50 protein-coding genes are annotated in these 55,166 nt (G+C 37.5%); 20 read left to right on the top strand and 30 right to left on the bottom strand.

What is annotated here, in order from left to right; translation table 11 throughout:
• Nucleotides 1-253: 253 nt before the first annotated feature.
• On the bottom strand, nucleotides 254-547 hold the full coding sequence (locus Q0V26_RS10860) for a hypothetical protein (RefSeq protein ID WP_005367981.1): 294 nt from the start codon (nucleotides 545-547) through the stop codon (nucleotides 254-256).
• Nucleotides 548-785: 238 nt separating this feature from the next.
• On the opposite strand from Q0V26_RS10860, the gene Q0V26_RS10855 reads away from it, so the two are divergent.
• Nucleotides 786-1,193, top strand: a complete 408-nt coding sequence (locus tag Q0V26_RS10855) for a nitrous oxide-stimulated promoter family protein (RefSeq protein ID WP_080157547.1) — start codon at nucleotides 786-788, stop codon at nucleotides 1,191-1,193.
• Nucleotides 1,194-1,340: 147 nt separating this feature from the next.
• Here the strand turns inward: Q0V26_RS10855 and Q0V26_RS10850 are convergent, their stop codons facing one another.
• Nucleotides 1,341-1,709: a spore gernimation protein gene (locus tag Q0V26_RS10850; RefSeq protein ID WP_080157549.1), complete on the bottom strand. Its 369-nt coding sequence runs from the start codon at nucleotides 1,707-1,709 to the stop codon at nucleotides 1,341-1,343.
• A gap of 79 nt (nucleotides 1,710-1,788) precedes the next feature.
• Nucleotides 1,789-2,478: a 16S rRNA pseudouridine(516) synthase gene (locus tag Q0V26_RS10845; RefSeq protein WP_297481701.1), complete on the bottom strand. Its 690-nt coding sequence runs from the start codon at nucleotides 2,476-2,478 to the stop codon at nucleotides 1,789-1,791.
• A gap of 347 nt (nucleotides 2,479-2,825) precedes the next feature.
• Between Q0V26_RS10845 and Q0V26_RS10840 the strand changes: the two genes are divergently transcribed.
• Nucleotides 2,826-3,599, top strand: a complete 774-nt coding sequence (locus tag Q0V26_RS10840) for a class I SAM-dependent methyltransferase (protein ID WP_297481700.1) — start codon at nucleotides 2,826-2,828, stop codon at nucleotides 3,597-3,599.
• Between the two features lie 99 nt (nucleotides 3,600-3,698).
• Here Q0V26_RS10840 and raiA read toward each other — a convergent pair whose 3' ends face one another.
• Nucleotides 3,699-4,088, bottom strand: coding sequence for a ribosome-associated translation inhibitor RaiA (gene raiA / locus Q0V26_RS10835; RefSeq protein ID WP_045040496.1), 390 nt, complete (start codon nucleotides 4,086-4,088; stop codon nucleotides 3,699-3,701).
• Nucleotides 4,089-4,576: 488 nt separating this feature from the next.
• Between raiA and Q0V26_RS10830 the strand changes: the two genes are divergently transcribed.
• Both Q0V26_RS10830 and Q0V26_RS10825 read left to right on the top strand, forming a co-directional pair.
• Nucleotides 4,577-5,938, top strand: coding sequence for a phosphatidylserine decarboxylase family protein (locus Q0V26_RS10830; RefSeq protein WP_297481699.1), 1,362 nt, complete (start codon nucleotides 4,577-4,579; stop codon nucleotides 5,936-5,938).
• Between the two features lie 286 nt (nucleotides 5,939-6,224).
• Nucleotides 6,225-6,797, top strand: a complete 573-nt coding sequence (locus Q0V26_RS10825; protein WP_080157571.1) for a DUF2913 family protein — start codon at nucleotides 6,225-6,227, stop codon at nucleotides 6,795-6,797.
• Between the two features lie 146 nt (nucleotides 6,798-6,943).
• Here the strand turns inward: Q0V26_RS10825 and Q0V26_RS10820 are convergent, their stop codons facing one another.
• The gene (locus tag Q0V26_RS10820) at nucleotides 6,944-7,294 is read right to left on the bottom strand and encodes a hypothetical protein (RefSeq protein ID WP_297481698.1); all 351 of its coding nucleotides are present in this window, start codon (nucleotides 7,292-7,294) and stop codon (nucleotides 6,944-6,946) included.
• A gap of 734 nt (nucleotides 7,295-8,028) precedes the next feature.
• Here Q0V26_RS10820 and Q0V26_RS10815 point away from each other — a divergent pair.
• Both Q0V26_RS10815 and Q0V26_RS10810 read left to right on the top strand, forming a co-directional pair.
• Nucleotides 8,029-8,499, top strand: coding sequence for a SulA-like leucine-rich domain-containing protein (locus Q0V26_RS10815; protein WP_297481697.1), 471 nt, complete (start codon nucleotides 8,029-8,031; stop codon nucleotides 8,497-8,499).
• 200 nt (nucleotides 8,500-8,699) lie between these two features.
• Complete coding sequence (locus Q0V26_RS10810; RefSeq protein ID WP_297481696.1) at nucleotides 8,700-10,118, top strand: basic amino acid/polyamine antiporter; 1,419 nt, start codon at nucleotides 8,700-8,702, stop codon at nucleotides 10,116-10,118.
• Between the two features lie 93 nt (nucleotides 10,119-10,211).
• On the opposite strand, the gene Q0V26_RS10805 is transcribed toward Q0V26_RS10810, so the two are convergent.
• The 6 genes from Q0V26_RS10805 to Q0V26_RS10780 all read right to left on the bottom strand — a co-directional run bounded on the left by Q0V26_RS10805 (nucleotide 10,212) and on the right by Q0V26_RS10780 (nucleotide 17,082).
• The gene (locus tag Q0V26_RS10805) at nucleotides 10,212-11,537 is read right to left on the bottom strand and encodes a GGDEF domain-containing protein (protein WP_297481695.1); all 1,326 of its coding nucleotides are present in this window, start codon (nucleotides 11,535-11,537) and stop codon (nucleotides 10,212-10,214) included.
• 210 nt (nucleotides 11,538-11,747) lie between these two features.
• A complete protein-coding gene (locus tag Q0V26_RS10800; RefSeq protein ID WP_297481694.1) occupies nucleotides 11,748-13,028 on the bottom strand; it encodes a DEAD/DEAH box helicase in 1,281 nt (426 codons plus the stop codon).
• A gap of 149 nt (nucleotides 13,029-13,177) precedes the next feature.
• On the bottom strand, nucleotides 13,178-14,089 hold the full coding sequence (gene nagK, locus Q0V26_RS10795; RefSeq protein ID WP_297481693.1) for an N-acetylglucosamine kinase: 912 nt from the start codon (nucleotides 14,087-14,089) through the stop codon (nucleotides 13,178-13,180).
• 161 nt (nucleotides 14,090-14,250) lie between these two features.
• Nucleotides 14,251-14,979, bottom strand: coding sequence for a tRNA-uridine aminocarboxypropyltransferase (locus tag Q0V26_RS10790; RefSeq protein ID WP_297481692.1), 729 nt, complete (start codon nucleotides 14,977-14,979; stop codon nucleotides 14,251-14,253).
• Between the two features lie 100 nt (nucleotides 14,980-15,079).
• Nucleotides 15,080-16,105, bottom strand: coding sequence for a diguanylate cyclase (locus tag Q0V26_RS10785; RefSeq protein ID WP_297481691.1), 1,026 nt, complete (start codon nucleotides 16,103-16,105; stop codon nucleotides 15,080-15,082).
• Nucleotides 16,102-17,082, bottom strand: a complete 981-nt coding sequence (locus Q0V26_RS10780) for a response regulator (RefSeq protein ID WP_297481690.1) — start codon at nucleotides 17,080-17,082, stop codon at nucleotides 16,102-16,104. Before Q0V26_RS10780 ends, Q0V26_RS10785 begins: the two co-directional genes overlap by 4 nt.
• Nucleotides 17,083-17,391: 309 nt before the next feature.
• Between Q0V26_RS10780 and Q0V26_RS10775 the strand changes: the two genes are divergently transcribed.
• From Q0V26_RS10775 to Q0V26_RS10760, 4 genes are all read left to right on the top strand, one after another.
• Nucleotides 17,392-17,748: a glutathione S-transferase N-terminal domain-containing protein gene (locus Q0V26_RS10775; RefSeq protein WP_297481689.1), complete on the top strand. Its 357-nt coding sequence runs from the start codon at nucleotides 17,392-17,394 to the stop codon at nucleotides 17,746-17,748.
• A gap of 169 nt (nucleotides 17,749-17,917) precedes the next feature.
• Nucleotides 17,918-18,607, top strand: a complete 690-nt coding sequence (locus Q0V26_RS10770; protein WP_297481688.1) for a DUF3334 family protein — start codon at nucleotides 17,918-17,920, stop codon at nucleotides 18,605-18,607.
• 202 nt (nucleotides 18,608-18,809) lie between these two features.
• Nucleotides 18,810-19,832, top strand: coding sequence for an acyltransferase family protein (locus tag Q0V26_RS10765; protein WP_297481687.1), 1,023 nt, complete (start codon nucleotides 18,810-18,812; stop codon nucleotides 19,830-19,832).
• Nucleotides 19,833-20,105: 273 nt separating this feature from the next.
• On the top strand, nucleotides 20,106-21,734 hold the full coding sequence (locus Q0V26_RS10760) for a chitinase (protein ID WP_297481686.1): 1,629 nt from the start codon (nucleotides 20,106-20,108) through the stop codon (nucleotides 21,732-21,734).
• Nucleotides 21,735-21,856: 122 nt separating this feature from the next.
• On the opposite strand, the gene Q0V26_RS10755 is transcribed toward Q0V26_RS10760, so the two are convergent.
• From Q0V26_RS10755 to Q0V26_RS10730, 6 genes are all read right to left on the bottom strand, one after another.
• Entirely contained in the window at nucleotides 21,857-23,398 is a 1,542-nt protein-coding gene (locus Q0V26_RS10755) for a GTPase (RefSeq protein WP_297481685.1), read from the bottom strand.
• Nucleotides 23,395-24,567: a GTPase gene (locus Q0V26_RS10750; protein ID WP_297481684.1), complete on the bottom strand. Its 1,173-nt coding sequence runs from the start codon at nucleotides 24,565-24,567 to the stop codon at nucleotides 23,395-23,397. Before Q0V26_RS10750 ends, Q0V26_RS10755 begins: the two co-directional genes overlap by 4 nt.
• 159 nt (nucleotides 24,568-24,726) lie before the next feature.
• A complete protein-coding gene (locus Q0V26_RS10745; protein WP_297481683.1) occupies nucleotides 24,727-25,416 on the bottom strand; it encodes a potassium channel family protein in 690 nt (229 codons plus the stop codon).
• A 13-nt stretch (nucleotides 25,417-25,429) separates the two neighbouring features.
• Nucleotides 25,430-26,539: a lipocalin-like domain-containing protein gene (locus tag Q0V26_RS10740; RefSeq protein ID WP_297481682.1), complete on the bottom strand. Its 1,110-nt coding sequence runs from the start codon at nucleotides 26,537-26,539 to the stop codon at nucleotides 25,430-25,432.
• Nucleotides 26,539-28,998, bottom strand: coding sequence for an FtsX-like permease family protein (locus Q0V26_RS10735; protein ID WP_297481681.1), 2,460 nt, complete (start codon nucleotides 28,996-28,998; stop codon nucleotides 26,539-26,541). Before Q0V26_RS10735 ends, Q0V26_RS10740 begins: the two co-directional genes overlap by 1 nt.
• Nucleotides 28,979-29,650, bottom strand: coding sequence for an ABC transporter ATP-binding protein (locus tag Q0V26_RS10730; protein WP_297481680.1), 672 nt, complete (start codon nucleotides 29,648-29,650; stop codon nucleotides 28,979-28,981). Before Q0V26_RS10730 ends, Q0V26_RS10735 begins: the two co-directional genes overlap by 20 nt.
• 552 nt (nucleotides 29,651-30,202) lie before the next feature.
• On the opposite strand from Q0V26_RS10730, the gene Q0V26_RS10725 reads away from it, so the two are divergent.
• Nucleotides 30,203-31,663, top strand: coding sequence for an SDR family oxidoreductase (locus Q0V26_RS10725; RefSeq protein ID WP_297481679.1), 1,461 nt, complete (start codon nucleotides 30,203-30,205; stop codon nucleotides 31,661-31,663).
• A 100-nt stretch (nucleotides 31,664-31,763) separates the two neighbouring features.
• On the opposite strand, the gene Q0V26_RS10720 is transcribed toward Q0V26_RS10725, so the two are convergent.
• The gene (locus Q0V26_RS10720) at nucleotides 31,764-33,287 is read right to left on the bottom strand and encodes a BCCT family transporter (RefSeq protein ID WP_297481703.1); all 1,524 of its coding nucleotides are present in this window, start codon (nucleotides 33,285-33,287) and stop codon (nucleotides 31,764-31,766) included.
• A 442-nt stretch (nucleotides 33,288-33,729) separates the two neighbouring features.
• Here Q0V26_RS10720 and Q0V26_RS10715 point away from each other — a divergent pair, with 442 nt between their 5' ends.
• The gene (locus Q0V26_RS10715) at nucleotides 33,730-35,199 is read left to right on the top strand and encodes a C69 family dipeptidase (RefSeq protein WP_297481678.1); all 1,470 of its coding nucleotides are present in this window, start codon (nucleotides 33,730-33,732) and stop codon (nucleotides 35,197-35,199) included.
• A 135-nt stretch (nucleotides 35,200-35,334) separates the two neighbouring features.
• Here the strand turns inward: Q0V26_RS10715 and Q0V26_RS10710 are convergent, their stop codons facing one another.
• The 5 genes from Q0V26_RS10710 to Q0V26_RS10690 all read right to left on the bottom strand — a co-directional run bounded on the left by Q0V26_RS10710 (nucleotide 35,335) and on the right by Q0V26_RS10690 (nucleotide 39,448).
• Nucleotides 35,335-36,105: a class II glutamine amidotransferase gene (locus tag Q0V26_RS10710; protein ID WP_297481677.1), complete on the bottom strand. Its 771-nt coding sequence runs from the start codon at nucleotides 36,103-36,105 to the stop codon at nucleotides 35,335-35,337.
• Nucleotides 36,106-36,330: 225 nt separating this feature from the next.
• On the bottom strand, nucleotides 36,331-36,948 hold the full coding sequence (locus Q0V26_RS10705; RefSeq protein WP_297481675.1) for an HAD family phosphatase: 618 nt from the start codon (nucleotides 36,946-36,948) through the stop codon (nucleotides 36,331-36,333).
• A gap of 146 nt (nucleotides 36,949-37,094) precedes the next feature.
• Nucleotides 37,095-37,709, bottom strand: a complete 615-nt coding sequence (locus tag Q0V26_RS10700; RefSeq protein ID WP_297481673.1) for a glutathione S-transferase — start codon at nucleotides 37,707-37,709, stop codon at nucleotides 37,095-37,097.
• A 15-nt stretch (nucleotides 37,710-37,724) separates the two neighbouring features.
• Entirely contained in the window at nucleotides 37,725-38,753 is a 1,029-nt protein-coding gene (locus Q0V26_RS10695) for an NADP-dependent oxidoreductase (protein WP_297481671.1), read from the bottom strand.
• A 104-nt stretch (nucleotides 38,754-38,857) separates the two neighbouring features.
• Nucleotides 38,858-39,448, bottom strand: a complete 591-nt coding sequence (locus Q0V26_RS10690; RefSeq protein ID WP_297481669.1) for a TetR/AcrR family transcriptional regulator — start codon at nucleotides 39,446-39,448, stop codon at nucleotides 38,858-38,860.
• 201 nt (nucleotides 39,449-39,649) lie between these two features.
• Here Q0V26_RS10690 and Q0V26_RS10685 point away from each other — a divergent pair, with 201 nt between their 5' ends.
• From Q0V26_RS10685 to Q0V26_RS10675, 3 genes are all read left to right on the top strand, one after another.
• The gene (locus tag Q0V26_RS10685; RefSeq protein WP_297481667.1) at nucleotides 39,650-40,222 is read left to right on the top strand and encodes a hypothetical protein; all 573 of its coding nucleotides are present in this window, start codon (nucleotides 39,650-39,652) and stop codon (nucleotides 40,220-40,222) included.
• A 154-nt stretch (nucleotides 40,223-40,376) separates the two neighbouring features.
• Nucleotides 40,377-41,612: an MFS transporter gene (locus tag Q0V26_RS10680; protein ID WP_297481665.1), complete on the top strand. Its 1,236-nt coding sequence runs from the start codon at nucleotides 40,377-40,379 to the stop codon at nucleotides 41,610-41,612.
• Between the two features lie 22 nt (nucleotides 41,613-41,634).
• A complete protein-coding gene (locus Q0V26_RS10675) occupies nucleotides 41,635-42,309 on the top strand; it encodes a peptidoglycan DD-metalloendopeptidase family protein (RefSeq protein WP_297481663.1) in 675 nt (224 codons plus the stop codon).
• Between the two features lie 91 nt (nucleotides 42,310-42,400).
• Here the strand turns inward: Q0V26_RS10675 and Q0V26_RS10670 are convergent, their stop codons facing one another.
• Both Q0V26_RS10670 and Q0V26_RS10665 read right to left on the bottom strand, forming a co-directional pair.
• The gene (locus Q0V26_RS10670; RefSeq protein WP_297481661.1) at nucleotides 42,401-43,567 is read right to left on the bottom strand and encodes a PcfJ domain-containing protein; all 1,167 of its coding nucleotides are present in this window, start codon (nucleotides 43,565-43,567) and stop codon (nucleotides 42,401-42,403) included.
• A gap of 279 nt (nucleotides 43,568-43,846) precedes the next feature.
• Nucleotides 43,847-44,626 carry a helix-turn-helix transcriptional regulator gene (locus Q0V26_RS10665; protein ID WP_297481659.1) on the bottom strand — a complete coding sequence of 260 codons (780 nt, stop codon included), beginning with the start codon at nucleotides 44,624-44,626 and terminating at the stop codon, nucleotides 43,847-43,849.
• A gap of 190 nt (nucleotides 44,627-44,816) precedes the next feature.
• On the opposite strand from Q0V26_RS10665, the gene Q0V26_RS10660 reads away from it, so the two are divergent.
• Nucleotides 44,817-45,977, top strand: a complete 1,161-nt coding sequence (locus Q0V26_RS10660) for an MFS transporter (protein ID WP_297481702.1) — start codon at nucleotides 44,817-44,819, stop codon at nucleotides 45,975-45,977.
• A 91-nt stretch (nucleotides 45,978-46,068) separates the two neighbouring features.
• Here the strand turns inward: Q0V26_RS10660 and Q0V26_RS10655 are convergent, their stop codons facing one another.
• The 3 genes from Q0V26_RS10655 to rsuA form a co-directional block, all read right to left on the bottom strand.
• Nucleotides 46,069-46,722 (bottom strand): DUF2913 family protein, encoded by a 654-nt coding sequence (locus Q0V26_RS10655; protein ID WP_297481657.1) that lies wholly within the window; start codon nucleotides 46,720-46,722, stop codon nucleotides 46,069-46,071.
• 45 nt (nucleotides 46,723-46,767) lie between these two features.
• Entirely contained in the window at nucleotides 46,768-47,958 is a 1,191-nt protein-coding gene (locus Q0V26_RS10650; protein WP_080157605.1) for a Bcr/CflA family multidrug efflux MFS transporter, read from the bottom strand.
• A gap of 227 nt (nucleotides 47,959-48,185) precedes the next feature.
• Nucleotides 48,186-48,884, bottom strand: coding sequence for a 16S rRNA pseudouridine(516) synthase RsuA (gene rsuA, locus Q0V26_RS10645; RefSeq protein WP_297481654.1), 699 nt, complete (start codon nucleotides 48,882-48,884; stop codon nucleotides 48,186-48,188).
• A 301-nt stretch (nucleotides 48,885-49,185) separates the two neighbouring features.
• Between rsuA and Q0V26_RS10640 the strand changes: the two genes are divergently transcribed.
• From Q0V26_RS10640 to Q0V26_RS10630, 3 genes are all read left to right on the top strand, one after another.
• Nucleotides 49,186-49,680, top strand: coding sequence for a GNAT family N-acetyltransferase (locus Q0V26_RS10640; protein ID WP_297481652.1), 495 nt, complete (start codon nucleotides 49,186-49,188; stop codon nucleotides 49,678-49,680).
• Between the two features lie 136 nt (nucleotides 49,681-49,816).
• Nucleotides 49,817-50,371: a LemA family protein gene (locus Q0V26_RS10635; RefSeq protein ID WP_297481650.1), complete on the top strand. Its 555-nt coding sequence runs from the start codon at nucleotides 49,817-49,819 to the stop codon at nucleotides 50,369-50,371.
• A gap of 13 nt (nucleotides 50,372-50,384) precedes the next feature.
• On the top strand, nucleotides 50,385-51,344 hold the full coding sequence (locus Q0V26_RS10630; RefSeq protein WP_297481649.1) for a DUF3137 domain-containing protein: 960 nt from the start codon (nucleotides 50,385-50,387) through the stop codon (nucleotides 51,342-51,344).
• Nucleotides 51,345-51,382: 38 nt separating this feature from the next.
• Here Q0V26_RS10630 and Q0V26_RS10625 read toward each other — a convergent pair whose 3' ends face one another.
• The gene (locus Q0V26_RS10625) at nucleotides 51,383-51,976 is read right to left on the bottom strand and encodes an NlpC/P60 family protein (protein ID WP_297481647.1); all 594 of its coding nucleotides are present in this window, start codon (nucleotides 51,974-51,976) and stop codon (nucleotides 51,383-51,385) included.
• A 283-nt stretch (nucleotides 51,977-52,259) separates the two neighbouring features.
• On the opposite strand from Q0V26_RS10625, the gene Q0V26_RS10620 reads away from it, so the two are divergent.
• Complete coding sequence (locus Q0V26_RS10620) at nucleotides 52,260-54,005, top strand: DEAD/DEAH box helicase (RefSeq protein ID WP_297481645.1); 1,746 nt, start codon at nucleotides 52,260-52,262, stop codon at nucleotides 54,003-54,005.
• Between the two features lie 487 nt (nucleotides 54,006-54,492).
• Here the strand turns inward: Q0V26_RS10620 and Q0V26_RS10615 are convergent, their stop codons facing one another.
• Nucleotides 54,493-55,137, bottom strand: coding sequence for a hypothetical protein (locus tag Q0V26_RS10615; RefSeq protein WP_297481644.1), 645 nt, complete (start codon nucleotides 55,135-55,137; stop codon nucleotides 54,493-54,495).
• Nucleotides 55,138-55,166 lie beyond the last annotated feature (29 nt).

The following is a 55,166-nucleotide window of genomic DNA, read 5'->3' as shown; positions in this document are numbered from 1 at the left end:
AAGTGCAGGAAGTGCAGGAAGTGCAGGAAGTGCAGGAAGTGCAGGAAGTGCAGGAAGTGCAGGATAAACAAGCTAAACAAGGCAAACAAGGCAAACAAGCTAATTCAGGTAAATATGTTGCTTTATAATAATCAACAAAAAAGGGATGCCATAGCATCCCCTTTTTATTGACCACGCTGATAGCTAGATCAAAAATCTGTTTTTCAATTTTTCTATCGGAGAGTCATTGAATAACGATTGGAAGCCACTCAGGTTATGAAATTCTGAATAGTTTAATCGAATCACGACGAACCGTTACGCCACGGAAAGTTACTGGCTCTAACAACGTCATTAGTTGCTTAGAAACAAAAAACTTACCGCCATAGCTACGATCACCGCCACGATTAACCCAATCAGCAAATTCATCAGCCAGACTGAACATTGAGTTACCGACTAATAAAACTAGAACTTTAGCAACTTCGCTATCGTTCTGACGGTTAAACTCTGCGTCACGAACTTTCTTACGATATTCGTCGACAATTCTTTCAAGGCACTCAAATCTGCTCATATACACCACCATAAAAATCGAGGCGTGGATACTACTGCTCAACTCCCGTTAAATCAAGCCATCTCAGCATGTTTCTTGTGTTTCATCATTAAATTTTTCACTTTAATAACATTATTAATACTTATCACTAAAAAAATTCGTCTTTATCTTCATTTTTTGTCATTTTGATAAAGTTTTATTTAAAATACATCTTTATACGAGTTAGAATAATTCCTTTTACTCATAGTGGTCATAAAACATGAATAAAGAAACTGACTTTCGTCTATTAGGTCGGCTTGACAGTGAATTTAAGACGATAACCGCAATGATTGATATTTATTGTGCAAAACATCATCAAATCAATACTCTAAAATTTCAACGATGTAATAATTGTGACCAATTTAGAGCTTACGTAAAACAGCGACTTGATCGCTGTCCTTATGGAGAAAATAAACCCAGTTGTAAGCAATGCCCTATCCATTGTTATAAGCCACAACAAAAAATTATGTCACAAACGATTATGCGCTATTCTGGCCCTAAAATGATCGTTAAGCATCCAATAATGGCCATTAAGCACTTAATTCATGATAAAAAAACGATACCTGAACGTAACAAAGAAATGCTCTCTAACCATCAAAAAAGAAAAGCGTTACTAAACAAGAAATAAAAGAGACAAACGCCCGCTAATAATAATTTCTTTGTCATTGATGATGATATTTAAAAGCCAAGATATTTTATGATAAGTGTGGAGATAAGACAGAGGCAGTCCTTATGTGTCTAAAGACTGCTTCAGAAATAGCGCGAGGAAAGCTATTTAGTTACGGTAAAAATCAATCACTTCAATTTTTACTGGGGTATTCTTTTTCGTTAGTTCAACTGTAAATTGATCTTCATCGACCACTTTAGCATCTTTAGCGCCTTCACCCACAACGCTCACCCCTTCAATTTTGGTGTAAAGCTTAGTGTAATCATAATGCATAGTTACCGTTACTTTAGTCGGCGCTGTCGTTGATAGTTCAAAAGTACAAATACCAGTTGGACAGAATACATCAATATCATCAGGTGATGTGACCGATACAGTATCAACATTTTTAACAGGCGTTGCTGTAACCGTCGGTTCACTACACCCTGCTAATAACATTGTTGCTGCCACCACAATAAAACCTAATTGACTTTTTTTCACAGATTAATCCTCATTTAATTATATATGTCGTCATACCTATCTAACGTAAGCGCTTCACAACATATATTGAATGTATTCATTATGGGTTGAGATCGTTAATTTCATCAACCGTTAAATAACGCCATTGACCTTCATCAACATCTAACGTTACGCAACCAATGCTCTCACGATGCAAACCTACCACTTTGTTACCAATACTGGCAAACATGCGTTTCACTTGATGAAATTTACCTTCAGTGATCGTTAATAGCACTTGTTTATCATCAACGATAGTTAATATTGCTGGCGCAGTTAACTGCGGTTCACCTTGCAACTTAATTCCTTTAGCAAACAATGTCTTGGCACTTATATCTATCGATTTCCGAAGGTGTACGCGATACACTTTTGGGCATAATTTATTAGGCGAAGTAATATTAAATGACCATCGACCATCATCAGTAATCAAGACTAATCCTGTGGTATCTGCATCTAATCGCCCCACAATATGCAGTTCTTGTGGTCGTTCTATATCAATATAATTGAAAAGTGATGGGTAAACTTCGTCAATATTAGAACAAATTGTTTGCGCAGGTTTATTCATTAATAGATAACGAAATGGGCGAGGGAAAAGTTGCTTACCTGAAAATATTACTTCATTATTTTCATGAACTTGAGATGAAATATCAGAGATCACGTTGCCGTTAACCTTAATATCACCCTCTTCAATATGAGCAATAGCTTGTGCTTTCGTCAATGCTGTACTTTTACAAATAAATTTATCAAGACGCATAAAAACATCGCTATTTATAAAGCGATTATTATCCTTGTCCGTCAGCAATAAGCAACTGTTAGACGGATATTTAATCTCTCACTATGAAACCTTTATGATAACGATTATTCATATTTACTTACATCACACAGCACTTAAACAGTACCCTGCTGCATTAATCTCGAACACTTAATTTTCCACCCATCTAAATATACCCACACAGAATAAAATGCGATCTATCTCAATAATTTTATTAATTTACAAAATATTGTTTGTCGCAATAATAAAGCTAGGCTAATATCGCGCAACTTTGGTAATACTGCAATTACCATAACCAAGATAATCTCTTTATAATCATTAGGTTAATAATGTCTTATAACGCTTTATACACTGATTTGTCTGGCTACTATGATTTAATGTGTGCTGATATTGATTACCAAGAACAAAGTAATTGTGTCCGTAGACTCCACCAGCTATTTGGCAATCAAGGCACACGTTACCTTGATCTTGCTTGTGGTACTGGTCCTCATGTTGAACATTTTATTGGTTATGGTTATCAAGCAAGTGGCTTAGATATTAATCAACCAATGCTGAACATTGCTCAACAGCGTTGTCCTCAAGCAACATTTGTTCAGCACGATATGTGTAACTTTACTGTTGATGCTCCATTAGACTTAATTACTTGTTTCTTATATTCGCTGCATTACAACGCCAATATTGAAAAGCTGATGCAATGTATTGAAAGTGCATATAATGCCTTAGCTCAAGATGGTGTTTTTTGTTTCAATGCCGTTGATAAAGATAAAATCGATAACAACTCTTTTGTTCGCCATACAACTGAATTTGGAGACAGCCATTTTATGTTTCAATCAGGCTGGAATTACTGTGGTGAAGGAGAGCATCAACAATTACAACTTCACATTGAAAAAACAAGTGACAATGTAACGCAATCTTGGCGTGATAATCACCCAATGGTGGCAATCAACTATGCTCAATTACAGCAGTTATTAGCACCCTTTTTTGATGTGACCATGTTTGAACATAGCTACGACAAAATAGTGCCTTGGAATGGCCGTTCTGGTAATGCTATTTTTGTGTGTGTTAAAAAAGAAAACGTCATCATCAATCAACAAGCCGCATAAAAAAACCTCGATCAATATAACTTGATCGAGGCTTCATTTGCTTAACTAATAATAATATTACTGTGCCGTATTGTTATAACACAGCACGTTAAAGCGCTATTATTTTTCGTTTTCAGCAATAACTACATCGGCAGCAGCTTCTGCTGACGCTTCTTCTTCTTTAAGGAAGTTTTCTTTGTCACGTTCATTTAATTCAGAACGGTGAGCAAGTGGCTTCTCTTTTTTCTTGATGATTTGGCGTTCTAAACGAGCAAATGCAGCGCTTAGTGCTTCACTTAATTCTTTTTCATCAGCAGATGCTTCAATATCACCTACGCTAGTCTTAACCGCAATCTCGACAATAAATTGACGGCCTGGTTCTAGCTTCATAAATACATTACGGCTATGGAAAGCCACTTGGAATTTATCAAATTTAGCAAACTCAGATTCAATATGAGCTTCCATGTAGTCAGGTAATTCAAAACCTTTAGCAGTTACTTTTAAAGTCATTTTTTTATCCACCAATAATTTATTAAGTTATTTATTGTTTGTACTATTAAGATGAACCTAAATTAAAAAACAAAACGTGACATAGATCACATTTCCAAATCATGGCTATTGAACATATATTTAATAAAACCTGTTAAATCAACTACAAACAATCACAAATAGTGTAAAAAACAATCACAAATAAAAATAACTGTTCATTAAAAACACCATTTATCTATCTTTCTATCTCCTTGGTTTTTCCGAAAAAAAATATTTAAATAAAATTAGATCTAAATGATTGATCTGGTCTATGTTTTATCTCACTAATGTTTAAATCTTATTTAATTACCTATTTATAATAATTGATTACGTAAATTTGAGTTTTAATCTTTAGGTTTTAGATAATGACTTAAATAGATAGTACGGCTAATGTGATTGCATCATATATATTTAATATGTGATTTATGCTTTAGCGTTTTTAAATTTAAATTATCATTTGGTATAGAATTATGAATCAGACATACCCTCTATTAAAAGGCAATTGGCTTCCTAAAAATAAAGCCCATGTTGCAGCTTGGATTAAAGATTTAAAAACTCGTACGCATTTAACATCTAATACTATTGCTCAGCCTATTATCGATTTTAAAGAATTGGTAGAGAATGACCCTACGCTACTACGCCTTTCACAAGATATGTTTAGTGAAGCTAAAAGCCACAAAAAATTAACGCCTTTAGAAACACCAGAGGTGAATGACTTTGATGAATTTTTAGTTTTACTGAATCATATAATGACGCAAGCACCAGAGTGCACTGAGTTTTTAGATCCTAAAACAGGCGCACTTGAACCATGTGGTTTAATTGGTTTCCCTATTAATGCGCTACTTGATTGGCCAATGGCAACAGATTCAGGTTATGCGTTCTTTGCAAACGAACTTGTTAACCAACAATTTAAGAAAATTCTGACTTACTGGAGTTTATACCTTTCATCTCCAGCATCACGCTCAGTATTAATTGAAAACCATCCAGATCGCACACCAAAAGTCTTTGGTTGGTTAAGTGATAACGCCCAAAAAGAAATGGTCACTGTCGCTTGTCAGGCAGAAGCCAGTGATTCAGAAAATCATGATAAGCCGTTTGAGCATTTCTTTAACTGTGATCCAACAGATCAACACTATGGTTTTAAATCATGGGATGACTTCTTTACTCGTACATTTAAAGACGGCGTAAGACCTATTGCTGAAGGTGATGATGTTATTGCTAACGCCTGTGAGTCAGCACCATTACAGGTTGTTACCAACGTCGCTAAATCTTCAAATTTCTGGCTTAAAGGTCAACCCTATTCATTAGAAAACATGATGGATTTTGATCCACTAGCTGAACAATTTGTTGGCGGTACAGTTTATCAAGCATTCCTTAGTGCATTAAGCTACCACCGCTGGAACAGTCCAGTAACGGGTACTGTTAAAAAGACTTACATGGTTAACGGCTCATATTACTTAGGTAACCGTTACCAAGGCTTTAATAACCCAGACGGTGCCGACGATAGTGCGCCTAACAATTCACAACCATTCTTAACTGCGGTTGCGACACGTGCTGTTATCTTTATTGAATCAGATAACCCTAACATTGGCTTAATGTGCTTTATTGCTATTGGTATGGCTGAAGTGTCTTCTTGTGCTGTGACTGTTGAAGAAGGCCAACATATTAATAAAGGTGATGAACTTGGTATGTTCCACTTTGGTGGTTCTACACACTGCCTAATCTTCAAACCAGAAGTAGAGCTAGAGTTTGATTTCCACAATACAGCACCAGGTCTTGATGCAAGCAACATTCCAGTATGTTCTCGTATTGCGACAGTAAAGAATAAATAGTACTGCTGATAAGACAAATACTAAAGCAGCCTCTCTTGGCTGCTTTTTTATGCTTTAACCTGCCAAACCAAGCCCGCTTTAATAAAAAAGCCAATAAACACGTAACATGTCACTAAGGTCTATTAGTAAAACTAAATATGCTTAATTGGATTAAAAGGTGTAATATTACACAATAAAAAAAATGATTGTGCTAATTTCTATAATTTACAATTAACGCATTTATCTATTATCTTACATCAGTAATAATATGATATTATTATCAAACCCGCTCCAACTCGGTACACCAATGAACCAGTCTCAACAGCTACTCGATATTAGTACGAATGCCTTATTGCATCTAGAATTCAAAAAACTTGATAAGCGGCTAACACAGACTGAGCAAAACAACCTACTTGTTCAGTACCTAAAGAAAATTATCAAGAATGATAGATATCGTACGGTTAAGAAATCAACCAAAAGTTGGTTATTGCGCGGTAGAAAAACTGGCGCATGTCTAGAATCTATACTTAATAATGATCGTGAGCGGATATTACAAACTAGCTCAACAGACCTTTATCGTTTTGTTGATCTTATTGAAGACATTGAAGCTCAATTGCATACACAAGTGCAATATTCATTGGCACACAATATCAACCTTAAAGCACGCTTTGGTAAAGTATTAGTGTGTGTGGTTGATGAAGACTTAACATCTAGTTTTGATGATGATGGGCTAATGATCAAATCAACTCAGATTTTATTCATTGGCAGTAATGAACATAAAGATATATTTTCTGCTGCAATTGACCAAAGTGGTTATTTCCAATCTGTAATTGCATATGAAGATGAAAGTCACCTTCGCGTTGAATTGTTTAGACTATAAAATCACATCACATTATTTGTTGTGTTATAAAAATACCAATGAGTAAATTTTGATAATTTACTCATTGGTTAATAAATAGCTTAAGTTGATCACCATTCAAAAAGTATGATCTCTTCTTGATAATAACCATATCCTTTATTGGAAACTTATTTTAGTAGCATTTCTCTTGCTACAACAAAAGACACTTCTTCTAATAAATAATCAACGTTATCACAAGCGTCATTAACCATTAACTTGGTTGTTATTTGTTTTACAACATAACATTTAGCAGGCACTTGAGCTTGTTCATGGGTGTCATTAAAGAAATATAAATCATTGATAGATAAAGAAACTGCTAACTGACTATCAATATCAATCTCCACAGATAGAACATCACCAACTTTTGGTAAATAAGATAAGCTATCACCTGTAATATACTTTCTTACTGGTAGAATATTTTGTTCTGATTGTAAATCAACGAAATTAACCATTAATGAAATCATTGGATTATTTAACATTGTATTACCTTATTTAATTGTTTTTTTTATTATATCGATTTAAAAATAATACGATGCACGCTAAAACATAATTATTATTTTTCATAAACTAACGGTAACTTACGGATACCTTTTCGTGTATCAAATTCTTAATACCGCCTTTATACATGGCAATATTAATATTATCTTTTAATTTCGTTCACTAAATTCAATATCCAACGTTTAGTGGACTGACTGACTCGCTCCTACCAATTGATAAAACCCATTAATTTAGAAAAACTATTATTAATAGCTAACACTAATGCGTCTTTAGATGCTGGAACTGATAGCATCCTGTCCTCCTTTTACTTGCGATAACAACAGCAATAATACGGCATAGACTTCTCCTATCTTCTTCATATCACCTTAAATATAAGTAAGCCACGTTGATAAAAAACCGATTCGAAGTACTGTCTGAATCATCAAATACATACTAAAACCACTGTATAGCTTGAACGTGAGATACTACATATTTTTGTAATGTAACTTTATTATTTTCTAATAACCCACTTAATAAATGTAACTTTACAACATACCAATAGAGGAATATAACATTTAAAAACAGCACCTTAAAGCCACCCACCCTCGGCGAGAATCGATTCTAAGACTCATATTCAACAATCAAATATCGATAAATAATGCTTGCATCCGAATTCAATTAAAACTACTGTATATACATACAGCATGTATATATAACCACTGTCGGAGATAGCACCATGAAATTATTAATGCATACTCAAGGATCTACTACAGCTTCTGATGTTTATAAAGCAACATTGGATTCTCATGTAGATATTTATCAATCTCCGACAAGAATTGTTCCAATTGAAGTAAGTTATAGCGAACAGCAACAAGCACAATTAGCTTATTTCTTACGCTTACTAAAACAAGCAAATCAAGAAAATCGCTGGATCATGTTTATTGGGCAAGATGCGTTATTAGATAAACGTTTATTAATAAATGCAGGCATTGATATTAATAAAGTGCTATTACTTAAAAATATGAAAAACCAAAGTAAACATTTACTAATGGTTAAAGCATTAGAGATGGGAAACTGCTCTGCCGTTATTGTAACAGGTGAAATTGAAACCTTTAACACCCCATTAATTACAACGGCAGCTGAACAAAGTAAAACATTAGCTTTTGTGCTAAATCAAAATGTTAAAGCACAATTAACATTCCATTGAGTTAATTTATAAACGATAATGTTATTGTTAAGTTGCAATCTTTACAATATTACATAAAGTTAATAATGATATACAAACAAAAAATTTATTTTTATTTAAAGTTATATTTAATTAATTATTGAAAATAGTAAAAATAGCTTTTACGCATAATAAAAACACATATAATCAAGGAAATTCAAATTTAAATACTAGGTTTCAGAATGGATAATAAGCTCGGATTTGGTGCATTAACTGCATTTGTAATCGGCTCAATGATAGGTGCAGGAGTATTCAGTTTGCCACAAAATATGGCTGCTGTTGCAAGTCCTGCTGCCGTCATGATCGGCTGGACCATTACGGGTGTTGGCATGATATTCCTTGCAATGTCTTTTCAAATTTTATCATTATTAAAACCCAATATTAATAGTGGCGTCTTTGGCTACGCACAAGCCGGTTTTGGTGACTTTGTTGGCTTTTGTTCTGCATGGGGTTATTGGCTAAGTGCGATGCTCGCTAACGTTTCTTACTTAGTGATTGTATTTAGTACTCTCGGCATGTTCTTTGACAAACCCGACCATGTTATTTTTGGAATGGGTAATACATGGCAATCTATTGTCGGGGCTTCGGTTTTATTATGGCTTGTATATGCTTCGGTAAAACGCGGGGTACAAACCGCCGCAACAATTAATACCATAACGACAGTTGCTAAATTAATTCCACTGGTACTGTTTATCTTTGTTACCTTAATTGCCTTTAAATGGCACACATTTACATTTGATTTTACTGGTTTAGAATTCGGCCCTCAACATGACCTACTAAGCCAAGTTAAAGGTACCATGCTAATCACTGTATGGGTGTTTATTGGTGTAGAAGGTGCGGTTATCGTATCCTCTCGTGCACGTAATCGTCGTGACATTGGTCGAGCAACGATTCTAGGTCTACTAACGGCACTTGTTATTTATGTGTTCGTTACCCTACTTTCTATGGGTGTTATTTCTACCCCTGAACTTGCGAAATTCCAAAACCCATCAATGGCAATTATACTAGAACATGTTATTGGTCCATGGGGCTCAATTATTATTGGTTGTGGTTTACTTGTTTCCGTAAGTGGTGCATTTTTAAGTTGGACTGTTTTAGCAACAGAAGCACCTTTACTTGCCGCACAAAATAATATGTTTCCAAAGTCTTATGCGAAAGAAAATAGCGCAGGTACATCGATTAAAGCGCTTAACCTGACTATTATTTGTATTCAGATTTCATTATTTGCAGTGATTTACGCTGGTGGTACTTATAATTCACTACTGATTATTGCATCTGAAATGATCTTAGTGCCTTATTTCCTTGTTGCTGCATATACCCTAAAACTAGCGATCAAAAACAAAAATCGCGGCATGCTGTTGTTTATTGGCTTAGGTGCAACGATTTACGGCATTTGGTTACTTTATGCATCGGGTTTAAGTCACTTATTATTAGCATCTCTATTGTATCTGCCGGGGCTTTATTTCTTTATTAAAGCAAAGAAAGAGCTCAACCAACCTTACTTTGTAGGTAAAGAGCGTATCTTTGTAGTGCTATTAGTAATATTAGCTATATTTGCTATTTATATGCTAGCGACTGGCCATATCGTGCTAGAAAGCTAATTTTTGATAGAGAGACTAAAAAAGCCGTGTATGTTATATGCTTTTAATTATAAAAATCATATAACATACACGGCTTTTTATTTGAACATTTAGTTATTTAAGTTGTTGATGTTCCCAACTAATTTCAATTCGATTTCGTCCCATTTTTTTCGCTTTTAGTAACGCAAAATCAGCACGTTTGATCAAATCTTCACAAGGCTCATCAACTAACTCTGCTACGCCTAAACTGCATGTTAAACTAAATTCCTGATCAAACCCCCATGCCTTTGTCATGATTGTTTCTCGAATCTGCTCTGCTATTTCAACCGCAACACTCATATTCGTTTCAGGACAAAAAATAACAAACTCTTCCCCTCCCCAACGTACAAATACATCAGAACGGCGAGTTAATCCCTCAACTGTCGCTGCAAACTTAATTAAAACCTCATCACCAAAGCTATGACCATATCTATCATTAACCTCTTTAAAATGATCAAGATCGATAAAAATCATTGAGAAAGGGATCTTATTTAATTGTGTCTGAAGAACAATACCTTCTAGCCATTCAATAACCGTGTGCCTATTTCTAATACGAGTTAATGAATCAGTACAAGCCAAATGTTCAAATTTTAAACTTTTATTATAAAGTACGCGATTTGCATCTCGTAAACGTTGGCTACGTTCTTCTGATGTTTTAATTTTTTGGCTAAGAACAAAACGATCAATCAGAATAACAATACTGGCCGTTGCTACCCATAATAATAATAATAACTTCACTAACGATGATTCGCAGATCCAAGTACCATAAAAGACTAAGCGGTTTAATTTAATTGCATAGTATGACTCTTTGACATAACTTCCCGTCGCAATTTCAATGATTGAAATATTATCAAATTGTCGACTCGACTTATCAACAGGAATATTATTCTCCGCGATCCACCACGATAAAACTTGAAATGAATTTAATGGGAAAATCTTCAAACCTTCATTAACACCAGGCGTATATTCAATCGCATTAAATTTTAATGATAATGGATCATTAATATTAGAATACATAGGATCAAAATTACGTAAATAAATACGAATGCGTTCCCCTTCAAGTGGACTTGTATAATCAATATCAAGCCCAACGGAATCATAAGAACTTAAATCAAAACCAGCATCAATAGAGTCTGTTAATGCAACCGCAATTTCACAAAATGGCCATTTAGCTTTATTAACCAAATTACACTCTAATAACACATTGTGATTATTAATATTTAACTTTGTGATCGATGCTCCATTTTGACTTGAATCGTCAATAATTCTATAGGTGCTATTTTTAGGCGTAACTATATATTCCTTTTTTGCACCACCAAGAAGAAACCAGCTATAGCTACCAATTGTAAAACAAACTAAAAACAAGATGGTTACTCGAAGCCACTTATTTAACCCCGTCATAAATCCCTCAAAACACCAGAGCTTATAAAAAACACAAGCAAAATATTACAACCACGAGCGATAAATTAACAGACAATATTAGGTTAAACAACTAATTTTATTGATGATTTACGCTTACACCCAAACATTTTCTATATTGGTTGCATAATAATAAAAAACACCGCTTTAACGGCGGTGTTTTAGTACATTTTGAGTTAGTAATAACTTTATTTATCGGCGACGTTGGGTGTTTTTTCCACGGTTTTGATGTACTTTACTTTTTGCTTTAGCGCGACGTTTTTCTGCTGATGCGCCGCGATGAACAGAGGCTGTTTCAATTAACGTTGGATCCGGCTCATAACCCTCAAGCCATTGTTGTGGTAAACGGGTATTTAACAGCTCTTCAATCGCTTTTAATGCCCACTCTTCATCTAAACTCATTAGCGTGATCGCGTGGCCAGTATTACCAGCACGCCCTGTACGACCAATGCGGTGTACATAATCTTCAGCATTAAATGGTAAATCAAAGTTAACAACATATTCTAGCTGCTGAATGTCTAATCCACGAGCAGCAACATCTGTTGCAACAAGCACACGTACCTTACCGGCTTTAAAATCATCAAGCGCACGTTGACGCGCACCTTGGCTTTTATCACCATTAATAGACACCGCTTTAATACCATCTAAACCTAAACTTTTGGCTAATTGATCTGAGCCTTGCTTCGTTTTAGTAAAAACTAATACTTGTTGCCAATTACGTGAACCAATCAGATATGCCAATAATTCTGATTTTCTCTTTTTGTCAACGGGATACACCATTTGCTGCACAGTATCTGCTGCAATATTATCCGGTGTCACTTCCACCATCTTAGGGTCAGTTAGAATACTAAAAGCTAATTTTTTAACTTGCTTTGAAAAGGTTGCAGAGAAGAATAAAGTCTGACGCTCAGCCGACATACGCTTCATGATACGGTTAATATCAATAATAAAACCCATATCAAGCATGCGATCAGCTTCATCAAGTACAAATGTTTCTACATTCGCAAGTGATACATTGCCAACAAAAACATGGTCAAGTAAGCGTCCAGGTGTTGCAATAAGAATATCAACACCTGCTCTTAATGCTTTAATTTGCACATTCATGCTAGTGCCGCCATAAGCAACCGCGACTTTCAAATCACTGTACTTACTGTACGCAATAAAGCTATCGTAAACTTGTTGTGCTAATTCACGTGTCGGTGTAATCACCAACGCACGAATTTTTGCACCTTGTTGAGGCTTAGCGTCTTCAGTTCCCTGTTCAGCTAATGACGGTAATGTCATTAATCGTTGTAAAATAGGGAGCGCAAATGCTGCTGTTTTTCCGGTACCCGTTTGTGCCCCTGCCATCACATCATCCCCGGCTAATGCTAATGGGATCGCTTGCAATTGAACATCTGTTGGTTGTTCATAACCTAACTCTGTCACAACTTGCAATAATTTAGGGTGAAGGCCGAGCGTTTCAAACGACATAATGTATTCCTAGCAATAAATACGCTTATACCAATAAATTGGCATAAGAAAACAAGCGCGAATTCTAACACAAAAAAAAAGCACTTCGTCATGAAGTGCTTTTTGTTACAACATAAATCTTCGTTATTTATATAATAACCACATAATAACTACTGTTTAATATTCAAGAATGCAGCACCACGAACGCCACCAGCATCACCATGTTTGGCTTTTACAATTTTAGGTGCTTGTGAAACGGACAATAAGTATTTAGGTAGACGCTTTGGCAATTCTTCATAAATTAAATCAAAATTAGACAAACCACCACCTAACACAACAACATGAGGATCAACACCACTAAATAAGTTCGCAAAGCACATTGCAAGCACTTCCATGAAACGATCAACATGCTGTTGTGCTTTTTCATCACCCGCAGCATTACGTTCGATAATTTCAATCGCTTTTAGTTTTTCACCATAATAATGTGCGTAGATTTGTTCAAATCCTCGGCCAGATAGGTAATTATCAATACACCCTTTTTGACCACAGCCACAATCAAACAGTGGCGCGTTCTCTCCCATATGTAACCATGCATCTAACGGTAAGCGCATATGCCCAAACTCACCACCGACATGATTCAAACCAGAAAAGACTTTACCATCAAAAACCATTCCCCCACCAAAGCCAGTACCTAAAATAAGGCCAAGCACTGATGGTGAATGCTGATGCTCATCATCCCATGCTTCAGAAAGAGCGAAGCAATTCGCATCATTATCTAAGCTAACACTACGACCTAGTTTTGCTTCCAAATCTTTACGTAGTGTTCGGCCTTTAGCGGCAGGTATATTTGATGTCAATACAGTACCGTCGCGTGCATCTTCAATACCAGGAATACCAATACCGACTGAACCTTCACAGCCAAATTTCACATCAGCTGCGGTAATAATAGAAACAATAGTATTAATAAGTGTATCGTAATCGCCACTCGGTGTCGGCACACGTTCTGTTGCTACGCGCTCTAGTTTTTCATTAAATGCACCAAATTCAATTTTAGTTCCGCCTACATCAAAGCCGTAGTACATCCTATTCTCCTACAAATAATGTTTAACCACACCGTGAGTTCATAACTCTTTAAATATACTGAAAATTATCCACATTTACGCCAAAAACGACTGTGATCTACGACCAATTCATCAATTATTGTTTAAATGAGGTTTAAGATTATCTAACTGACATCACATCTTTATAGTGTGTTTTCATCAGTTGACATAAATTTTTCCAATATCGATAACGATGATTGTTCAGGTAATTGGCGATTCATTTTACCCGCGATGTAATTTTCACGAAAAACATCAAACCATAAATCTAATAGCTCAGCATTATAATGCTCACCAAATAGATCAATAATACGTGCCGCAACTTCAGCCGTACCTAATTGATTATCTTTTGATGCTTCACGCATTTTATATCGTGATGGCTTATCCGGATTAATGGATAATAATGGGAAACGATCAAGATATGGGCTCTTACGAAACATTTTTTTCGCTTCTGCCCAACTACCATCAAGCATAATAAATAATGGACGTTTACCTGCTTCAAGTGTCACTGCTGTCACTTCTCTCTCAGGTGCATACTCAGCAGGAAAAACAATATAAGGCTGCCATTGAGGATCATCAAGTAATGCTAGCATGTCAGCATTAGGCTCAGTACGAGACCAAATATAAGCAAAAGTATCTTCAAATACATCAGCAATTAAACGACCAGTATTACTTGGTTTTAATATTTCATCGTCAAACATGACCAATAAAAACGCGGCATTTGATGTTGCTAATGGGCGATGTTCACAAATGCACAAATGCGTACGTAACATGCATTGACGGCAACGTTGGACTTTACAGCCACGAGCGAGAAAAGGACGAGTTGAACGTGCAAGGCGTTCCTCATAAAGAGTATGTATAGCATGAATGCGCATAGCGACTAACCTAAAAACAGGAAAACGCGTGCATGTTACCGAAACCCCCACTAAACATACAGTCATTATCCGTATTATAAGATTGCCAACCTTCTATTGTTTATTTTATCGGCACATGCTCATGACAATCCGATAAAATAAACTCTCCCTTACTGTTTTCATAGCAATTATCGCTATTGATAATGGTAGTAGTATTACGGCCTCTTTTCTTTGATTCATATAATGCCAAGTCAGATTTCTCTAACCACGATTTATAATCGGTTAGCGTCGAATTCCATTCGCAGACACCTAAGCTGATCGTAACGTTAATAACACCTCGTTGATCATCAAATACGGTTTCTTGTTCAATTCGATTACGCAATCTCTCGGTAAAATACCCCGCTAACTCAGCTGGCGTACCAGGTAGAATAATACCAAACTCTTCACCACCGTAGCGCCCAGCGATATCAGTTTGGCGTTTAGTACGGCGTAACACATCAGCAATGACTTTAAGAACACCATCACCCGCTACATGACCGTAGGTATCATTAACCCGTTTAAAGTGGTCGATATCAAACATAATCAATGTAGCTGGTATTTGTGTTTGATGGCAATGCTCAAACGCATCCGCTAAACAATTTTCCCAGTGACCGCGATTGTAAAGCTGAGTTAATCGATCTGTAATACTCAAATGAGTCAGTTGTTTATTTGATTCATGAAGGTGATTTTTGTTTTTAGCGATATCAGTAACATCGGTGATCGTTAAACAAATATGAGTATATTCACCAGAAAGAGAGCGTAGCGGTGTTAACGTCATATTTTGATACATGGTATCTGAACTGCCCGAAATGGGACAAAAATTCAAAAATCGAAATACCCACGGTCGATCTTCCCATGCTGAAAATGATCGCATTCGTAATTTAAACGTCGATTGTATTTTGCTCTGTAACCACGACACGGGTAAATCAGGTACAACCTCAAACAATGATTTCCCCATTATTTGAACACTGGAAATACCGCTATAAGCTTGCATAAAGGTATTCCATGCACAAACATTATAGTTTTCATCTAATATCACAACACCAGCATCAAAATTATCTAATACTTGCATTGTTAAATGAAAATCAGCTAAAGATATTTCGTTCAATGTAATGATTCCATCACTTTATTATTAATAATTGCTAGAGAATGCTTATCCATAATAAATAAGACTTCACACTCAACATCTAATATTTCCGCTTTATAGGTATATTCAATGGTAAAAAAAGTCTGCACATCACCACACGTATGCTGTAGGTTCATATATTCTTCTAACACAATAGGTTGGCGGACAGAAAATGGAATAGAAATTTGCTCTGATAATGCAACTAAAAAAGAAGATACCATTAAATTAGCAATATCAATCACAACTTCATTTTTATATTCATCGGTTTGACTAAAGCCTAGTTTTTGACCAAAAAAGTGAATATCTTTACCATGTAATTCAACCAACGCCTCACCATGAATGCCGCCCCCCACAAAGCGTTGTGTAATAGCAATTAATTCATGATCATTGCGAATATCAGCAATTGCCATTGATAGATCACTGCTTTTCATAAATGCGACACTTGGTAATGGCATTTTAATAAAATCACCAAGGTGATCAGAAATGATTGCAGCGCCTCGCCCCAACGCGATATTAGCTAACTCGCGCATGATCTCAATAGAATTATTATCCAGATAAGTATCAGCAGCGATGGGGGGAATATTATCAAATACTAACCCTAAACGTTGCGACAGTTCTATCAGCTCATCATGATTAAACGGCTTAGATAAAAAATAATCAGCACCTAACGCTAAGCTTCTTTCCACGGCAGTTAATTGTACGTCAGCAGATAAGACAATGATCGTAGTGTTATAGTCACTGACAGGTAAGGACTTCATTACACTAAAACCATCCATTACTGGCATGGTTAAATCTAAAAAAATAATATCAATATCAATGTTTTTTAAACACTCAAGCCCCTCTTTTCCGTTTTCCGCATAGAAAAAAGTAGCATTACTGCATGACTGTAGCAATCGTGTTATAGATTTATGTACTAAGACTGAATCGTCACAAATGAGAATATTTATTTTGTTAATCATCAGACTAATCACTTACCCATTGAACTTCACATTAGTATAAAGCAAAGCAATATTATGCAGTAATGTAAAAATATGCATTCAGTGACATACATCTAAATATTGATCTTAGTTCCAATCAATAACCACTAAAAGAAAAAGGCAATTGTCTTTTTTAATCGTTAACATTGATGATTTATCGATATGTACTCTTTCATATTTAATTACTGCTCAATAATAAATCAAATATATGGTGGGCAAGATAGTTACCCACTGACGATTTTATAATAGAATCTCAGCATAACTTTATAATATCAGCCATTGGAAAATAATATGAAAGCGCTTCGTTGGTTCATCGGTAAAATTATTCTCATACTCAATTCTCTTTTTTTGCCACGCGGTATGCAACGATCTGAAACCGATCAGCAAAAAGTTGATGCCGCAGTTGCTAATATGCAACTTTATCAATTTGAGACATGCCCTTTTTGTGTAAAAGTACGTCGCCACGCTAAACGTCTAAATATCCCTCTAGCGACCCGTGATGCGAAAACGTCACCTTGGGGCCAAGAGTTATTAGAACAAGGAGGCAAGCGTAAGGTTCCTTGCCTGCGTATTGAAGAAGATGGACAGGTGACTTGGATGTATGAATCAAACGATATTATTGCGTATTTAGATAAGCGCTTTGCTTAATATTACCAATAATTCACACAATAAACTCAAATAACCATTTAAGTCCTTAACGTATAAGCCGATAGCTCTTATTGCACTTTAAAGTTGTAGTATAAAAGAGGTATCACTATCGGCTTTTAACTACTGAATTTTTATTTATTGGTTACAAATACGTTTTACAGGGCTGCATATGCGCAAGAATCATACGATAACTACCGACGATATTTTAATTAAATTATGCCACTCTCTGGCTGATGTATTATCTCGTGCAACAGAAAGCCACATTAAATATTCGCCAATGGTACAAAAAATTAATAAAACAAGCTTAAAACCTGATATCGGCTGCTTTGTTTTATTTGATGGCGGCTTTACAGGATTAGTTGTAACGAATTTCTCCGCCGCAGCAGCAATGGAACTTTATCAAAGCTACATGCTTCGAATGGGCTTTCCTGACACAGATATTGCTATTCATCATACCGCTGATGATGTTGCTAATATTTTAGGTGAGTTAATGAATCAAGTTGTTGGCGATTTTACTGGCAAAATTGGCAGAGAGTTAAAAATATCAATTACTCAAAACCAGCCGAAAATGCTCGCTCTGCATAAACAAATCATCCTCTCTGTTGATACTAATCTTGATCGCCCTCAAGTACGTCGTGTTAGTTTTACAACAGAAAAGAATAATATTTTCTATCTTGAGCTCGCTATGGATAAAACTGAATTTATTCAATTGGAAGAATTTGAGATTGATGAGCAAGATCCTGATGCTATTTTTGAAACTGCTTATGATGCTCAACAACAGAATCAAGTAACTTCATTCAATAAAAACACAAAAAACAGCAACGACAATCAAGATTTATTGGATCAACTTGGACTGTAAAAAAGCCTTAATTTAAATAGTTAGGTAACTTTGTCCCTCATATTGTTACCTCTTTATTTTTCCTTCGCGATTAAAGTATTTACTTTTATTAATCATAAATTTAATTCTGTGATCAATAACATAATTCATTTCCATAAGACAATTTACAAAAACTTCAATTCCATATAATTTCAACACCACTTTCGTTTGTGAGTTTATCGTAATGTCTCAACACCGTATCGCCAGCTTTGAATTTGGTCGAATTATAGCCACGATCGCTATTATTGCTTTGCATAGCCAAATATTCATGCTGGCACCTTTATTTGATGGCCAACCCTTGTTAGGCATGGGGCTCAATCAAATTAGTCGGTTTGCCGTGCCGTTATTTTTTATTATGGCGGGTTATTTTATTCAACCGCGTTTAACAACCGAGCGTGTCCCTTATCTCTGGTGCTATGCACGTCCATTACTCATCATGTGGGTCTTATGGAGTATTATTTACCTTATTTTGCCGTTTAATTTTCACCTCGTGACCGCTGAGGGATATGTTGCTGAGCGTACCTTCTATTGGCAAAAACTGCTCACAACCCCTTTAAATACCTTGTTTGAAGGTGGATTAGTGCATCTTTGGTATATTCCAGGATTGCTCAGCGGGTTAACTATCATTACTGCTTTACTACATTTGAAGTTATCGCGATTGATTATTCCCGTTGCTACTCTGTTATTTATTTTCGGCTTAATGGCAGGTAGCTATGCTCAAATAACAGAATTAAGTTCACCGATATTCACCCGTAATGGCCCATTTTTTAGTACCTTCATGATCATGCTCGGATTTGAAATTCGCCGTCGTAATATCAGTATTAGTCTCAAATACAGCGTTATTATGATGATCGTTGGATTTTGTCTATTTATCGGTGAAGCGAACTACCTTTCACTGCAAGAAAATGGTTCTTTTTTCCATGACTTTCTGCTTGGAACCCCGTTATGGGCATTAGGTATTTTCTTTATTTTATTAGCGATACCTAACTTAGGTGACTATAAAATTATTCACTCATTAAGCAAAGATGTACTGGGTATTTACCTCTGTCATCTACTTATCGTGATTTATTACCTTAATATCATCAGTATGTTAAATATTAAACCGATTATTGCCAGTCTTTTTGCAGTACCCGTGGTGCTAAGTGTTTCAATCATAATTGTTCGCTGTCTGCGCAAAATACCAATGACAAAATGCCTAGTACGCTAAATTAACGCTTAACATTCTATTAAAGTCCTTATTATCATCTGATTATAAGGACTTTTTTATACTCATCATCTCACTGCACTCATTAACAATTATCAACTGATAGCATTGATGAAGATCGCCACAAACATCATTTTTAATGCAAAAAATGTTTAAGACCACACTTAAATTCAACCCTCTAACACGCTTTTAAAATTCTGTAGTTGCACATTATCGCTACATGCCAATAACCTTATTAGTAACTCTCGTGCACTATAATAATAAAGGTATGAATGAATGGCTAAACTACACCCTCTCTCCATCGTGATTGGCAGCCTCTTTGCTGCAAACAGCTATGCTATGACTCCTCAACCCGATCCTGACACTGTAGGTGGTTATGTCATTGAGCGATCTGAAATTATTACAGCTGAAAATGCGAAAACAATGGACCCAATGTACGATGTTTGGGCTAAAGCGTTAGCTACGGCTTCAAATACAGTCGTTGAAGCTATTATTCCGGGAGTAAGTACGAACCCAGATAATGTAAAGCGAGTTGAGCGTGTTTTTCCTGAAACTGAGTGGAATTACCTCACTCAAATGGCAGCACCTGAATATACATATGCCCGCTTTTTACGTGCAATAGGCAAATTCCCTGCTTTCTGTGGCGATTACACTGATGACCGCGATGCTGATGCTATCTGTAAGAAATCTATCGTCACCGCATTTGCTCATTTTGCCCAAGAAACGGGTGGTCATATTAGTATTGAAAACGTCTCAGATAACCCGTTAGGGCTTGAAGAGTGGCAACAAGCATTGGTTCATGTACGTGAAATGGGCTGGTCTGAAGGTCAGCCTGGTTACACGACAGGATGTGGTCAAAATGATTGGCAAAATAAACGCTGGCCTTGCGCTGAAGGACAGGGTTACTTTGGTCGTGGCGCAAAACAACTTTCATACCACTTTAATTACGGTGCTTTTTCTGAGGTGATGTTTGATGGCGATGCGACGGTATTGCTCAACAATCCGGGGTTAGTTGCTGATTCTTGGTTAAATTTAGCTTCTGCTATCTGGTTCTTCTTAACGCCACAAGCCCCTAAACCTGCCATGTTACATGTTATAGATCGCACATGGGTTCCTTCTCAACGTGAAACCGACGCTGGTATTGGCTATGGTTTTGGTACCACCATTAATGTCATCAACGGTGGTATTGAATGTGGCGAGCAAAACAAAGATAAAGGTCAACCCGTTAACCGTATTCGTTACTGGGAAGGTTTAGTTGAAAATTATCAAATTCCAGTAAAGAGCGATGAAACCAACACCTGCTGGCAACAAACACCTTATGGTAGTTTGAATCTAAATGGTGCAACCGATGTGCTTTATACTAACTGGGATGCAAATTGGAAGTACTATCCTGATCGTCCGGGTGGTGTTTCATTTGAATGTGAGTTAGTGGGTTTCCAAACAGCCTATTCGGCTTTAGTTGCAGGCGATTATGAAAAATGTGTGACCAATTTCTATGGCTCCCACGCGAACTGGCCGGCGGTGCGTGTGGTTGATAAATTAGACCCTGACACAGGTGGTGGCACAACAGAACCAACCGATCCACCGATTGATGGCGTGGCGAGTTGGGATGAAAATAAAGTCTACACTGGCGGTGAACAAGTCGCATATAAAGGCGCTATTTATGAAGCGCAATGGTGGACTCAAAGCAACCAGCCGGATTTAGGCGGCCCATGGAAATTAATCAAGGCAGCAGCATCTACAGATGGCACAGTAACCCCAGCAACAGATGTTACAACGTGGAGTACGACTGCCGTCTATGGTGGTAATGATAAAGTCAGCTTCCAAAACAAAACTTATCAAGCAAAATGGTGGAGCCAAGGCAATACACCAACAGCGGGTGATCCGTGGACATTGCTACCTTAACACGTACCTTACCCATATTGTTGAGTTAAGATACTGATTATTAATGCTTAATTAAAATGGCTTTGACGGAAAAATTAAACCCTATCAAGGCCATTTTTTATCACAAACAAAGATAACAATAACTACTTAGTTGTCGCATCAAATACCAATTTACCTAAACGATATAACCGTTTTGCTTGCTCGGTATAATCAATAGTTTCACCTTGGGCACGGCGACGGTTTAACTGGGTATTGATCCCATCTTGATACACCTGTTGTAACTGTGATTGTAAGCTATCAAGATTATAAGGAATACGATCGCTACTCACGGAAAACGGTAGAATATATTCAGCTTGCATCACCTCACGGTTATACTTCACAGCCTCACTAATAATCTGCCCTTTGTCTGTTTGCGGTGCTTCAAGATCGTACGGCGGTAACCATTCATCAACGGGTTTAAGTTTATCGACTTGGTTAACCAACATGATCAATTTAGGCGCTTTTCTTTGCTGATTTTGTGGTTGCTTATAAAACGAATCAAAAGCACTTTTTAGGGTAACATCTAATTGGCGTGATGATTGATTAGCTTTCAATACCCAAATAACCACATCACTTTCGGTCATTTGTTTTAGTAATTTCTTCTCAGTTTCAGCACTACCATCAATGCCCGGTAAATCAATCAGATTGATTAAATCGAGCCCTTCAACTTCACATTTATAGGTTGTGGCTTTATCTGTTGATGGTAACGCGCTTACTTCAGCCGCAATTTCGCCCACTAAGCCATTAATAACCGATGACTTGCCCGCACTTACTTGACCTACAATCGCTACCCGTAACGGCTCTACTGCAATCGCGGTTGCTTGTTGATCGTGGTCTTGAAGTTGGCTATGTGGAACTGCTGCGTCATCAAGCTTAAAACGGCCACTGTATAAATCAATCGCAACTGAAGCGACTTCTTGTAATAACGTCGCTTTTAGTTTGCTTTGAACTTCAGCACTGACGTCATCAAACAACTTACCAACAACCAGACCACGTACTTCCGCTAGCCAACCTGTTGGCGTTGCAATTCGAAATAAACGATAAATATCATACGCGCTTTTTGCATACCCCATTTTATCTTTAATCGCATAACCTTGTTTAAGGCTCGTTAAGGTGATCTTCTCTGAAAAAGGAACATGCTGTTGCAGAAAGTGACGATAACGACGACTTATCTCTTCAACCATCATTAAAAACTCTGGGGCCGTAAAAGCCAACTTTTGCGAGCTCGATTGTTGATGATACTGCGCAGCAACATCAGCCACCAAAACATAAGCATGGGCTTGTAGGCTTTCCCATGCAGAGTCATCTGCTAGTTGCTTATCAATAACTAGTGTCATTTGTTGCCACACTTGCTGATCGTGCTCACTCCATTGTGGATTGGCGGCGACATGTAATGGTGCAATATCATCCATAACAGCATCTGCAACCACCCGTTTACGGCGCAACCACCAATAAGGAAGAAAAGCCACTAGACAACCACCAGCAATAATGGCAAAAAATAACAGCCATTGTCCTTGTTGAATCAGATCAACAACACCAAACCCCGCCAATACCATGATTGGCAAACACACCGCTAACATCAGTAACGGAAACAAACCTTCAGAGAGTTGATTAATTAACTGATAGCTTTTGCTCATCCGTTTCATGCATGATCCTTTTTCGGTGATGATTTACTCAATTGTTGTCGATCAGCAACCTGCTTGACGGTCGTAAATGCTTGTTGATAAGCCAATTTAATTTGGTCTTTTGAAATCGACTCACCTTTACTGCGATGATATAAATACATACAAGCCGCACGGCCAATCGCATAAGTCGATGAAAAACTCATCGCAGCAGCGGTTGCACTACCCACTGTTTGACCGTATGCAGGAATAAATTTAACTAACTGGTTAAGCCCCAATTTAGATAAATATTGCAACAAAAAACCCGATCCCAGCATGCCCACAAATTCTGCATAATCTTTTTTATTCCAACTGACACCATATTGATTCGCAAGGCTATGCAGCATCTTACCTTGAATAGCTGGCACACTGAATAATCCAACCGCCGGGATTGCATCACTGGCACCTGCAGCTCCTGCATACCACAACACTTCTTGGCGTAACTGATAAAAGTTTTGTTCTTCACGGTTAGTATGAGCTTGTTGATTCGATAACAAACTCAACATCGGAAGTGCATCCGTTAAAGCATGCTGCAATGCATCAATACCAATAAATTGTGCTTCATCTGGAATGAAATCAACCACAATCGGCTGGTAGATAGTTACCGTTTCTGATTGCCATTGTGCAGGTTTTATGCCCCACACATCCATTACCCGTTGATGATTATATTCAATCGCACGCTGGCGCTCTTGAGTATCAACAATGCTATTCACCGCAGTATGGATAACCAATAAATGTTTGATCATACCACTACGTTTAATGTGCTTTAATGCCGCTAATAAACCAGATTGTTCAGGCTCTTCCGCTTTCATCACCACCATTAATGCATGGCTTTTACCACTACACATTGCAATGTCTTCAGTGGGATCGTAATCCGCTTCACCTAATCCTCGTGTATCTAAAAAACACACTAATGGATTTTCTGCTGGATAGAGATAATGGTGGGCAGTACGTGTACAAGGTTGAAAACCATTACCAATCTCAACCAAACTACTACCTGTGAGCGTTTGAATAAGAGTTGATTTTCCCGCCCCAGTTTTACCTAATAACCATAATGTTGGAATATGTTTCTGCCATTCATCAAACGCAGGAGCCAAATCAGGGTTAACTGAGGGATTTATATATTGGAAAACTTTCTTAAAGAAACGATTCATATCACCTTCACACCACAAAATAATAAACCAGTCATATATTAATTTTTATATATCACTATTTAATCAGTATTAGCAAAATAGCACTAAATGAAAAAAGAGAATAACCTTAATGATTATTCTCTTATTTATAATTCAATATTCGCTGTCTCTGGCTACCGATTAGTCATCGAAATGATCAATAAAATATTGCTCACGGCTTGAGCTAACTAAGCTTGATACCACTATCGCCATATAAAATACGCCAATAATCGCTTCAAGGTAGGCGAAGACCTTAGCGATTGGCGTTATTGGCAAAATATCGCCATATCCCAATGTGGTTAAGGTAACAAAACTAAAGTAAGCAGCATCAGCAAAATTCTTATTCCATGCTCCCTTATTGAGGCCTTGAAATGATCCCGGAAAGAAATGAACAAGAATTAAATACCCAATTGCCCACATTAAACCAAGCAATAAAAATAATGCCATTGAGCCAATGATTTTGTTGCTATTAATTGAACCGGTAAAGAGTATTTGACGCATAATTGAACGAAAAGTGCCATAAAAGAAAATAAACATCAATAACAGCATGATAATTTCAATTTCTTCAATGCCTAATACCGTTCGAGTGATCACAGCAATCAGCCATGCAACCACTAATGACGATAAAAAACGGAACCAATTCTTATCAAAACGTAAGCTCAGTAAACAAATTCCAAAAGTGATAAACGTGAAAATTTCTAATATATATTGCAAAAAACCAGATGTAATCACTTTGTCTAATGATGCACTAATCAATAAAAAGACCAATGCTAAGGTTAAGTAGAAAAAATTATTTTGATTATTTATCCGTTGGGCTTTTTTACTCAACATTTATCAATATTCCTTATTTATCTTCATAACCAGTAAGTTCCATAAACCCTTTCCCATCATGTGACCCTGTCACATTGATCGGGCCTTCCCAATAGGGAAACATAAAACGTAACCACTGGTCTTGCCGTACAACACTTGTTTGGAGTTTTAACCCTTGTGATGGTACTTCAATTAACCAATTTAATGGAAATGAAATTCCACTCACTTTATAAAAATGCATAGGTTTCATTCGTATTTGGTTATTATCTAATTTAACCACTCGACCATCAGGCCATGAACGTGAACCAATAAAATAGGGTCTTTGACCATCTTCACGCAATTGTGATACCCACAAAGCGCTGCCATCATTAAGGTGAATCGCGAACCAATCCCAACCTTGTTGTTTGGCACTGAGCATACTACTGCTCCACTCACGATCAAACCAACCACGACCACTCACTTTATATGGTTTTCCATCCAGAATGATCGTCCCATCAAGCTCTAAAAATGGAGCACTGTAATAATAGGAAGCAATATCCAATAATGGATGCTTTTTGCTATATCCTTTATCACCCTGTAAGACAATGGCACCTTTTTGCTTGATGTTTAATCGCGCTAGCATGTCATCATCTGAAAATGCAAGTTGACCTGGGAAAGGATCACTGGTCGCAGCACGCCATGACCAATTATCTAACCATGCACGAAAAGGTTCAAGATTAACCCCTGCTTGTCCAATCCCACCACGCGCAAATCTTTCCGTTGCCCAAATTTTCTTTTTTGTTGTTATTACCGCATGTGCCATATACATCTGAGGCGTTTTCCAACCACTCAAATCTTCATCACTGGTCGCCATACGAAATAACGTCCACTGCACCGCAATTTCTTTTCCTGTTTCTGTTTTAAGATTCGCGGTTAAATACCACCATTCGGCAAGATATTCAGGGTGTTCGCCATGATCTTGAGGAAACGTTATCGGCTCTCCTTTTATCACTGGCTCAAACACAAAATCTTTAGACTGCGTTAATATCTTTACTGAATTACTTCTCGTTGGTTGTTTATCACAACCACTTAGCAGCATCATTCCCATTAATATTATAGATAAAGAAAACACATGCCAACGAGATTGCTGAGTTAAAACTTTCATTAAAATGACTCTCGCAAAGATAAAATCGCAGATCGATGAACCAAACGCCATACTGGCCATGCTCCGGCAACAAGCAGTGCTAATAAAGCCGTACCTAATGTCATAAAATAATCATAAGGAAAATATTGAACTTGCATCGTCCAACCAAAGGAATATTTCAACACTACATCAATCAAAAGTTGCGCTAAAAGTAGCCCTAATGGTAATGATATCAATGCTGTCATTAAACCAATAAGCAACAATTGCCCACCACCTAATAACGATAATTCAATGCCAGTCATTCCCATGCAGCGTAATAATGCAAATTGTCGCTGACGTGAAATTTCACCAGCAATAGTGGCAAAGAACAAACCACAAATAGCAATAAATAACGTTAAATTACCTAACGTCGATGTCACAATAAACGTACGATCAAAGACGGTCATCGCTTGTTTCATTAACGCGGCATTGTTACGTATACGTTCTGGTTGTAACAGAAATTGTTCACCTAATTTTGCTAATAACAATTCAGATTTTGCACCCTTTTTCAAATGAATAGCTAATCCGACTTGTCCTGAATGCGGCCAAAAACGTTGCCATTTTTGTTGTGAGATTAAGACTTGTCCGTAAGGATTACCATAATCATAATAAATACCCACCACTCGCCATTTCTGATTCATGGGAGCGGGAAGATTAATAATATCCCCAGGCTGCCAATGGTGTTTCAACGCCATAGACTCACTGACCATTACCGCACGATCATGATGCAATTGCTGCCAATAATTATTAAGGCCCACTTTTACTGACAGTGCTTTTTGCTCACCCGATGTTTGACCGATACTCATAACCTGAATCGTACCATTGTTTGAGCGTGTTGATTTTTGCCAGCTCAACCATACTTGATCTACTTCCGGTTGTTGTTGAAGCCATTTTGATATCCGTGGTGCCATATTCATTGATGGGCGAATATAAATATCCGCAGCTAAACGCTGTTCAAGCCAGTTTTCCGTTGTATTACGAAAACTACCAACCATCGTCTCCATACCGATGTTAGAAGCTAGCGCCAACATAAACGCCATTGCTGCTATACCGCGATAACTTAGGCTGGCAGCCGCATCAAAGAAAAACCACCGCATGCGCGCTTTACTGCTGACATTACCGAGAAAATGGAACAGCAGCCACAGTAAATAAGGCATCATTAAACCGGAGGCTATAAGAATAAAGGCGATTAAAACAAAACCTGTTAACTGCCCATGAGAAAGCTTATAAACAACAACCGCACCGATAATAAAAACACAAGAAAACAACGCTTGCCACGCAAACTCTTGGCCACTAAAACGCACTAAAGACAAATGTGTCGCTAGTCGTGCGGGTGGTGATTTGATTAGACGCACAACCGGCCATGTACAGGCAAATGCACAGCCAAAAATCGCAATTGCTAAACTTGCAGCACCCCATTGCCAATTCCAGTGCACTTGTAAACCAACATTGGCGTTATATAAATCATTCAATGATGCCGCAACAGATGGCAGTAATTGTTGAGCTAATAGCAATCCAATAAGATTACCACCAACCAGCCCAACAAATACCCACAAACACAGTTCACCAACAAGCGCTCCAGCAAGTTGTGTACCGTTAACGCCTAATTGACGCAAAATACCAACTAACGGTTGTCGTTGCGCTAGAGAAAGCGACATTGCTTGATAGAAAATAAATAATCCGACCACAAACGCCAGCATGCCCATCGCAAACAAGTTCAGATGAAAGGCATTGGTTAATGGCTCTAATTTTGCATTATGCTGACGTTCAAGCGTTAACCCTGGAGGTAAAATATGCGTCAGTTTCATTAACTGTTTACTGCTCATTTCACCGCAAACAACCGCACTAAAACCTGAACTAGGTTGTAATTCACGTAACAAAGCAATGTCTGCAATCATACGAGAATCATTCATGCGACTATCATGAACAACTTTCATCGGACCAATTTGACGCCCAGAATTAAGTGTCAGCATATCTCCGTTTTTAAGACCGATATAATTAGCTAAGTGCTCACCTAAAACAATAGGGTATGGTGGTCGCATTAATTGTAATAAATTAATTTTACTTTCATCAATTACGCTATTTTTTACTGCGCCCAAAATCGCAACAGGATCAACCCCCAACAGTTGAAAATCACGTTGTTTTTCTGTAATTATGCGATGTTCAACTAATGGTGCACACGTTTTAAGCCCTGCTCGACGCATCTGAATGTAAAAACCTTGCGGTACATTCATACCAATTTGAGCATTACGTATACGATAAGGAAAAGGATTAGAAAAAAGTTGTTCGCCTTTACGATAGCTTTCTTTCGCTTGTTGATTAACACCCATTACACCAACTAATAATGCAATACCCAGTGTTAATCCAAGCCACACTAAAACAATTTGTAATGGGTGACGACGATAGTGTCCCCAAAGCGCACTAGCTACGGGACGTAACATGTAGCTGACCTCCCTGTAAGCGAATACAGCCTTGCATATGCGCCGCAACTTTCTCACTATGGGTAACAACTAATAAGGTGCAATTAAGGTGTTTTGTTAATGTAATAAGTAACCGAATAACAGCATCGGCATTACGTTCATCTAAACTCCCTGTTGGTTCATCCGCTAATAATAATATCGGTTCCATATAAATTGCACGTGCAATGGCCGCACGTTGCTGTTGTCCCCCTGAAATCTCTTCAGGATAACGTGATAATAATGACATTAAATCCAATGCAGAAATTAGCTTTAACCATAACTTATCGTCGTCAGGTAATCCTTTTAGCTGTCGACAGAAACGAATATTATCAGCCACAGTTAAAGTTGGTAATAAATTATATTGTTGAAAAACAAGACCAATATGTTCACGACGGAAAGCAGTTCGCTTACGTTCAGAAATTGCATGTATTGCCGTATCACCAAACCATATTTCACCTGATTCAGGCTTATCAAGCCCAGCGATTAAATTCAATAATGTACTTTTTCCTGAGCCGCTTTCTCCCATTAGCGCTAATTGTTCGCCCGAATTTAAAGATAAATTAGCGCCCTGAAGCACAGAATGAAACTCGGTACCGTCTAGATACCCTTTGCAGAGTTCAGATAGTCGTAACATGTTCAATCACCAACGTTTGCTTACATTACAAATTAACTACTATTTATGTTAACAATCGAATAATTAAAATAAATAGTTATTCAATATTACCTATACTATTCCTCACAACACAACTTAGCTATATAAGCATTACCATTTATCACGTTTTTTATTTGAAAAATATTCTTTAATAACAAGTAGCTACCACTCGACTTAAAAAAACCATAAAAACCATAAAAACCATTTTTATATTTCTAATTTGGATTTAATAACCATATATAAAAACGATACAAACTAATTAATAACCATACGAATTGTTTAAATATTCATCCGATTTAGCTAAGTTATATCTCTATTTTGTTATTAAATGAATAATCACAACCATATGCATTAAAATCCATAGTGATCCCGATGATAATAATCATATTAGCCGGCAAAAACTATCATCTTTTGTAGTTTATTATTGCTTTTAATCAATAAAAAGCCATTATATTTAAAGATGATATTAAAAAATTTAATAACAGATTTTTTTGTCTATTTATATCGCAATACGGAATTTAGAGTGGTTATTTAATGAGCAGAAATATTCTTGTCGTTGGCGCTTCTGGTTATATTGGCAGTCATCTTGTACCTAATTTGTTAAAACTAGGCCACCATGTAACAGCAACGGGACGGAACATCAAGCTATTAGAGAAACGTGGTTGGGGAAATATCGATAATCTAACGTTAGTTGAATTAGATTTAGATATTGACCAAGATTTAACTAAGCTATTTAAAAATATCGATACCGTTTACTTCCTGGTTCATGGCATGAATCATGGTCATGATTTTATTGAATTTGAACTCGATTGTGCTAAACATTTTAGTCAATATCTTGCCCTCAGTGACGTTAAACACCTTATTTACCTTGGTGCTTTACAATCCCCCACCAGCCAATCAAAACATTTAATAGCACGTAAAGAGACAGGAAATATTCTACGTGACAGTGGTAAATGTGTCACTGAACTGCGGGCGGGTATTATTATCGGCCCAGGATCTGCTGCATTTGAAGTTATGCAAGACTTTGTGTATCACCTGCCTGTAATGTTAACTCCGCGCTGGGTTACCTCACGTAACTCTCCTATTGCCCTACGTAACCTGCTCTATTATCTCACTCAGCTTATTGATTGTCCTCAAGACAAAAATCTTATTTTAGATGTCGCGGGCCCCGAACAAATGACTTACAAAGATCAAATGGTTCGATTAAGCAAAGTTCATGGTAAAACAATCCGTGTTATCCCATTAAAATGGTTAAGTCCTAAAATGGCCACGTATTGGCTCCGTTTTATTACGTCGGTTCCAACAAATATTGCTCGCGCGCTCATTGGCGGTTTAAGTTGTGATCTTCCCGCTGATGGCCATGAACTTCAACGTCGAATACCTCAGCATTTAATTAGTTATGAAGAAGCGATTCAAGAAGCTCTTGCGATGAATACTGACGTTGTTAACAGTGAGATTTGGGGATTTGATCCCGATGCCCTATTACGCTGGCAGACAGGTTATGGCTACTTTCCCAAACAAGCCGGTTACACGCTTAAAACAGATGCCAGTTGTGAAGACTTATGGCGCCAAGTACAACTGGTTGGTGGTGAAGAAGGCTACTTTTATGCCAATGGATTATGGCGAATACGAGAATGGATGGATGCCATGATTGGCGGTAATGCCCTCAAGCGTTATCGACGTGATCCTCAACAATTACAATTGGGCGATCAAATTGATTCATGGAAAGTGATCAGCCTTGAAAAAAATCATTTCCTATCGTTATTATTTGGTATGAAAGCGCCTGGTTTAGGTCGATTAGAATTTACTATTGAAGATTGTGGTGACCATCGTACTATCGATATTCGCGCATGGTGGCATCCAAAAGGCTTTATGGGATTACTGTATTGGTTCGCGATGATGCCAGCGCATTTATTTATTTTCCGCGGTATGACCCATGCTTTAGTTAAACGTTGTAAAGCAAAAATACAACAAGGCAATATCGAAACAAAATAATACGGCTTATCTAATTATCAAAATAGAGACATAAAAAAACCGAAAGCATAACACTTTCGGTTTTTTTCGCTAAGGGAGTGTAAAAATTACATCTCGTTCATTATGCAGCTTTTACTGTTTTAGAAGCACATGTCATTTTCAATGCAGCCACAGGCCCACTTAATAATGTTAACCCGATCAGTAAGGATACTGGTACCGCGGTAATAACAATAAAGGATTGCAGTGCATTTAAACCACCATCACCAGCTAATAACAATACCGCAGCCACTACACCCATGGTAATCGCCCAGAATAAGCGGTGCTTACTACTAGGTTCATTATCACCCGAAACGACCATCGCAATCGAATATGCCATTGAGTCACCAGTTGTAACGACAAAGGTTGTAGTTAGTACTAAAAACGCAGGTAATAGAATATAACTCAGCGGTAAATTAGACAGTGTTGCTAACAATACTGCAGGTAAACCACCATCATTCAATGGCCCTGAAATCACTCCTGGGTTATTTAGTTCTAATGAAATACCTGTACCACCAAGCACTGCGAACCAAAAGTTAGTCGCAATCGGCGCACCAACAGCAACACATAAGATTAAACTGCGAATACTACGGCCTTCAGAGATACGGGCAATAAAGATCGCCATCATTGGTGCAAAACCAATGAACCAACCCCAGAAGAACCATGTCCACCATAAATTCCATTCAGGTTTTGCGGTCGTCAAGCTCATTGAACCCATGTTTTGTAAGTAGCTACCAAACGCAGAACCAAACTCTTTCAATAAGAAAGTTGTTGGCCCTAAGATTAACATTGCCGCTAACAGTACAAACGCACCAATAACATTAAGACGTGATAACCACTGTAAACCTTTGTCCATGCCTGAGGCAGCTGAAGCAGAATAAATAGCAACAACAACAGCTAAAATAATAAGCTGAGATTGAGTATTATTTTCTAAGCCCGTTAATAACTCAAGACTATAACCTAACTGAGAGGCTAAAAATCCAATAGGTCCAATAGTACCCGCCGCCACAGCAATAATTGAACATGCGTCAATGACACTGCCAACCCAATGATTCTCTAGACGATGACCAAAAAGTGGAAATAATAAAGCACGTGGACGAAGTTTAATCCCATGTTCATGATGGGCATACATTAAAACAATCGTTGAAAGCGTCCCTAATACAGCCCAGGCAAGAAAGCCCCAGTGCAAGAAGGCTTGATCTAATGCTGGTGTTACAGCGGCTAGTGTACCCGCTTCGACACCTGGAAATGATGGAGACGGAGTCATGAAGTGATAAATAGGTTCTGCAGCTGACCAAAAAACGCCGCCACCAGCAAGTAGCGTACACATGATCATTGCTAACCAACGGAATGTACCAATGGTTGGTTTAGCAACACTGCCCATCACTTTTTTACCTAATGGACTGATCGCTACAATTACTGCTAGAAAAAAGTTAACCAGCATCAACCACTGCCAACTCGAACCAAAGTTGTTTGCAGCAGAACTGAACGATGTTTGAATCATTGAGCTAAAAGCTGGCATATCAATTAAAGCAGAAAGAACGAATAAGGTAATAAACCCAATCGTTAGAGCTGGAACAAGTTTATTGTCTAAACCTTTTAGTCCCATAACTATATTTGGTGTTGCGTTATTACTAATTTGACTTGTATTGCGTCGCATAAATGTCTCACGCTGTGTGTGAGGGAAAATACACTATCAGCATCTAAACCGTAACGCTAGTTAAATTTTCTCTATGATTTTCAAAGGAAAAGAAATTTAATACATCATTTCATTGGATTGTAATTTGAAAACAGAAGCTTATAATTTGTCACACAAAACCACTAATTGATAAATAAAAATAATCAACACCATCAAATATACTCATTAAACTCATTCGTACAACGCAAATAAAATAGTTACTGAACAAACAAATTTCAAATTAATAGATGCAAACTTAGTTATCAATTAATACTTTTAAACGATGTAATGAGTGTGATATTTCACGCAAATACCCCTATTTTTATACTCTATAGTAATAAGTACTTTTTTAACGGCAATGGAGAGGTATCTTATGAAATACACATTACTTTACGCTGTGGTCGCGGCAACAGTTTCCCCGTCAATTTTAGCCTGCACAACAATTCTTATCGGTAATCAAGCGACGACTGATGGCAGTTATATTATTGCGAGAAATGCAGACCATAGCCCATTAGTTAATCCACACTGGTTTAATCATCCTCATCAAACGAATACTCAAGGCAAGTTCAAATCTAACAGCAATGCGTTTACTTACCCTTTACCAGCAATCAGTCTTGCTTATAGCAGTTTCTCTAAAGCAAAAACGCATGATACTTCTTTTGGTTCTGCAGGCTTTAATGAGCTTGGAATTGGAATGTCAGCCACGGAAACTATTTATAACAACCCCACTGTTCTTGCCGTTGATCCTTATAATGAACAAACAGGAATCAATGAAGATTCGATTGTTAATGTTATTTTACCACGAGCGAAATCAGCCAAAGAAGGCGTACAGCTATTAGGTAAGATAATTGAAAAGCAAGGGGCTGCAGAAGGGTTTGGAGTCGCTTTTGTTGATAAAACGGGGATCTGGTATTTAGAAACAGGCAGTGGTCACCAATGGATGGCAACCAAACTCGATAATAACGATTATTTTGTTTCTGCCAATCAAGGCCGATTACAACAATTTGATCCTGATAACACCGATAAATATCTTTCAAGTTCAACGCTGATCAGTTTTGCTATTGCTCAAGGTGTATACAAGCCCAAACAAGATGGTCAGTTTAATTTTCATCGCGCCTATTCCATCGATAGCAACAACGATCGTCTTTATAATTATCCACGCGTACACGCCTTACAGCATATGTACAGTAACGGCATTAAAACAACCTTAGCCGATCCACAGGCTTTCCCTGTTTTTGCTGAGCCTGCGCATAAATTATCGGTCGATGATGTTAAACAAGGACTACGAAATCATTATCAAGGTACTTCACATGATCCTTATGCTAACGTTAATCCTAAAGAAACTTATCGTCCCATCTCAGTATTTAGAACCTATCAATCCCATATTCTTCAAATTAACCCAGCATTACCTCAGGCCATCGGCGAAGTGGCTTACATTGGCTGGGGTATGACCGATCTCACCCCTTATATCGCATTTTATCAAGGTGCAAAAATTCCGGCTATTTACAAAACAGGCGTAGGCACCATCGCTGATAATACATCGGCCTATTGGCAGCTACGTAAAGTACAAACCCTTGCGATGACTGACTATAATCAGTTTGCACCAATGGTAAAAAAAGCTTATGCCGAATTTGAAAAGAAACAAACCGCACTCATGGCACAAACGCAAAAAGACTATTTAGCAATCTATAAAACTGATCCTCAAAAAGCACAAACGCTATTAAACAATTTTGAATTAACTGTTACTCATCAAGCAATGGCAACAGCAAGTAATCTCCAAAATAGAATTATTACCAAAATGACATCAGACACCAATGCAACTTACCCATTCAAAGGTGCTTAATTAACGCTATTGATTATTTATAATCGCGAAAAACAGAAAATAGAATAGAGCAGCGAACATCGTGGGTTATAATTATCGCAGATATTAAAAAGGCAGCCTATTAAAGACTGCCTTTTCAATATTACACACCACAGGTTAATCAATAATTAAGTCGTACTGTGTACAACGATGATTCACAATATGTGTAATGGTTTGGCGAGGAATTTTTTGCCATGAACCTGAATGATCTAATGGCTCAGAAGCAAGAATCGTTTTATTTGTTGAGCACTGAATAAAAACAGGAGGTGGTTGATGATCAGAGCTATAACGCACCACCCAAAACTGCTCACCATCAGAGATACAAAGCGACGTTTTTAATGGCCCTGATATCGACTTATCTTCCATTGCTTGTTCAATTTCATATAACGTCTGATTAATCGCCGCAATGGGATCAATTCTTAAACCATTTTTAATCATCATTAAAAAGATTAATTCGCTATCGGTTGTTCCAACCCGCTTTAAGAATAACTCTTCAGTTAATTGACGTACTAACGTGAATTTTACCTGATCAAAACCACTAATTTGACCATTATGCAAAAACATCCAATTATCAAGTACAAACGGATGACAATTGACACGTGAAACTTGAGAGCCTGTTGACTGGCGAATATGTGCCATAAAACGATGTGAACTAATATGGTGTGCTAGCGAACGTAAATTCTCATCACCCCATGCAGGTAAAATATCATGATAATAGCCAGGTAATGCACGATGAGAATACCAACCTAAACCAAAGCCATCGCCATTCACACGAACAGTGCGCTTTTTATTCGATTCGACACTTTGCTGAATTAATGAATGTTCTGGCTGATAAATCAATTCATCTAAATAGATACTGTCACCATGATAGGCTAACCATCGGGACATAATGTATTCCTTACTCAAAACAACACAGACTAAATAAGTTTCTTAATTTACCATGTACGACTACTAATCACTATGCTTCGTTTATCACAACCCACTTATTTCAATACATATATTCATTATAATAAAACAAAATAACGCACTCACTGATTTATAACTTAAACATTATATATCTGCGTTATGGGCATTGTTTACAAGTCGCTGATAGCTATTTTTATCACCAGAATGTTATACCATCACTCCAAGTTCATTAAGCGCTAAACGGCATTGATCTACATTTTCAAAATGGATCCCATACAAACCAACGTGTTGTGCACCTTCAATATTTTTTAAAACATCATCGATAAATACACACTCATTAGCCGTAAGTTGATAACGAGTAAGTAAACAATGATAAATATCTGGATTAGGCTTTAAACAACCCACCTCAGCCGAAATAATGGCACCATCAAATAACGGCCAAAAATTATATCTCTGCTGTAAAGTTTCAACAATTTCAATAACATTATCTGTTAATGCATAGACATTATATCCAGTATCTTTCACTGTTTTTAATAACGCTTGCATACCATATATTTGAATCTGAGTTTCTTTAATATAATAAAATAGAGCTTCAACTTGCTGAAATGAAAATGCTAACTGTTGCTGATATGCCAATTTAGCTTGTGATTCTGTTAGCTCACCCTTATTTAATTGTTGCCACAAATCGGAGAAAAAAATACGTTTCGCATACTCGGTCGTGTCTACTTGCTCACCAAAAGTAAGTTTTACTATTTCCAGTGGTGACCACCTCACTAAAACATTACCGATATCAAAGATAACATTTTTAATCTTGGGTTGATTCATCATATTTCCATATTATAAATAAGTCATTATTACTCATTATCTTATCAATATTTATTAAAGAATAAACAATTATAATCACAGTTCTTGGTAACCATAAAAATAAAAAAGGCCACTCGAAAGTGACCTTTAATAAACCATAATAACGATTAACCCAACTGCTGCTCAATCTTATCTGCTTTAATAAACTTATCATGCGTTGCTAATTGATCTTGATAACGTTGAATATTCGGATAATTAACGATCATGCCGTTATTTTGCAGTATTTCAGCAATAAACGACATCATGATATCAGCACCAGTAAGTCGCTCTTCAACTAAATAGGTTTTGCCTTCAAGGCTCTGCTCAAAATAACCAATAACCTTTTCAGCTTCAACGTCCGCATAGCCTTCTAAGAAATTAGTTTTCGCGCCATCTTTAGCAACAAACATCTTTAATAATAACGGTAAAATAGCCGAACTTTCAGCGAAATGAAGCCATTGTAAATATTCAATATAAGCTGGCGTTCCCACTTTAGGTGCTAAATTAGGGTTATAGGTCTGAATTAAATATTCAGTAATAGCGCCAGATTCAGCAATCACCGCCCCATTGTCTTCAATAACTGGCGATTTTCCAAGTGGGTGAATATTTTTCAATTCAGGCGGCGCTAAAAAAGTAACAGCGTCACGTAAATAAGGCTTAATCTCATACGCTAAGCCGAGCTCTTCTAATAACCAAATAATGCGTTTTGAACGTGATTTATTTAAGTGATGTAGTGTGATCATAATATACCTGCCGTATTATTGAGCTTGATTGGTTTGAATAACAAGTTTGCCAAAGTTCTTACCGTCTAATAAGCCAATAAACGCTTGAGGTGCATTTTCTAATCCTTGCACTAAATCTTCACGATAATGGATTTTACCTTCCGCTAACCACTGGCTCATCTCTGTTGCGAATTCATCATAACGATCAGCATAGTCATCAAAGATAATAAAGCCTTGCATCTTAATACGCTTAACTAATAGCGTGCCCATTAACATCGACATGCGATCAGGCCCTTGGGGTAATTCAGTGGCATTATATTGAGAAATCAAACCACATAGTGGAATTCGAGCGCCCGTATTAAGTAGTGGTAATACTGCATCAAAGACTTTACCACCGACATTTTCATAATAAATATCAATGCCGTTATCACAAGCAGCTGCTAGTTGTGCCTCAAAATCATCAGCTTTATGATCAATACAATCATCAAAACCTAGCACGTCTTTGGCATAGCGACATTTTTCTTCGCCACCTGCGACACCCACAACGCGACAACCTTTAATTTTACCAATCTGCCCCACCATTGAACCCACGGCACCTGTTGCAGCCGCCACAACAATCGTATCGCCTGGCTTAGGTTGACCAATATCAAGCAAGCCCATATAAGCGGTGAAACCTGGCATTCCCATCACACCCAACGCATAAGATGGATGTGTTGGCTGCATACCCAATTTAATTAAGCCGTCACCATTTGAAACGGCATAATCTTGCCAACCTGAATAAGATAACACCCACTCTCCTTGTGCAAAATCAACATGATTAGACTGCTCAACTTGACATACCGTACCACCAACCATAATCTCACCGACTGCAACAGGCTCAGCATAAGACTTAGCATCACTCATACGACCACGCATATAAGGGTCTAATGATAAATACACACTACGCAGTAAAATTTCCCCTTCAGCTATCGCTGGAATAGCGGTTTGTTCTAAACGAAAATTATCAGCTGTTGGAGCACCAACAGGGCGAGATGCTAATACGATTTTGCGGTTTACGTTTGTCATTGAGCTATCCTTTTCTTTTTTATTAAATATTAGACCAGTCGTCTAGTGCGGAGTTTTAAAAAATCCCATCATAAAATAATGGGATAATTAATAAGTAACCGTCACTAAACCACGGGTTGTAGCTGAGCTTTCGTTGTTACTAACGCTTGCTGTAATACTGTGACGTCTTGGCTCAGTTTATAAAACAAACTCGCTCCAAGCCATAATTGATATAATGTCTGAGCCGTTAATTGACTGTCTGTTACCGTAATTGAACCATCTTTAATACCATCATCAATGCATGACGCAATTAAATTCACAATGCTGTAAGCCCCTTTTTTTAAGGCCTCGCGCATCGGTTCAGACAAATCAGAGACTTCAGCACTGAGCTTAACCACCACACATTTATTGGCATTACAGGTGCCATTATCAATAATTAACCAACGTGAGAAATAATCAGTTACACGCTCAAAGCCCGTTCCAGTGCCTTGCTCTAAAATTGCGCTAACGTGTTCTAAATACTGCTCAAAATAGTGTTGAATTAACGCCTCACCAAATTGTTCTTTTGACTTGAAATAATGATAAAAAGAACCTTTTGGTACCGCTGCTGTTTTTAAAATTTCAGACAGGCCGACATTCGTGAATCCCTTGGTGACCACAAGTTGGTAACCAATATCTAAAATATGCTGACGTGTATCGTTTGTTTTTGTTTTCATGTGATAACTATAAACGCGACTAGACCAGTCGTCTAGTCCTATGGCCTAATTATTTTAAATAGTACAGTTGCCGCTGGTAATGAATAACTTGTTTCTATCTTATTTATATCGACGGATATTAATAGACATACAGCGCTGAACACGTATGATCATCAACAATTAGCAAAACACCTGTATTACACTGTCAATTGGAATATCGTTTTGATTAGAGAAAATGTCTTTACCCCTTTTGCAACTTGGAGCAAACCTTTGGTTTCTGAAGTCGCAGAAGCAATTAACCTATTAAAAGATAATGGGTATGATGCCAAGCAACTTACATTAGCTACGGGTCTACAAGAAAAAAACATCTGTAATTGGACTGCTAAATATAAAAAAGAGCCATTAGATGTTTCTTCAATTCCTTACCCTTGCTGGTGTTTTATTGCCGCACTGATTGGCCGACCTAACATCGCAACCAATGGTAAAGTGATTGAAGTTGACGAAATCAAACGTGTATTACGCTTATTTAAGCCTTCTGCATTTGGCAGTCAAAATACGTTTGTTTGCCCGACTAGCGATCAGTTCGCAAAATTGATCGACAGCGGTTTATTTGCAGAAATGACCACTGAAAATATCGCGGCATTATTTAACTGGAAACCAGAGAACGTCACTGATAGTTTACGTGCTGGTAAATTACCTTACTTAAACTGGTGCCTAATCATGATGATGTTTGGCATTAACATTCAAAAAATGGCATTAAAAGACTTGGACAATGAGATTATTATTAACCAGTAATCCTCCTCGTTAGTCGCTTAAACATACGCCTTGTGATTGGTCTTTACCCACAAGGCGTTGTTTATTTATTAATATCTGAACCAGTAATAACTTGATTCATCGTAATACCTGATTAAAATAGTCGATTATTCTCGCAGTCAGGATCTCACAACACATGCCGACGACAACTCACCATTTGGCGTTAAAACCTACCACCTTATTTACGCTCTATTGCATTATCTTCCTTGGATCTGCGGGTTTTTTTATTACGATCCCAGCGTATGTGAGTTTATTTTTAACTGATCACTCACTTGCTATCGCCCAAAACATGCCAATCGAACAACGTCGTACTTTATTTGGTACGGTGATGTCAGCCGCTCCCTTTATCTCCATGTTTTTCACCCCATTCATTGCTCGTTTTGCTGATCGCTTTAGCCGTAAAATAACCATGGTCTTATGTTTGATCATTACTGCGATTGGTTTTGCGATACCAATCTATGCCATTGTGATCGGATCTATTGCATTATTATTTGCAGGTAACATGATCAATAGCCTTGGCTCTGCTAGCCAGCCGATTGCACAAGCGATTCTTGCTGATAATAGCCGTGGCAAGACCAAAGCGACATTAATGAGTATGGTGGCGATCGTAATGACAGCCGCTATGTCATTTGGCCCGGCATTAGGCAGTAAATTATCAGCAACCTATGGCACTCAAGCACCATTTTACGCTTGTCTTATTATTGCTATCTTTTGTTTAGTACTACTAAATCTTGTTCGGTTACCGCCGCAAGTCACCTTACACAATGAAAATCCACTCTCTTTTGTTGCCCCATTAAAACGTAGCCAACTAGGCTTATTGGCTTGTTTAGCGATCGTTTTTATTTGCCAGTTTAGTTGGAGTTTATACTTTCAAAATATCGCGTTTATTTTCCCTCAGAAATGGGGCATTAGTGTAGAAAGCAGCTTCTACCAATATTTTATGATGGCGATTGGTGTGGTCATGATCTGTTCGCTATTACTGCTTCCTCGACTCATTCTAACGCGTATTAGCGTACTTTCAGCATTGCGGATCACGACCCTATTTGCTGCGATTGGTATGATTTTATTAGCAATAACGCCTACACCTAATACACATATTGCTGCGATGATATTTACCGCCATTATGGTGGCGATTGCATTTCCATTTTACATTACGGCGTTATCAGACAGAGCCAGTGAAGCAGATCAAGGCTGGGTTATGGCAATGTCGAGTGCAATGGTAGGCCTTGCGTGGACATTAAGCGGCTATTTAACCAGTGTATTTGTCAATATTGATTTAATTCTACCGACAGCGATTGCCGCCATCGGTTATGTGATTGCGATGATTATCGTCCCTAAAAAGGCAGCAACGCTCATTACGGCGGTTAATTAAGATGATGAATAGGACAACATACATGACACCATTAACCAGCGCACTTCAAGCTCATCAGTTTCATGCGGTGATCCCAGAGCCACTTCAATTTGGGCGTGGACTCATTGTTGATCTTTCCCCTGCCAGTGCGCTTTGGCAAAGTGTTAGCACCAATCACAGTTTTGCTGATGAAATAGCCCGTCAGTCAACAGCAATGAACGCACAAATAGTGATTGGTCGTTATGCAGAACAACGGCTAATTTATCAAGATAAAGAAAATTTTAGTGACAGTAAAAATCGTACCGTTCATATGGGAATCGATTTGGGTGTCCCCTCTTTAACACCTGTCTTTGCGCCGCTTGATGGCAAAATCCATAGTATTGCTAATCATCAAAATGAAGGTGATTACGGTCCCACTATTATTTTACGCCACCAGCTTGAGGGAATAACCTTTTTTACTTTATATGGTCATCTTCACCAAGCCGCACATACACAATTGCAGGTTGGCGATCTTATAAATGCAGGTCAACAATTTACGGCAATCGGCACCACAGCAGAAAATGGCGGTTGGGCTCCGCATCTTCATTTACAGATCATTGAGAATATGGGATCTAACACTGATGATTATATTGGCGTTGTTGATCCCATTGAATTAGATTTTTACCGCAATAACTGCCCTAACCCTAATTTGATTCTTAAACGATCCGATCTTGATTAAAAATTAACGGCTAAAGCTTAAATCGCATATTGATAAATACATGATATGCGATTTAAATTTTATCCTTAATATACCGACAATAATCTCGGCATTATTTTCTAACGCTATCAAGCCAGCTATACACAGTTTCTAAAGTTTCATACGACGGTAAACGATTATTACGCGCTTGAATTTGATCAACCGTATAAATATCACTCGCCCGTCCATTAGCTAAATAGTGTCGCTTTAACCCTATGGTGACACGTTCTGGCATATGCATTTTATACACTAAATACTCACCTTTAATAATCCGATGATGGTAAATAGCGACATAGTGATTTTGTTCTATGCCTTCAAGCTCAAGCTGCTGATAATTTCGAATCGGTACAATATTACTATTGCCATCAAAAGGAATCTCATACTCCTTGTCACAACTTGGATCTGGTATAACTTTTGCTGTTTTTTGTGCAATTAACCATCGATCATGTAATTTTTTCAACTCATCATACGATGTTACAGCATGAATACGTCGCACTGAATCAACATCAAGCACACGATAACCTAACTGAAACACATCTGATAATATTTGATTAATCCGCAGTCGTTCTCGCGGTGACGCTTTAATTAAATAAAAACCTAGCTTTGTACCTGTCAATGTTGGCCACTGTAAATACACTTGTAACGTTAAAGTCGTGATTACTGAATAATGGCGAAACAGTTTAAATGTCATCATTTCAGGATCGAGCAAACGATGGATCACAATCACCACAGAATGGGTGGAAAAATCACTTTGGATACGATCAATAAAACGCAACGCTGAACGGCACGATGCTAAGCCTAAATGAGCTAATATCTTACGTTGGCCTAGTTCGCATAAAGCTAATACTTGTTCATGATCTAATGGATAACGTTCACACATCAGATAAAGTAATATTGGACGCTGGGCTAATAAATGGCGGGCTTTATCACTCATTGCCGCCATCTTAAGCATATACACACCCAAATCAGCATAAGCGCGGGCTTTATCAACCAATACTGCGGGAATACTTTCAATCCACGCTTTACCACCAGCCAGTGATTCAATATGTTCGATATAAAACGAACAACTGCCTTCTAATAACTCACGGTGTCCATCACGATAAGCACGATACATAATCAAACCGTCTCGCCAATCGTAAAACTCCAGTACAAATGGAAAGAAAGTCAATGTCTCATCAAACGATAAGATCAAAGGTGTAGAAATATGAGTAGACTGATGTTCAGTACAACAAACAGGCATAGATGTCCCTATTAATCTGTTATCCCTCTTCACAGTGACAATAATTATTATCTCAATACTATCAGTATGACTGCGGTCATTAATAAGCCTATCATGACTTATTAACATCAATATTCAACTTAAAAAATACTAAGATGAGAGTCTAGCGTAGAATATATTCTACAATATTGTCGATTATTTAAATGTTTATTTCGGGTTAATTTTTAGCAAAAAAATGAGTCAATTGGTGCAAATATTCACCTTGCCGCTGTTACTATTAAAATATAGCGTGATTAAACATTACGATTTAAATTCAAGCATAAAATTCAGTGGCGTGAATCCTGTTTTTTGACGAAAGAAACTAATAAAAGCACTATCATTCGCAAAACCTAAACGGTATGAAATATCAGTAATACGCTGATATTGCGATAATAATTCAATTGCGGTTAACAATCGCCATTGTTGACGCCAACTCTGATATGGCATTGCTGTTTCTTTATTAAAAATGCGGGTAATGGTTTTCTGGCTCGCCCCCACTAACAGACTAAGATCAGCTAACGTCGGCGCAATAAAATCGGGACAATTAATCCCTTCAAGCCACTTAGCCAATCTAACATCACGAGGTAACGGCAGATTTAAATGACTTTCAGTGGCAGAATTCAACTCTTCTATCAATAAGTTAACTGAGTTTAATTGCTCATTATTGGGTTTATCAAACGGCCACATTGACATTCTTTCAAGCAGTATCGCCATCAATGGATTAATATCAATAATCTTCATTTCACGACTTAGTTGTGGCTGTAAAGCTAGATCAAAATACAACGAGCGATACTGAGTTACATTGGTCATCTGCGCATTATGCAACATCCCTGCAGGGATCCACGCTGCGCGCATAGGAGGCAATACACACTTAACCCCTTCAAGAGTGATTATCATACAACCATGATGTGAGAATAATAGTTGATCTTTGTCATGCCGATGCTCGCCAGAATTATGATCACCAACATTCGCCGCTAGACCGACAACTAAACCATCAAAGTCATTGGGACAAAATTGTTGACCTTCTTCAATATATGCCATTACTGACGTCACCTGTCCTTAATTTAATATATATAGTCTTTATATTAATATAAGTTCAAAAATGAGCACCTTATAATAATTACCATGTTGAAACAATACGTATATTCAAGATAGCAATCCTACGCATTAATAAAAAGAATCGTTTAGCTTACATTTTTAGAACAACATCATGGAATTTATAAAAAATCATATGAAGAACAATATTAATAAAATATCAATGCCGTTAGCGGTGACATTATTAATGTTTCCACAAATCATCGAAACCATGTATAGCCCCGCATTAACGTCAATTAAAACCCATTTTAACATTACGGGTTCAACGGCAGCCCAAGGCATGTCGGTGTTCTTTATCACCTTTGCTATTGGGGTCGTTTTTTGGGGTAGAATGTGTGACATCATCGGTCGTCGTTATTCGACACTGATTGGACTCATTATTTTTATCAGCTCTGCTGTTTTCACTTTATACGCATCGACATTTACATTACTTCTTATCGGCTTTGGTTGTTGTGCCTTTGGAGCGGCGGTGGGCTCAGTCTGTACTCAAACGATCCTTCGTGATTGTTACCAAGGTCCAGAGCTCGGACGGGTATTTTCTATTATTGGAACATCCATTGGCATCAGCCCTATTATTGGCATGATAACGGGCAGTTGGTTAACCGTTAATGGCGGCTATAAATGGGTGTTTATCGGCATGATAATACTAACCAGTGGCTTACTCTGCTGGAGCTTATTGCAATTACCCGAAACAAAACCAACCCAAACCCAACGAGATAGCTTGTTCTTTATCGGCACCAAAATGCTGAAAGATCTTCACATTTGGTACATCATGTTGATGGTTGCCATTTTTAACATTGCATTATTTTCCTATTATAGCCTTGCCCCTTTTATGTTTGAAAAATTACATATCAGCATTAAATTATTCGGTTATACCAGCGCTGTATTGGCGTTAGGCTCAATCCTTGGCGCAATGCTTAATATACAATTACTGCGTCGACACGTCATGTCACAAACTATCATCACCATTGCATCTATCATACTGCTCATAAGTAGTATTGGCGTTTATCTATTACAAACCTCAATTTGGTTTTTCTTACCGATGATTTTTATATCACTGTCATTTGGTTTAGCTTTACCTAATTTATTAAGTACCGCATTAAATAATTACCGTGATCATTTAGGCACTGCTGGCGCATTACTGGGGTTATTTTATTATCTCGTCATTGGAGCCGGTTTACATAAAGCCGCTATAATGGGCGATCTTGGTATCACACTTATCGTCTGTGCCATCTTTGCGATAACACTGACACTCTTTCATTTCATTAATAAGACAGCTTCAATAAAACCATCATGATAACCACCTAACGATGTTTACCCCCTCTTTCGTTTATCTCACATACAACTAAGCCGCAATAATGCGGCTTAGGGGGTAAAATTAATTTAGTTTATAGTAATCGAGTCGGTAGCTCTGGCAAATGAGTGCCTGTATTTGATGGGTAAATAATGTATTCCCCATGAAATTTAACTTTGGACTTATAGTCAGTAATTTTGAACAACAAAATTCCATGTTGGTAAGCTATATCAATAAACTGCTGCACATTACCACGTACGTACAAAGATAGAGGTTTAACTAACTCACCCTCATCATTCATTGATGCTGCATATTGCGCTGAACAAACAACTAATGATGCTTTACCGTCTGTATGGTGACTCACTTTACGATTCACTTCGTATTCATTGGTCACTAGCCAATCTTGCTGCTCTAACGCGGTATAAAACGTTGTCATTACTGCTGATGTAATCGCAATTGATTGTCCTTGCTCATCAGTGACTTTAGCATAAGTTTCCGCTAAACGTTCAAAATGCAATTTTAACTGTGCATTTTTACCCATGGTTCGTGATTGTTGCTGCCATTCCTGCAATGTTTTCACTACACAGCGATCAAAACTATGTTGTTTAAGCACTTTTGTTACCCAAGCACTCAAAAAAATACTTTCACTGACAGGGTTCTTCTGTGCTTTACCTGTTGCTTGTGCCTCTTGTAAAGCCACTAACCCGCTGTTAACTACATTGTAAATTTCATTAAAAAAAATGGTCATGATTTATTTCAAACAATCCAAAAATATCAAATCACCACACAGCCTTTAAGCTGTGCGGGCAAGGAACCAATAAAAACCAGCCGATAATATAGCACATGATGCCATGGTCAATGCCATTGGCCATGCATTACTATCCGGCATTAATGCAACCAGACCACCAACAATAGAACCAATACCAAACCGGAACGTTCCACCTAAAGAAGAAGCAGTACCCGCCATTTGTGGATAGCTCGATAATAAACACGCCATGGTGTTACTACCAATAGTAGAAAGTGTACCGATAAATAACGCAACCGGAATAACAACACCCCATAAGCCTAACCCGAGCCATTGCCCCAAAAATAGCAACACACCAGCGGTTAATTGTATCGCTAACCCAAACCGCAACATCCAATGGGTACCTTTTCGTTTCACAAAACGGCCATTGATACTCGTAAACAAAATCATGCAAAGAATGTTCAAACAAAAGTAGTAACCGAAATTCTCAACACTGACGCCATAGATATCAATGTAGACAAAAGAGCCAGCGGTTAAGAATGTAAACATACCAGCGAAAGAAAAACCACTGCAACACACTAAGCCAAATGCAACCGGATTAGATAGCAGTCGTTTGTAATTTTTTATGATTGACGATAAATGAAACGGCATCCGTTTTTCTTTGGGCAACGTTTCTTTAATTTGGAAAAGAATAGACACTAAAACAATAACAGCAAAAACAGCTAACGCCCAAAAAACCGCACGCCAACCAAACCAAACGGAAAGGTGACCACCCAACACTGGGGCAACTAATGGTGCGATAGTCATAACCAGTGTCACAAATGACATGGTTCGAGAGAACTCTTCACGTTCAAACATATCACGCACAAGTGCGCCAATAATAACCGCCGCCGCCGCACCAGCAAAACCTTGCGCTACACGCACAATAGTTAACTCGGTAATATTGGTACTTAATGCACCTAAAATAGTTAACACTAAAAAGCTCACCGTACCAGCAATGAGCATTGGACGACGACCATAACTATCGGCTAATGGGCCATGAATTAACTGACCAAAAGCAAAACCTGCGGTATAAGCGGTTAAGGTGACTTGAACAGCACCAGGAGAAACTAAAAAGTCTTTGGCAATATTGGGCATTGCCGGTAAATACATATCAATAGCAAAAGGAGTTAAAGCGGCAATTGCACCGAGAATGAGAATGAGCTGTAAACTCAATTTAGATGAGGCTTGTTGAGTCATAAGGATTCTTTTTATAAAAATAACAACGATAGGCCGAATATAATTGTTATTGAAGAGACAATGACCCTATTGTACGCTAAAAAACGACAATCGTTCTTTCCTAATAGGAAATAAAAAATTTCTAACGGCTGTAACCCAAAGAGATATTGTTGTTTAATATATCACTTATAAAAAAAGCATAAATAAGGCTATTTATGCTTTTTTGGCATTAAAAACAACCACTAAGATTATTTAGCTAGAAATGATGCAATCTCTTCAGCTGTTAATGGACGGTATTGACCAGGTTCAAGATCTTCATCTAATTCAAGCGCACCTACGCGCTCACGATGTAGACCGACAACGCGATTACCTACCGCAGCAAACATACGCTTCACTTGATGATACTTACCTTCAGTGATGGTTAATACACCTTCACGTTCACCGACAATCTCTAACTTAGCAGGTCGAGTAAGTCCATCTTCACCATTTAATTGCACACCCGCTTCAAATTGCACAATATTTTCAGCAATAATAGGATCTGCTGTTTCTACAAAATATACTTTCTCACACACATGGCGCGGTGAAGTAATACGGTGTGACCATTGACCATCATCAGTTAATAACGTTAAACCTGTTGTGTCACTGTCTAACCGTCCAGCCACGTGCATTTTTTCAGGGCTAACTTCATCAAACAAGACAAAAACAGTTGGATTGAAATCATCTACATGTGAACACACAAAACCTTGTGGTTTATTCAGCATGAAGTAACGAGGCCCTTGTAGGCGAAGTGGACGACCGTTAAATTCTACATTGTTATCGTCACCGACAGAGAAAGAAGCACTGCGGACGATTTCGCCATCAACTTCAATCATTTTATCACGAAGAAGTTTACCGGCTTCTCTACGGGTGATACCTAAAGTGGTACCTAAGAATTTATCAAGCCTCATTGACTGGCTCCGCTACTTACAAAAGATTCGGTATTATAGGAAGCAAATCACAGATATGCATTAAAAACTTCATTTTCGTAGACATTCATGCTTGAAACACATTGAAAGAATCACAGACTTAAAATAAAAAGAGTTAAGTTGGTCGTGATTTGATTAAAAATATAAATATTTATATGACTCAATTGTCATATATCTGCTAAATTAGAAATTAAAAAACATTCACTCTATGCAAATACAACAACTTACTCCACGTTGTAACCAATAAAGCTTTTAAGATAAAGCTTTAACTTAGGGACTCAGTATGAACATTTCTCTTCGCACACCAATACTTTCTTCATTAGATAAATTTCTTCAGTTAATTAATGAATTATTTGATTATGAGGCCTTACCTCAAAATGCAGAGCAGACTATAGTCGCGGTGAAGCAGCTGCTAAGTGATCCTGAATTAGGACAAGCATGGTTCATCGAAGTAGAACAACATGGCATTAAACATATTGTAGGACATGTTATTGTCAGCTATAGCTTCAGTCTTGAGCATGGTGGAAAAATTGGTTTAATCGATCAGTTCTACTTAAAAGCAGATTGGCGTCAACATGGTATCGGGACAGAGCTCTTGCCACAACTTGAAGCATTGGTCATTCAAGACGGCGTTAAAGCATTATCACTTGAGGTCAATATCGGTAATGCGGGTGCGCGTAATTTCTATGAAAAGCATGGCTTTACACCACGCCGTCAATTTTGCATGATGACAAAAAACTTAACAAAATCTCCAGTACCAGCCACTCTTGCCTCATAAATTAACCTAATAATGACGATTAATCTGCATTTAAGCCTTGTTTTGACAAGGCTTTTTTCGTTATAACTAGGAAACCTAAATATAGGTCGGCACACCCCTTGTTCCTCGCTACTGGTTTATATAAAGGAAAATAACAATGTTAATTAGTATAATCGTCTTTATAGCACTGGTTGCTGGATTATATATTGCAATGCGCAACAGCCTTATTGGTAAAAAGAATCAAGTGGCAAATGCAGAGGCAAGCATTGATGTCATGCTGAAAAAGCGATTTGATTTACTCCCAAACTTAATTGAAACCACTAAAGCTTATATGAAACATGAGCAATCTGTTCTAACTAAGTTAACCGCATTACGACAGCAATCACAGAATATCGACACAGTAAATAAACCACAATTAGATAAACAGCTATCAGAGGCCGTTTCTCACTTTAAAATTGCAGTTGAAGCCTACCCAGATTTAAAGGCAAATAAGAATACAGCCCTGTTAATGCGTTCGATTAATGAGACAGAAGAACAAATCTCAGCTGCTCGTCGTAGCTTTAATGCCGCAGTAACACGTTATAACAACGCCATTGAAATGTTTCCGTCAAGCTTTATTGCCAATCAAATGACCTTAACAACCTTACCGTTATTTGACATTACAGATATAGAACGTACTAATATTGATGCGGCACAATTATTTAAGCAGTAGGACATAATCATCTATGGACAGTAAAATTACTGTACTTTATGAAACACATCTTAAACCTCAATTAGAAGCGCTTGATCAAGATCGTAAAAAAGTTATCAAACAATATTGGCAATCATTACTGCTGGGGGTCGGTTTTGCCGTTATTATTATCCCATTGAGCTTTATCTATGATTTTCAAGCCTTTGGTTTTATTTTTTCAATTATTATTGCTATCGTTATGCACCGTTTATATAGCAAGCGTTGGGATCAATATAAAAAAGACTATAAATATAAAATCATCACTAAATTAATCAGCTCTATTGATAGCAGTTTTATTTACCAACCAACACAATACATCGATAAACAAGATTATAAAAATAGCACCCTCTTTGGTCGTCATTATGACCGTTATCGCGGTGAAGATTTTATTGAAGGTAAAATAGATAAAACATCGCTGCGCTTTTCTGAGTTGCATACTGAATATAAAACGCAAAGCCGAGATAACAACGGTAAAAACCAAGATCAATGGCATACGATTTTTAAAGGGCTGTTTTTCATTGCTGATGCAAATAAGCATTTTTCTGGTCAAACCACCATCATGCCGAAAAATCACAGTATTTTTTCAGCAATGGGACAAAAACTCTCAGATATTTTCAGTAATAATCAACAACAGGTCATTCTTGAAGATCCAGACTTTACACAGCTATTTAATGTCTACAGTAACGATCAAGTTGAAGCACGTTATTTACTATCACCAGCAATGGTACAACGACTGATTAATTTCAGTAATCGTTCAGATCATACAATAGCCTTCTCATTTGTTAATGATCATTTGTATATTGCAATCTCAAGCTCTAAAAATTATTTTGAACCGAAGTTATTTCAACAGGCTGATTCTTTAACGTTTATTGCTTCTATTTATTATGACCTAAAATTTGTTATTAATATTGTTGATGAACTCAACCTCAATACTCGAATCTGGACTAAGCAATAAAAAACGGAAGCTCTTGAGCTTCCGTTTTTTATTGCGTATTAGATAGCGACTAATCGTCTAATCTGCCAAAAATGCCGTTTCCAAAAAATATGATGTAAATTTGAAATCGATACCCCTCGCGAGCTCGCTGAGTTCATAAAGTCACCATTAGAAAGATAAATCCCCACATGACGCTCATTACGCCCTGTTTTAAAGAAGACTAAATCCCCCAACTTGGCTTGATCCTTACGAATACGTCGCCCTAATTTTACTTGCCCTAACGTTGTTCTTGGCAAGTCTCGATGAAATACTTGACGATACATCTTCATCACAAAGGCTGAACAATCAATCCCTCGATGGCTTGAGCCTCCAAAGTGATAAGGTGTCCCTTCCCACCCATAATAAGCATGAAAAATTTTATGTTTCACCAATCGAACATGGCGTCGTTCTTGCAACTTTGTTCGATGATGGCTCTTACGTAAATAATGCTTATGGTGTAATCTATGTCCGTATTGCTTAGTGTGATGTAAATAACGATGATGAATTTGAGAGTGATGCACAATTGTATGAGCTGTCGTTCGCGTTGTCGAAGCTGCGGCATACCATGACAAAAATGCCGATAAAATAATAATAATTCTAAAAATATAAAGCATTGGTCGTAATTTTTTAATTATAAGTAAAAATCATAGCTAAGTTACAATGTAACATTATATTAATGACTATATTACTCTATTTATGCAATATATAAATTCAATAACGACCACGGCTATTACTTCAAAATAAACCTGATTTCCTTGACAAGTTTTATTTTACGCACTCGAACCAATTGGACGTTAATTCAGTAAATTATTGCTCTCTGTTTAGCAACCGTTAGCACTTGCCAAAATACTGGTTAAATGTACACTAGTAACAGTTCATTTGTCATAGATTTGCTGTATGTATACTTTACGTCCTTACCAACAAGATAGCGTTAACGCTACTATTCATTACTTTCGCAAACATAGCACACCCGCCGTTCTTGCTCTGCCTACTGGCGCAGGAAAAAGCCTCGTCGTCGCAGAATTAGCACGTATTGCTAGAGGCCGCGTTCTGGTGCTCACTCATGTAAAAGAGCTGGTGGAACAAAACCACGCTAAATATGAAAGCTATGGTCTTAAAGCGGCTATTTTCTCTGCGGGATTAGGACGAAAAGAAACCGATCAACAAGTGGTATTTGCTTCAGTTCAATCAATGGCAAACAGTCTTAATAAATTTCATGAACAATTTTCATTGCTGGTTATTGATGAGTGTCATCGCGTGCCTGATGATGAAAATAGCGCTTACCGCAAAGTTATCAAACATGTACAAACCGTTAATCCCAATATCAAAGTGCTTGGATTGACAGCCACACCCTATCGATTAGGTACAGGCTGGATTTACAAATACCATACCCGTGGTCAAGTAAAAACAGAAACTGAACGCTTCTTTCGTGATTGTATTTTTGAATTACCCATTCGTTACTTGCTTGATGAAGGCTTTTTAACTGAACCTAAAATGATGGATATGGCGGTATTAGGCTATGACTTTTCATCACTGACACCATCTAATACTGGTCATTATAAAGAATCAGATCTTGATAGTGTGATCGAACAATCAGGCCGCGCTACACCAATGATCATTGAACAAGTCATCGATTACGCCAAAGATCGCCGCGGTATTATGATCTTTGCCTCTACCGTTAATCATGCTCAAGAGATCATGGGTTATCTCGCACATGAAAATGCTGCGCTTGTTATCGGCGATACTCCTCTTGATGAACGCGATCGAATCATTAATGATTTTAAAGCACAAAAAATCAAATACCTTGTTAACGTATCCGTATTAACCACCGGTTTTGATGCACCCCATGTTGATCTTATTGCCGTATTACGCCCGACAGAGTCAATTAGCCTTTATCAACAAATCGTCGGCCGTGGTTTACGTTTATTTGACGGTAAAAAAGACTGCCTTATTCTTGAATATGCGGGTAACTGTTACGATCTCTACCAACCTGAAGTAGGCGATCCTAAACCGAATGGCGACAGTGAAGTGGTGATGGTTCCCTGCCCTGCATGTGGTTTCAACAATAGCTTTTGGGGCAAACTTGATCCTGCTGGCTTCCTCGTTGAACATTATGGTCGTCGTTGCCAAGGTTATTTTGAAGATGATGATACAGGTGAGCGTGAAGAATGTGGCTACCGTTTCCGCGCAAAATATTGCGAAGAATGTGGCGCAGATAACGACATTGCCGCCCGTCGCTGTCATCAATGTGATACGGTAATGGTTGATCCCGATAAAAAGCTACGTGAAGCATTAAAGCTCAAAGATGCAATGATAATGAAATGCACCGATATGCGTTTAGAACCGGGTAAGAATAAGTTTGGTAAGCCACAACTTAAAGTGGTTTATATTGGCGAAGAAGATAATGAAATTAACGAGATTTGGCAGTTATCAACCAAGACCCAAAAAAGTGATTTTCTCACCAAGTTTATTAATCCGCACTTAGTGGATAGGCATCGCCCCTTTACTGATACCGCCCCGACAAAAGTGGCAAATAACGAACATCGATTACGCCCACCAGAAATCATTATTGCCCGTAAAAGCGGTCGGTTTTGGGCTATTCGTGATAAATTATTCGATTTGGATCAGTATCAGAAAGGCTGAAGTAATAACTGATTAGCTGTACTGACTTTTACTCGTCTTACAGCTAATTTACTGTTTTTGAAGTTTATAGTTGGCTAGAAGTTAGTTAGTGATATTACGAGGACATGAGAAGAAACAACTTCAACTGATCCAATATGCCTTTATGTTAACGTTACTCTCACAACAAAAAATTGTCCGTTTAACGGTACAACCCTTTTGTCCATGCTGTCAGCATGTCATGCAATTGGCGGGGATTTTTCGACCCAGATAAAAACGTAAAATAATAAGGATAATGGCATTAACGCGTAATAATTAAAGAGGATCTAATTATAAATCAATGAATTAAATTGATTGGTTCACGCCAAGGATAACACTCGACTTCTTTTCAGCATCACCCTTAATGATATTCGCAATATTTACTTATATAAGGTTGCTCGGTCTTATCCAACACTTCGGATAGGTGTCGGCTGCGCGACACATATCCTTATCTGTTATACATTTGTAGTGCTCATATCTCATGAAGACGATTTATTATATTTCTATCAGTCGTTTTTGTAATTAAATATTTTGATATCCATTTAAACTTTGAATATAAAGAAATATTTTGACGAGCATTATCTTCAATTAATTCAATAATTTCCTCAAAAGAATTTTGTTCTACCGTTAGATAATCAATAAATAATGGTAAGTCCTTTTCGAAAATAACGTCTCCGTTAAATGCGTTATCCCATATATACAAAACTTTATCTTGACCATTAACAATTTGAATTACTTCATTTGCATTACGACACTTTAATTCTTTAATTAATCTATTATCTAAAATCACCCTTGGATATTTTGCTACATTTTCCTCTAATAAATATGCATCAATATAAGCACTTCCAACAATCTGATTCCGAAATTTATTAAAGTAAGTATCTCCACATGACACTGCACCTCTAAGCCAAATATTTTTCTTAATTAAGGTACTTTGTATTTTCTTTATAGCAATACATAACTCTTTTAAATTATATATATTTTCACCATCACTCTCACCAAAAGGAATTGTTAAAATAACAGAGTCACTGATAACTATAGAACCTATATGTTTTTTACTATTAATATTTTTTAATTCTTCAAGCGCATTATGTTGTGGCTTAATGAACTTGTACACCTAAATAGGATAAAATACTCTTAATATCA

Origin of the sequence: uncultured Photobacterium sp., from assembly GCF_947039875.1 — a bacterium.
Taxonomy (GTDB): domain Bacteria; phylum Pseudomonadota; class Gammaproteobacteria; order Enterobacterales; family Vibrionaceae; genus Photobacterium.
This window is presented reverse-complemented; position numbering and strand designations above follow the sequence as displayed.

Bases quoted from the DNA above. Each gene is read 5' to 3' on its own strand.
- Q0V26_RS10860 (WP_005367981.1), bottom strand. From the start codon at position 547: ATGAGCAGATTTGAGTGCCTTGAAAGAATTGTCGACGAATATCGTAAG.
- Q0V26_RS10855 (WP_080157547.1), top strand. From the start codon at position 786: ATGAATAAAGAAACTGACTTTCGTCTATTAGGTCGGCTTGACAGTGAA.
- Q0V26_RS10845 (WP_297481701.1), bottom strand. From the start codon at position 2,478: ATGCGTCTTGATAAATTTATTTGTAAAAGTACAGCATTGACGAAAGCA.
- Q0V26_RS10840 (WP_297481700.1), top strand. From the start codon at position 2,826: ATGTCTTATAACGCTTTATACACTGATTTGTCTGGCTACTATGATTTA.
- raiA (WP_045040496.1), bottom strand. From the start codon at position 4,088: ATGACTTTAAAAGTAACTGCTAAAGGTTTTGAATTACCTGACTACATG.
- Q0V26_RS10830 (WP_297481699.1), top strand. From the start codon at position 4,577: ATGAATCAGACATACCCTCTATTAAAAGGCAATTGGCTTCCTAAAAAT.
- Q0V26_RS10825 (WP_080157571.1), top strand. From the start codon at position 6,225: ATGAACCAGTCTCAACAGCTACTCGATATTAGTACGAATGCCTTATTG.
- Q0V26_RS10820 (WP_297481698.1), bottom strand. From the start codon at position 7,294: ATGTTAAATAATCCAATGATTTCATTAATGGTTAATTTCGTTGATTTA.
- Q0V26_RS10815 (WP_297481697.1), top strand. From the start codon at position 8,029: ATGAAATTATTAATGCATACTCAAGGATCTACTACAGCTTCTGATGTT.
- Q0V26_RS10810 (WP_297481696.1), top strand. From the start codon at position 8,700: ATGGATAATAAGCTCGGATTTGGTGCATTAACTGCATTTGTAATCGGC.
- Q0V26_RS10805 (WP_297481695.1), bottom strand. From the start codon at position 11,537: ATGACGGGGTTAAATAAGTGGCTTCGAGTAACCATCTTGTTTTTAGTT.
- Q0V26_RS10800 (WP_297481694.1), bottom strand. From the start codon at position 13,028: ATGTCGTTTGAAACGCTCGGCCTTCACCCTAAATTATTGCAAGTTGTG.
- nagK (WP_297481693.1), bottom strand. From the start codon at position 14,089: ATGTACTACGGCTTTGATGTAGGCGGAACTAAAATTGAATTTGGTGCA.
- Q0V26_RS10790 (WP_297481692.1), bottom strand. From the start codon at position 14,979: ATGCGCATTCATGCTATACATACTCTTTATGAGGAACGCCTTGCACGT.
- Q0V26_RS10780 (WP_297481690.1), bottom strand. From the start codon at position 17,082: ATGATTAACAAAATAAATATTCTCATTTGTGACGATTCAGTCTTAGTA.
- Q0V26_RS10775 (WP_297481689.1), top strand. From the start codon at position 17,392: ATGAAAGCGCTTCGTTGGTTCATCGGTAAAATTATTCTCATACTCAAT.
- Q0V26_RS10770 (WP_297481688.1), top strand. From the start codon at position 17,918: ATGCGCAAGAATCATACGATAACTACCGACGATATTTTAATTAAATTA.
- Q0V26_RS10765 (WP_297481687.1), top strand. From the start codon at position 18,810: ATGTCTCAACACCGTATCGCCAGCTTTGAATTTGGTCGAATTATAGCC.
- Q0V26_RS10760 (WP_297481686.1), top strand. From the start codon at position 20,106: ATGGCTAAACTACACCCTCTCTCCATCGTGATTGGCAGCCTCTTTGCT.
- Q0V26_RS10755 (WP_297481685.1), bottom strand. From the start codon at position 23,398: ATGAAACGGATGAGCAAAAGCTATCAGTTAATTAATCAACTCTCTGAA.
- Q0V26_RS10750 (WP_297481684.1), bottom strand. From the start codon at position 24,567: ATGAATCGTTTCTTTAAGAAAGTTTTCCAATATATAAATCCCTCAGTT.
- Q0V26_RS10745 (WP_297481683.1), bottom strand. From the start codon at position 25,416: ATGTTGAGTAAAAAAGCCCAACGGATAAATAATCAAAATAATTTTTTC.
- Q0V26_RS10740 (WP_297481682.1), bottom strand. From the start codon at position 26,539: ATGAAAGTTTTAACTCAGCAATCTCGTTGGCATGTGTTTTCTTTATCT.
- Q0V26_RS10735 (WP_297481681.1), bottom strand. From the start codon at position 28,998: ATGTTACGTCCCGTAGCTAGTGCGCTTTGGGGACACTATCGTCGTCAC.
- Q0V26_RS10730 (WP_297481680.1), bottom strand. From the start codon at position 29,650: ATGTTACGACTATCTGAACTCTGCAAAGGGTATCTAGACGGTACCGAG.
- Q0V26_RS10725 (WP_297481679.1), top strand. From the start codon at position 30,203: ATGAGCAGAAATATTCTTGTCGTTGGCGCTTCTGGTTATATTGGCAGT.
- Q0V26_RS10720 (WP_297481703.1), bottom strand. From the start codon at position 33,287: ATGGGACTAAAAGGTTTAGACAATAAACTTGTTCCAGCTCTAACGATT.
- Q0V26_RS10715 (WP_297481678.1), top strand. From the start codon at position 33,730: ATGAAATACACATTACTTTACGCTGTGGTCGCGGCAACAGTTTCCCCG.
- Q0V26_RS10710 (WP_297481677.1), bottom strand. From the start codon at position 36,105: ATGTCCCGATGGTTAGCCTATCATGGTGACAGTATCTATTTAGATGAA.
- Q0V26_RS10705 (WP_297481675.1), bottom strand. From the start codon at position 36,948: ATGAATCAACCCAAGATTAAAAATGTTATCTTTGATATCGGTAATGTT.
- Q0V26_RS10700 (WP_297481673.1), bottom strand. From the start codon at position 37,709: ATGATCACACTACATCACTTAAATAAATCACGTTCAAAACGCATTATT.
- Q0V26_RS10695 (WP_297481671.1), bottom strand. From the start codon at position 38,753: ATGACAAACGTAAACCGCAAAATCGTATTAGCATCTCGCCCTGTTGGT.
- Q0V26_RS10690 (WP_297481669.1), bottom strand. From the start codon at position 39,448: ATGAAAACAAAAACAAACGATACACGTCAGCATATTTTAGATATTGGT.
- Q0V26_RS10680 (WP_297481665.1), top strand. From the start codon at position 40,377: ATGCCGACGACAACTCACCATTTGGCGTTAAAACCTACCACCTTATTT.
- Q0V26_RS10675 (WP_297481663.1), top strand. From the start codon at position 41,635: ATGACACCATTAACCAGCGCACTTCAAGCTCATCAGTTTCATGCGGTG.
- Q0V26_RS10670 (WP_297481661.1), bottom strand. From the start codon at position 43,567: ATGCCTGTTTGTTGTACTGAACATCAGTCTACTCATATTTCTACACCT.
- Q0V26_RS10665 (WP_297481659.1), bottom strand. From the start codon at position 44,626: ATGGCATATATTGAAGAAGGTCAACAATTTTGTCCCAATGACTTTGAT.
- Q0V26_RS10660 (WP_297481702.1), top strand. From the start codon at position 44,817: ATGAAGAACAATATTAATAAAATATCAATGCCGTTAGCGGTGACATTA.
- Q0V26_RS10655 (WP_297481657.1), bottom strand. From the start codon at position 46,722: ATGACCATTTTTTTTAATGAAATTTACAATGTAGTTAACAGCGGGTTA.
- Q0V26_RS10650 (WP_080157605.1), bottom strand. From the start codon at position 47,958: ATGACTCAACAAGCCTCATCTAAATTGAGTTTACAGCTCATTCTCATT.
- rsuA (WP_297481654.1), bottom strand. From the start codon at position 48,884: ATGAGGCTTGATAAATTCTTAGGTACCACTTTAGGTATCACCCGTAGA.
- Q0V26_RS10640 (WP_297481652.1), top strand. From the start codon at position 49,186: ATGAACATTTCTCTTCGCACACCAATACTTTCTTCATTAGATAAATTT.
- Q0V26_RS10635 (WP_297481650.1), top strand. From the start codon at position 49,817: ATGTTAATTAGTATAATCGTCTTTATAGCACTGGTTGCTGGATTATAT.
- Q0V26_RS10630 (WP_297481649.1), top strand. From the start codon at position 50,385: ATGGACAGTAAAATTACTGTACTTTATGAAACACATCTTAAACCTCAA.
- Q0V26_RS10625 (WP_297481647.1), bottom strand. From the start codon at position 51,976: ATGCTTTATATTTTTAGAATTATTATTATTTTATCGGCATTTTTGTCA.
- Q0V26_RS10620 (WP_297481645.1), top strand. From the start codon at position 52,260: ATGTATACTTTACGTCCTTACCAACAAGATAGCGTTAACGCTACTATT.